Annotated in this window: 59 protein-coding genes and 2 riboswitches (2 of these 61 running past the window's edge); of the genes, 46 read left to right on the forward strand and 13 right to left on the reverse strand. The window is 45.4% G+C overall.

The genetic code is table 11. The annotated features are described in order from the left end of the window. The 24 genes from ACHZES_RS16375 to ACHZES_RS16490 form a co-directional block, all read left to right on the forward strand. Positions 1-779: the 3' portion of a 1-propanol dehydrogenase PduQ gene (locus ACHZES_RS16375; protein WP_353655261.1), read on the forward strand. Its footprint begins 358 nt before the window's first position; 779 of the gene's 1,137 nt are visible here — the last part of the coding sequence; its start codon lies beyond the left edge, outside the window; its stop codon occupies positions 777-779. Continuing rightward, a complete protein-coding gene (locus ACHZES_RS16380) occupies positions 779-1,393 on the forward strand; it encodes a hypothetical protein (RefSeq protein ID WP_395547094.1) in 615 nt (204 codons plus the stop codon). Before ACHZES_RS16375 ends, ACHZES_RS16380 begins: the two co-directional genes overlap by 1 nt. After that, entirely contained in the window at positions 1,378-2,223 is an 846-nt protein-coding gene (gene eutJ / locus ACHZES_RS16385) for an ethanolamine utilization protein EutJ (RefSeq protein ID WP_395547093.1), read from the forward strand. Before ACHZES_RS16380 ends, eutJ begins: the two co-directional genes overlap by 16 nt. A gap of 14 nt (positions 2,224-2,237) precedes the next feature. Next, positions 2,238-2,543, forward strand: a complete 306-nt coding sequence (locus ACHZES_RS16390) for a BMC domain-containing protein (RefSeq protein ID WP_054790486.1) — start codon at positions 2,238-2,240, stop codon at positions 2,541-2,543. Continuing rightward, positions 2,537-2,800 (forward strand): EutN/CcmL family microcompartment protein, encoded by a 264-nt coding sequence (locus ACHZES_RS16395; protein WP_025230276.1) that lies wholly within the window; start codon positions 2,537-2,539, stop codon positions 2,798-2,800. The genes ACHZES_RS16390 and ACHZES_RS16395 overlap by 7 nt, the downstream gene beginning before the upstream one ends. 15 nt (positions 2,801-2,815) lie before the next feature. Further along, positions 2,816-3,448 carry a cupin domain-containing protein gene (locus ACHZES_RS16400; protein ID WP_038284024.1) on the forward strand — a complete coding sequence of 211 codons (633 nt, stop codon included), beginning with the start codon at positions 2,816-2,818 and terminating at the stop codon, positions 3,446-3,448. Positions 3,449-3,459: 11 nt separating this feature from the next. Further along, entirely contained in the window at positions 3,460-4,023 is a 564-nt protein-coding gene (locus ACHZES_RS16405; RefSeq protein WP_038284025.1) for a BMC domain-containing protein, read from the forward strand. Between the two features lie 26 nt (positions 4,024-4,049). Next, a complete protein-coding gene (locus ACHZES_RS16410) occupies positions 4,050-5,597 on the forward strand; it encodes an acetaldehyde dehydrogenase (acetylating) (protein ID WP_154526340.1) in 1,548 nt (515 codons plus the stop codon). Between the two features lie 23 nt (positions 5,598-5,620). After that, a complete protein-coding gene (locus ACHZES_RS16415) occupies positions 5,621-6,256 on the forward strand; it encodes a phosphate propanoyltransferase (RefSeq protein WP_038284027.1) in 636 nt (211 codons plus the stop codon). 42 nt (positions 6,257-6,298) lie between these two features. Beyond that, positions 6,299-6,583 carry an ethanolamine utilization microcompartment protein EutM gene (gene eutM, locus ACHZES_RS16420; protein ID WP_025230271.1) on the forward strand — a complete coding sequence of 95 codons (285 nt, stop codon included), beginning with the start codon at positions 6,299-6,301 and terminating at the stop codon, positions 6,581-6,583. A 217-nt stretch (positions 6,584-6,800) separates the two neighbouring features. Next, the gene (locus ACHZES_RS16425) at positions 6,801-7,115 is read left to right on the forward strand and encodes an AtpZ/AtpI family protein (RefSeq protein WP_395547092.1); all 315 of its coding nucleotides are present in this window, start codon (positions 6,801-6,803) and stop codon (positions 7,113-7,115) included. A 15-nt stretch (positions 7,116-7,130) separates the two neighbouring features. Next, a complete protein-coding gene (locus ACHZES_RS16430) occupies positions 7,131-7,532 on the forward strand; it encodes an ATP synthase subunit I (RefSeq protein WP_395547091.1) in 402 nt (133 codons plus the stop codon). Positions 7,533-7,580: 48 nt separating this feature from the next. Further along, positions 7,581-8,282 carry a F0F1 ATP synthase subunit A gene (atpB, locus tag ACHZES_RS16435; RefSeq protein WP_038284029.1) on the forward strand — a complete coding sequence of 234 codons (702 nt, stop codon included), beginning with the start codon at positions 7,581-7,583 and terminating at the stop codon, positions 8,280-8,282. A 35-nt stretch (positions 8,283-8,317) separates the two neighbouring features. Beyond that, positions 8,318-8,575 carry an ATP synthase F0 subunit C gene (atpE, locus tag ACHZES_RS16440; RefSeq protein WP_054738282.1) on the forward strand — a complete coding sequence of 86 codons (258 nt, stop codon included), beginning with the start codon at positions 8,318-8,320 and terminating at the stop codon, positions 8,573-8,575. 73 nt (positions 8,576-8,648) lie between these two features. Further along, positions 8,649-9,164: a F0F1 ATP synthase subunit B gene (gene atpF / locus ACHZES_RS16445; RefSeq protein WP_038284030.1), complete on the forward strand. Its 516-nt coding sequence runs from the start codon at positions 8,649-8,651 to the stop codon at positions 9,162-9,164. Further along, positions 9,152-9,700, forward strand: a complete 549-nt coding sequence (gene atpH, locus ACHZES_RS16450) for an ATP synthase F1 subunit delta (RefSeq protein ID WP_038284031.1) — start codon at positions 9,152-9,154, stop codon at positions 9,698-9,700. The genes atpF and atpH overlap by 13 nt, the downstream gene beginning before the upstream one ends. Positions 9,701-9,753: 53 nt before the next feature. Then, positions 9,754-11,256 carry a F0F1 ATP synthase subunit alpha gene (gene atpA, locus ACHZES_RS16455; protein ID WP_038284032.1) on the forward strand — a complete coding sequence of 501 codons (1,503 nt, stop codon included), beginning with the start codon at positions 9,754-9,756 and terminating at the stop codon, positions 11,254-11,256. 16 nt (positions 11,257-11,272) lie between these two features. Then, on the forward strand, positions 11,273-12,127 hold the full coding sequence (gene atpG, locus ACHZES_RS16460) for an ATP synthase F1 subunit gamma (protein ID WP_038284033.1): 855 nt from the start codon (positions 11,273-11,275) through the stop codon (positions 12,125-12,127). 58 nt (positions 12,128-12,185) lie between these two features. Next, positions 12,186-13,580, forward strand: coding sequence for a F0F1 ATP synthase subunit beta (gene atpD / locus ACHZES_RS16465; protein WP_038284034.1), 1,395 nt, complete (start codon positions 12,186-12,188; stop codon positions 13,578-13,580). Positions 13,581-13,591: 11 nt separating this feature from the next. After that, positions 13,592-13,990: an ATP synthase F1 subunit epsilon gene (gene atpC / locus ACHZES_RS16470; protein ID WP_038284036.1), complete on the forward strand. Its 399-nt coding sequence runs from the start codon at positions 13,592-13,594 to the stop codon at positions 13,988-13,990. 174 nt (positions 13,991-14,164) lie between these two features. Continuing rightward, a complete protein-coding gene (locus tag ACHZES_RS16475) occupies positions 14,165-15,094 on the forward strand; it encodes an NDP-sugar synthase (protein WP_395547090.1) in 930 nt (309 codons plus the stop codon). Positions 15,095-15,214: 120 nt separating this feature from the next. Next, positions 15,215-15,931: a hypothetical protein gene (locus ACHZES_RS16480; protein WP_154526344.1), complete on the forward strand. Its 717-nt coding sequence runs from the start codon at positions 15,215-15,217 to the stop codon at positions 15,929-15,931. A gap of 181 nt (positions 15,932-16,112) precedes the next feature. Next, a complete protein-coding gene (locus ACHZES_RS16485) occupies positions 16,113-18,581 on the forward strand; it encodes a hypothetical protein (protein ID WP_242843181.1) in 2,469 nt (822 codons plus the stop codon). Between the two features lie 107 nt (positions 18,582-18,688). Then, entirely contained in the window at positions 18,689-19,981 is a 1,293-nt protein-coding gene (locus tag ACHZES_RS16490) for a UDP-N-acetylglucosamine 1-carboxyvinyltransferase (RefSeq protein ID WP_038284041.1), read from the forward strand. Positions 19,982-20,023: 42 nt separating this feature from the next. On the opposite strand, the gene ACHZES_RS16495 is transcribed toward ACHZES_RS16490, so the two are convergent. Further along, positions 20,024-20,932: a helix-turn-helix domain-containing protein gene (locus ACHZES_RS16495; RefSeq protein WP_395547089.1), complete on the reverse strand. Its 909-nt coding sequence runs from the start codon at positions 20,930-20,932 to the stop codon at positions 20,024-20,026. A gap of 168 nt (positions 20,933-21,100) precedes the next feature. On the opposite strand from ACHZES_RS16495, the gene ACHZES_RS16500 reads away from it, so the two are divergent. From ACHZES_RS16500 to galE, 3 genes are read left to right on the forward strand one after another with little or no spacing between them, the layout of a single operon-like run. After that, positions 21,101-22,030, forward strand: a complete 930-nt coding sequence (locus ACHZES_RS16500) for a sugar phosphate nucleotidyltransferase (protein ID WP_038284043.1) — start codon at positions 21,101-21,103, stop codon at positions 22,028-22,030. Further along, entirely contained in the window at positions 22,030-23,142 is a 1,113-nt protein-coding gene (locus ACHZES_RS16505; protein WP_154526348.1) for a phosphotransferase enzyme family protein, read from the forward strand. The genes ACHZES_RS16500 and ACHZES_RS16505 overlap by 1 nt, the downstream gene beginning before the upstream one ends. Positions 23,143-23,192: 50 nt before the next feature. Continuing rightward, complete coding sequence (gene galE / locus ACHZES_RS16510) at positions 23,193-24,209, forward strand: UDP-glucose 4-epimerase GalE (RefSeq protein ID WP_038284045.1); 1,017 nt, start codon at positions 23,193-23,195, stop codon at positions 24,207-24,209. A gap of 297 nt (positions 24,210-24,506) precedes the next feature. Here galE and metF read toward each other — a convergent pair whose 3' ends face one another. Both metF and ACHZES_RS16520 read right to left on the reverse strand, forming a co-directional pair. Further along, on the reverse strand, positions 24,507-25,370 hold the full coding sequence (gene metF / locus ACHZES_RS16515) for a methylenetetrahydrofolate reductase [NAD(P)H] (RefSeq protein WP_154526354.1): 864 nt from the start codon (positions 25,368-25,370) through the stop codon (positions 24,507-24,509). Between the two features lie 192 nt (positions 25,371-25,562). Next, on the reverse strand, positions 25,563-26,471 hold the full coding sequence (locus ACHZES_RS16520; RefSeq protein WP_395547088.1) for a helix-turn-helix domain-containing protein: 909 nt from the start codon (positions 26,469-26,471) through the stop codon (positions 25,563-25,565). A 233-nt stretch (positions 26,472-26,704) separates the two neighbouring features. On the opposite strand from ACHZES_RS16520, the gene ACHZES_RS16525 reads away from it, so the two are divergent. The 3 genes from ACHZES_RS16525 (at position 26,705) to ACHZES_RS16535 (ending at position 29,893) form a co-directional block, all read left to right on the forward strand. Beyond that, positions 26,705-28,018 carry an ABC transporter substrate-binding protein gene (locus tag ACHZES_RS16525; RefSeq protein ID WP_154526356.1) on the forward strand — a complete coding sequence of 438 codons (1,314 nt, stop codon included), beginning with the start codon at positions 26,705-26,707 and terminating at the stop codon, positions 28,016-28,018. Between the two features lie 81 nt (positions 28,019-28,099). Continuing rightward, positions 28,100-29,005: a carbohydrate ABC transporter permease gene (locus ACHZES_RS16530; RefSeq protein ID WP_038284051.1), complete on the forward strand. Its 906-nt coding sequence runs from the start codon at positions 28,100-28,102 to the stop codon at positions 29,003-29,005. Positions 29,006-29,017: 12 nt separating this feature from the next. After that, entirely contained in the window at positions 29,018-29,893 is an 876-nt protein-coding gene (locus tag ACHZES_RS16535) for a carbohydrate ABC transporter permease (protein WP_395547087.1), read from the forward strand. A 114-nt stretch (positions 29,894-30,007) separates the two neighbouring features. On the opposite strand, the gene ACHZES_RS16540 is transcribed toward ACHZES_RS16535, so the two are convergent. From ACHZES_RS16540 to ACHZES_RS16580, 9 genes are all read right to left on the reverse strand, one after another. Further along, positions 30,008-31,393, reverse strand: a complete 1,386-nt coding sequence (locus ACHZES_RS16540; RefSeq protein ID WP_154526360.1) for a sodium:alanine symporter family protein — start codon at positions 31,391-31,393, stop codon at positions 30,008-30,010. A 105-nt stretch (positions 31,394-31,498) separates the two neighbouring features. Continuing rightward, positions 31,499-31,592: riboswitch (glycine riboswitch) on the reverse strand. Positions 31,593-31,715: 123 nt separating this feature from the next. Continuing rightward, positions 31,716-32,534 (reverse strand): sugar phosphate isomerase/epimerase family protein, encoded by an 819-nt coding sequence (locus ACHZES_RS16545; protein ID WP_395547086.1) that lies wholly within the window; start codon positions 32,532-32,534, stop codon positions 31,716-31,718. Between the two features lie 42 nt (positions 32,535-32,576). Then, positions 32,577-33,044, reverse strand: a complete 468-nt coding sequence (locus ACHZES_RS16550) for a VOC family protein (RefSeq protein ID WP_154526364.1) — start codon at positions 33,042-33,044, stop codon at positions 32,577-32,579. A 62-nt stretch (positions 33,045-33,106) separates the two neighbouring features. Then, positions 33,107-34,261 (reverse strand): Gfo/Idh/MocA family protein, encoded by a 1,155-nt coding sequence (locus tag ACHZES_RS16555; protein ID WP_395547085.1) that lies wholly within the window; start codon positions 34,259-34,261, stop codon positions 33,107-33,109. A 79-nt stretch (positions 34,262-34,340) separates the two neighbouring features. Continuing rightward, positions 34,341-35,063, reverse strand: a complete 723-nt coding sequence (locus ACHZES_RS16560) for an SDR family NAD(P)-dependent oxidoreductase (protein WP_395547084.1) — start codon at positions 35,061-35,063, stop codon at positions 34,341-34,343. Positions 35,064-35,077: 14 nt separating this feature from the next. Beyond that, a complete protein-coding gene (locus ACHZES_RS16565; RefSeq protein ID WP_038284059.1) occupies positions 35,078-35,950 on the reverse strand; it encodes a carbohydrate ABC transporter permease in 873 nt (290 codons plus the stop codon). A gap of 10 nt (positions 35,951-35,960) precedes the next feature. Then, positions 35,961-36,827 carry a carbohydrate ABC transporter permease gene (locus ACHZES_RS16570; RefSeq protein ID WP_154526370.1) on the reverse strand — a complete coding sequence of 289 codons (867 nt, stop codon included), beginning with the start codon at positions 36,825-36,827 and terminating at the stop codon, positions 35,961-35,963. Between the two features lie 77 nt (positions 36,828-36,904). After that, positions 36,905-38,353, reverse strand: a complete 1,449-nt coding sequence (locus ACHZES_RS16575) for an extracellular solute-binding protein (protein ID WP_154526372.1) — start codon at positions 38,351-38,353, stop codon at positions 36,905-36,907. Between the two features lie 17 nt (positions 38,354-38,370). Beyond that, on the reverse strand, positions 38,371-38,823 hold the full coding sequence (locus tag ACHZES_RS16580) for a VOC family protein (RefSeq protein ID WP_395547083.1): 453 nt from the start codon (positions 38,821-38,823) through the stop codon (positions 38,371-38,373). Positions 38,824-39,059: 236 nt separating this feature from the next. On the opposite strand from ACHZES_RS16580, the gene ACHZES_RS16585 reads away from it, so the two are divergent. The 11 genes from ACHZES_RS16585 (at position 39,060) to ACHZES_RS16635 (ending at position 52,949) form a co-directional block, all read left to right on the forward strand. Then, positions 39,060-39,911, forward strand: a complete 852-nt coding sequence (locus ACHZES_RS16585; RefSeq protein ID WP_051835326.1) for a helix-turn-helix domain-containing protein — start codon at positions 39,060-39,062, stop codon at positions 39,909-39,911. Between the two features lie 148 nt (positions 39,912-40,059). Next, positions 40,060-40,188, forward strand: a riboswitch (SAM riboswitch). Positions 40,189-40,277: 89 nt separating this feature from the next. After that, positions 40,278-41,465 (forward strand): methionine adenosyltransferase, encoded by a 1,188-nt coding sequence (gene metK / locus ACHZES_RS16590; protein ID WP_038284062.1) that lies wholly within the window; start codon positions 40,278-40,280, stop codon positions 41,463-41,465. Between the two features lie 318 nt (positions 41,466-41,783). Next, positions 41,784-43,169 (forward strand): PTS mannitol transporter subunit IICB, encoded by a 1,386-nt coding sequence (locus ACHZES_RS16595; RefSeq protein ID WP_038284064.1) that lies wholly within the window; start codon positions 41,784-41,786, stop codon positions 43,167-43,169. Between the two features lie 247 nt (positions 43,170-43,416). After that, positions 43,417-44,760, forward strand: coding sequence for a protein-N(pi)-phosphohistidine--sugar phosphotransferase (locus ACHZES_RS16600; RefSeq protein WP_395547082.1), 1,344 nt, complete (start codon positions 43,417-43,419; stop codon positions 44,758-44,760). Further along, complete coding sequence (locus ACHZES_RS16605) at positions 44,750-46,855, forward strand: BglG family transcription antiterminator (RefSeq protein ID WP_038284066.1); 2,106 nt, start codon at positions 44,750-44,752, stop codon at positions 46,853-46,855. Before ACHZES_RS16600 ends, ACHZES_RS16605 begins: the two co-directional genes overlap by 11 nt. A 164-nt stretch (positions 46,856-47,019) precedes the next feature. After that, the gene (locus ACHZES_RS16610; protein ID WP_038284067.1) at positions 47,020-47,490 is read left to right on the forward strand and encodes a PTS sugar transporter subunit IIA; all 471 of its coding nucleotides are present in this window, start codon (positions 47,020-47,022) and stop codon (positions 47,488-47,490) included. Beyond that, complete coding sequence (gene pfkB / locus ACHZES_RS16615) at positions 47,487-48,434, forward strand: 1-phosphofructokinase (protein WP_395547081.1); 948 nt, start codon at positions 47,487-47,489, stop codon at positions 48,432-48,434. The genes ACHZES_RS16610 and pfkB overlap by 4 nt, the downstream gene beginning before the upstream one ends. Positions 48,435-48,451: 17 nt before the next feature. Then, on the forward strand, positions 48,452-49,726 hold the full coding sequence (locus tag ACHZES_RS16620; protein WP_395547079.1) for a zinc-binding dehydrogenase: 1,275 nt from the start codon (positions 48,452-48,454) through the stop codon (positions 49,724-49,726). A gap of 261 nt (positions 49,727-49,987) precedes the next feature. Beyond that, a complete protein-coding gene (locus ACHZES_RS16625) occupies positions 49,988-51,502 on the forward strand; it encodes a sensor histidine kinase (RefSeq protein WP_038284070.1) in 1,515 nt (504 codons plus the stop codon). Continuing rightward, the gene (locus ACHZES_RS16630; protein WP_038284071.1) at positions 51,499-52,188 is read left to right on the forward strand and encodes a response regulator transcription factor; all 690 of its coding nucleotides are present in this window, start codon (positions 51,499-51,501) and stop codon (positions 52,186-52,188) included. Before ACHZES_RS16625 ends, ACHZES_RS16630 begins: the two co-directional genes overlap by 4 nt. Positions 52,189-52,190: 2 nt before the next feature. Next, entirely contained in the window at positions 52,191-52,949 is a 759-nt protein-coding gene (locus ACHZES_RS16635; protein WP_038284072.1) for a DUF6062 family protein, read from the forward strand. 3 nt (positions 52,950-52,952) lie between these two features. Here the strand turns inward: ACHZES_RS16635 and ACHZES_RS16640 are convergent, their stop codons facing one another. Then, positions 52,953-53,798, reverse strand: a complete 846-nt coding sequence (locus ACHZES_RS16640; RefSeq protein ID WP_395547078.1) for a helix-turn-helix domain-containing protein — start codon at positions 53,796-53,798, stop codon at positions 52,953-52,955. A gap of 122 nt (positions 53,799-53,920) precedes the next feature. On the opposite strand from ACHZES_RS16640, the gene ACHZES_RS16645 reads away from it, so the two are divergent. The 5 genes from ACHZES_RS16645 to ACHZES_RS16665 form a co-directional block, all read left to right on the forward strand. After that, positions 53,921-54,940 carry a Gfo/Idh/MocA family protein gene (locus ACHZES_RS16645; protein ID WP_395547077.1) on the forward strand — a complete coding sequence of 340 codons (1,020 nt, stop codon included), beginning with the start codon at positions 53,921-53,923 and terminating at the stop codon, positions 54,938-54,940. 3 nt (positions 54,941-54,943) lie between these two features. Then, complete coding sequence (locus ACHZES_RS16650) at positions 54,944-56,098, forward strand: Gfo/Idh/MocA family protein (RefSeq protein WP_154526388.1); 1,155 nt, start codon at positions 54,944-54,946, stop codon at positions 56,096-56,098. A 32-nt stretch (positions 56,099-56,130) separates the two neighbouring features. Continuing rightward, on the forward strand, positions 56,131-57,018 hold the full coding sequence (locus tag ACHZES_RS16655; protein WP_404820249.1) for a sugar phosphate isomerase/epimerase family protein: 888 nt from the start codon (positions 56,131-56,133) through the stop codon (positions 57,016-57,018). 138 nt (positions 57,019-57,156) lie between these two features. Beyond that, positions 57,157-57,348, forward strand: a complete 192-nt coding sequence (locus ACHZES_RS16660) for a hypothetical protein (RefSeq protein ID WP_038284077.1) — start codon at positions 57,157-57,159, stop codon at positions 57,346-57,348. 21 nt (positions 57,349-57,369) lie between these two features. Next, positions 57,370-57,671 carry the 5' end (the start) of an SGNH/GDSL hydrolase family protein gene (locus ACHZES_RS16665; protein ID WP_395547076.1) on the forward strand. It continues 337 nt past the right edge of the window, so 302 of the gene's 639 nt are visible here — the first part of the coding sequence; it begins with the start codon at positions 57,370-57,372; the stop codon falls past the right edge of the window.

Raw genomic sequence — 57,671 nt, forward strand, 5'->3', positions numbered from 1 at the left:
CAACCAGTGGTACCGGCAGTGAAGTGACTAATTTTTCCGTAATTTCCGACCCGCAGGCCCAAGCGAAGTATCCGCTGCGCTCTGATAGTATGGTGCCGGATGCAGCGTTTCTTGATCCCCGCTTTACCGTGTCGGTTCCGCCTCACATTACAGCGGATACCGGAATGGATGTTTTAACCCATGCCCTGGAAGCTTATGTTTCAACCAATGCAGGTGATTTTACCGATGCCTGTGCGGAAAAAGCGGTAAGACTGGTGTGGAACTATCTGGCACGTACCGTAGAAGAGGGAAGCGACATGGAAGCCAGAACTCACATGCACAATGCATCATGTTTGGCTGGAGTTGCGTTTAACGGAGCTTCCTTAGGGCTTTGCCACAGCATGGCCCATGCTCTGGGCGCACGCTTTCACATTCCTCATGGAAGAAGCAATGCGATTCTGCTTCCTCATGTCATCAGCTACAACGCTGGTCTGGAAGACGCCGGTGAACAGATAGCCTGCGGCAGGTATGTGGCAATTGCCAATATGCTTGGAATTGCAGCAGGAACAGATAAGGCCACGGTACACGGCCTGGTGCGTCACATCAAAAATCTGATGAATAAGATCAAAATACCTCAGCAGATTACAGACTTAAAAATCGATAAAGACGAATTTGAACAGGCCGTTCGGGAAATGGCGGAAAAAGCCCTGGCTGATAACTGTACATTAACCAATCCAAGAGTGCCTACGGTAGAAGAGATTGAAACCATCTATCGGAAACTGTGTAAGGGGGGCTATTAATGAAATTCATCACGGAAGACGATTTGAGGATTTTGTTCAGAAGAGAACCCTTTACTTTTTATGATCTCCCTGCGGGAACCAGATTAACACCCGGAGCGCGCCAATTCCTGGTGGATAAGAAGATTCCCATAAGTGACGATCCCATGATGGTAAAACGAAATCTTGTAAAGCCTGCAGAGAAAAAAGAAGAAGCACCGGAAAAAGAACTCTGTCAGGATCTGCTCTTATTAAAAAAGAAAACGCTGCAGGCACAGTTTTTGGAAGTGGGCCTTGAACTGTTAAGCCGTGACGTTCTTCTGGCAGAACAAGTATTTGATCTTGAACGGAAACTTTCCAACCTTAAAAAAGAGGGCAGGGAAGAGGAAATGGGTTTTAAACCCTGCACCGGGTTTCATGAGGATAATATGCAGGAACCTTTTGAGGATTGCTTTGAAATAACAGGTTTTCATGCACAGTCAGAAAAGGGGAAAGAAATCCTTCTTCTGCACCGCCTTCGCTGCAGCACAAGAGAGCTGGCAGCGGAAGCAGGAAGCGAAAACTTAAACCCGGTCATCAACCGCTTATCACAGATGATATGTCTGGAATATGGAGGTAAAACATGTCAAAGGAAGTAATTACATTTGATGGCTGCAATGAGCTGGTAAGTCAGTTTGAAGCAGTTGTTAAGCAGCCCGTTAAGGGAAGCTCCTCTGTTTACTATACCGGTGTCGATCTGGGAACAGCGTGTGTGGTACTGGCCGTGTTGGATGAGAATTACAAGCCTGTGGCAGGCGCTTACCGATATGCAGATGTGGTCCGGGATGGAATGGTGGTGGATTACATTGGTGCGATCCGGATTGTTCGGGAACTTAAAGAAGAACTGGAGGAAAAGCTGGGCACTGAATTGATTTATTCGGCTGCAGCCATTCCTCCGGGCACTGATTCCCTGGATGGCGGAGCCATAAAAAACGTGGTGCAGGGAGCCGGATTTGAAATCACAGCCCTACTCGATGAGCCAACGGCGGCAAATGCAGTTTTAAAAATAAAAAACGGTGCTGTCGTGGATATCGGAGGCGGCACCACCGGAATCTCCATTTTAAAAGATGGAAAGGTGGTGTATGTAGCGGATGAACCAACAGGAGGAACTCATTTCTCACTGGTGGTCTCCGGTGCTTACCAAATGTCCTTTCAAGAGGCAGAGGTTTATAAGAGGAAAGAAGAACACCATAAAGAACTGCTGCCGGTTTTAAAACCGGTTGTGGAGAAGGTTGCTTCCATCATAAAACGCCATATTGAAGGACACGACGTTCAGGAGATCTATCTGGTAGGCGGTACCTGCTGCCTGACCGGGATTGAAGTAATTATTGAAAAACAGACGGGAATCAGAACCAGGAAGCCTGAGAACCCAATGTTTGTAACTCCTCTTGGAATCGCATTTTCCTGTACTCAGGAAGAACTGGCATAAAGGATGTGGACAATATGGAATACCGTATAATTAAATCTCCGTCACAGGGGACAATCGATATTTTGAACCGCAGGAAAGGCTCCGGCACCTCCTCCCCCATAGGACCGGTGGATGCAGTGGGACTGGTACAGGGCAGGATCATCGAAATGGTTTGTGCCGCTGATGTGGCAGAAAAAGCAGTAGGTGTTACGGTAGAAGACATTAGAGGAAGCTGCCCGCAGAACATGATCATGCTGGCGATTTTTGGAGATACGGCATCGGTGGAAGCAGCGATGGATGAGATTAAGCAAAGAGAGAAGAGAGGGGTGGAAGAATGGTAGCGGCCAGATTGATTGATAACATATGGGCAACCAGAAAAGCGGAGTCCTTAAATGGGTATAAATTTATGCTTGCCGAGATCATTGGTGGCACACGGGAAGGTGAACGGCTGATTGTAGCAGATATCATCAGCGCGGGAATCGGTGACCGTGTGATCATTTCCACCGGATCTTCTGCCAGGCGGATGCTGGGAAGCGATGAGATTCCAGTCGATGCCGTAGTAATTGGGATCATTGATGAAGATTGCCAATTTATATAGAAGGGAAGTGATCATATGAAGCAGTTGATTTGTGCAAAAGATGTAGAAAAGTTAAATGCTGAGGGAAAAAAGGTATTTTACGTGGAAAGCGGAAGTATCATCACACCGTCTGCAAAAGATGCAGCGGATTCGTTTGGCATCAAATTCTGCGATAAGGTGGAGGAGCAGCAGACACAGGCTCCGGCTGCTCTTGCAGGCATGGATATTGACAGCGATAAAATTTATATGGTACTGAAGACTTTGATGGAAAAAGGGTTGTTAAATGATATTTTAAAACCCTATGAGTCAGAAAGTCATGGAAATGGTCTTAAGGTAGTTCGTGGAAGTTCTGTGAAAATGGACGTATTTGATACGGGTGATCCTTCTGTCAAAGCTTATTATCAGGAATTGGTAAGCAAAGAGGAATCCCATATCAGTGCAGGTTTCCTTGTGATCGACCATTCAAGCTTTGAATGGGAGCTCACCTATGAAGAGATTGACTATGTAATCGAAGGAACCTTAACTGTTACCATTGACGGAAAGACCTATACGGCAAAAGCCGGAGACGTACTCTTCGTACCGTCAGGCTCCAAGGTAGTCTGGGGTTCCCCGGATAAAGCAAGAGTATTTTACGCAACGTATCCGGCAAACTGGGCTGATTTGGTTTAAGGAGGTAAACAATGCAGGCACTTGGCTTTATAGAAACGAAAGGCGTGCTGACGGCCATTGAGGCGGCAGATGCCATGTTAAAGGCGGCGGACGTGTCTCTTCTGGAGAAGACCAAAGTCGGCGGAGGTCTCGTCGCTGTTACGGTGACCGGTGATGTGGCGGCAGTAAAGGCAGCGGTGGACGCCGGAGCAGCAGCGGTGGAACGCATTAACGATGCAGCTTTAGTAACACGCCATGTTATCGCCAGGCCTCATGATGAGCTGACGGCTGTAATCGGCGGCGGTACTCCTGATGAACCGGAAGAAGAACCAGTTCCGGAAATCGCAGAAGAACACGAAGAATCTTCCAATGAACCGGAACCTGTGGATACCATAAATAGGGAAACCGTAGACTTATGGATCAAGCAGGACGGTCAGGAAGAAACCATGAAGATACTTGAAGATATGAAGGTAACAGAGCTTAGGACTCTTGCCAGAGAATATCCGGAATTCAGCATAGCTGGACGGGAGATTTCAAAGGCAAATAAAACCCTGCTGCTGGAAGAATTCGGGAAGTATTATGGACAGAATGATTAATATTTTTAGAAAGGGAGAACGGGAACATGGATAATTTTGATTTTGATTTACGTTCCATCCAGGAAGCAAGGGATTTAGCTAGATGCGGTGAAGCAGCCGCAAAGAAAATTGCAGAATTTACGGCAGAACAAATTGATACCATTCTTAAGAGTATGGCAAAGGCAGGAGAGGAACACGCTCTTTGCCTGGCAGAGATGGCAGTTGAAGAGACAGGTTTTGGAAAGGTCATGGACAAGGCATATAAGAACCATGCTGCCTCCACTCTTTTGTATGAAGAAATAAAAGATATGAAGACAAGAGGAATCCTTGCAGAGGATACCGTGAATAAGACCATCGATGTGGCAGAGCCGGTAGGCCTTGTAATGGGTATCGTTCCATCTACCAACCCAACTTCAACCGTATTCTTTAAATCCATGGTAGCCATTAAGTCAGGAAACGCAATTGTATTTTCTCCCCATCCTTCAGCTGCAAAATGTACCTTAAAGGCTGCAGAGGTTATGCGTGACGCAGCAATTGCAGCAGGAGCACCGGAGGGAATCATCGGCTGTGTATCCATGCCTTCCATGGGATCTACCAATGAACTGATGAAGTGCAAGGAAGTTTCCGTTATCATTGCAACCGGCGGCCCGGGTATGGTAAAAGCTGCATACAGCGCAGGAAAGCCAGCCATCGGCGTAGGTGCAGGAAACTCACCGGCTTACATTGAAAAAACGGCAGATGTTAAGCAGGCGGTAAAGACAATTCTTGCCAGCAAGACCTTTGACTATGGTACCATCTGTGCTTCCGAGCAGTCCATTATCTGTGAGGAGAGCAATCACGCAGAAGTTGTAGCAGAGTTAAAGAGCCAGGGCGGTTACTTTATGACAAAGGAAGAAACTGATAAAGTCTGTGCTCTGTTGTTTAAAAACGGTCATAACATGAATGCCAAATTTGTTGGCCGTTCCCCTCAGGTGATTGCACAGGCAGCAGGAATCCAGATTCCGGAGGGAGCCAAGGTCCTCATCGGAAAGCAGGAAGGTGTTGGAGAGGGATATCCGTTATCCTACGAAAAACTGACAACTGTACTTGGTTTCTACACAGTAAAGAACTGGGAAGAGGCCTGCGGCTTAAGCATTCGTCTTTTACAGAATGGAATCGGACATACCATGAGCATTCATACCCAGGATAGGGATATGGTACTTAAGTTCGCTGCAAAGCCTGCTTCCAGAATCCTTGTTAACACAGGCGGCAGCCAGGGAGGAACCGGAATCAGTACAGGCCTTCCGATTTCCTTTACATTAGGATGCGGAACCTGCGGCGGAAGCTCTGTTTCTGAAAACGTAAGCCCGAAGCATCTCCTTAATGTGAAAAAGGTAGCTTTTGGTATAAAGGATTGTTCTACTATCGCAGCCGATGATTCAACCTTTACATGGAAGGACAAATCTCAGGGAGCTTCCTTTAGCCCTGCTGACTTCGTAGCTTCTTTTGATAAAAAGGAATGTGTGGCCTCTTCTTCCTGCCAGGGAGGAAATGATGACAATGAGAAGCTGGCTGCTCTTGTAAAGGAGATCGTACTGGCCATGAAAGGCCAATAATCAGCGAGGAAAGGAGAACAGGAATGGATAAGTATGAAGCGGTAATCAAACTCTTAATGGAAGCCGTGAAGGCGGAATCCGGAACCGATGAGTTTCGAATACCAGTTGGCGTTTCCAACCGCCATGTACATTTGTCACAGGAAGACTTGGATGCCCTTTTCGGCCAGGGATACGAACTGACCAAGATGAAGGAGTTATCCCAGCCAGGTCAGTATGCATGCAAGGAAACAGTTACCGTATGTGGTCCCAAAGGAGCCATTGAGAAGGTTCGTATCTTAGGGCCGGTCAGAAAACAGACTCAGGTCGAGGTTCTGGCAGCAGACTGTTTTAAGCTAGGAAAAAAATCTGAGCCTAAGATGTCCGGTGAATTAGCAGGAACGGCAGGGATCACCCTGGTGGGACCAAAGGGTTCCGTTCAAACGAAAGAGGGTTTAATCATCGCCCAGAGACACATTCATATGACTCCTCAGGATGCCGTGAAATTCGGCGTTCATGACGGTCAGACAGTAAGCATTCAGACTGAGGGAATCCGCGGCGGTATCTTTCAGCATACGGCAATCCGCGTAACCGATACATCGAGCCTGGAATGTCATCTTGATACGGAAGAAGCAAATGCTATGGGACTTGGCAGTTCTTCCACCGTAACCATTGTTAAATAAGTGAACCATTAAAAATTAATTATAAATCAGGAGGATTTAAAAATGAAATATGATGCATTAGGAATGATTGAAACAAAAGGTTTAATTGGATCCGTTGAAGCAGCAGATGCTATGGTTAAAGCAGCAAACGTTACCCTGATCGGTAAAGAATTCGTAGGCGGCGGTCTTGTTACTGTTATGGTAAGAGGCGATGTAGGTGCCGTTAAGGCAGCTACTGATGCAGGAGCAGCAGCAGCTCAGCGTGTTGGTGAGCTTGTATCCGTACATGTAATCCCACGTCCACATGCAGAAGTTGAAACAATTCTTCCAGGTACAAAAGAAGCATAATTAAAATTTGATAAGGTCTGTTTTTTCAGGTTCTTCCTGCAAAAAACAGGCCTTTTTTCAAGGTTATTTTAAAAAAATTGTAAAAACAGAAAAATTTTTAGGACGTCAAGTTAAATTTTCGCATATAATAGACAAAATATGTTTTTTTAGGTATAATACCAGTTATATGTGCAGGATGCAGAAAGCAGGTGTAATTATGCGGCATAAAAAGAGCGTAATGAGAAGTTTCATGATGGTGACCCAACTTGGGATCAGTGTCATGGTACCTGTATTTGTCTGTATTCTTGCAGGTTACTATATTGACCGGTATGCTGGGACAAAACTAACATTATTATTTATGGTTCTGGGGTTTCTGGCTGGGGGAGCCAATGCCTATAAGCTGGCAAAGGCTACACTGGCCATGAATGAAAGGGAGGAGAGGGTTGAGGATCAGAAGGAGCGCGTAGAGCGGCAAGTAGAGGCTGGCCCCAAGGTGCATAAACCGAAGCAGCCAAGCCGCGTGAAAGGACATGATGATGAGAAACTTTCGTAGACAGGAGGACTTGTAATGGGGAAGGAAACAAAGAATCTGATGCTTGAGGTTTCTGCCGGAATTGTTATTTTCACGGCAGTGGCTATGCTGGGGGCATTATTTATCTATCCAAGACGTGCTGTATTTGCAGGACTGATTTTGGGAATGATGTTAGCCTTGGCTATGTTTTTATCAATGGGCTTAGTACTTGAACGTTCTATGAAGACGGAAGATCCAAAGGCTGTACAGAAACAGAGTATTATTAGTTCAGTTCTTCGCTATCTGCTGCTTATTGTTATACTGGTGGCAGTTATTGTCCGGTTTTCGAGCTGGTTCAATCCGGTCGCAGTAGTAATCGGAGTCCTCGGACTCAAGGTTGGAGCATTTTCTCAGCCTATTATCCACAAGATCTTGGCCAACAGGTCAAAAGGAGAGTAATCTTCTTTGCGGTCAAGTGGAATCTCTTAAGAAAGGAGGCTTAAGCGTATGGTCGTTGCGAGTGCCAATAATGTAGACTTTATGATCAAAGGCGTTACAAAGTTTCAGGCGTTTGGTCAGGAGCTTTGGGTTACAACCACGGAAATAGGCCTTAGCATTGTGACAATCGTAATCCTGATTATCGCAGTGATTGCCAACCGAAAAATGAAGCGGGCGACAGAAGTACCTGGCACCTTCCAGAATATTGTGGAGTTTGTCGTAGAGGCGCTTGATAACCTGGTAAATGGTACTATGGGTCATAACGCAAAAAAATTTGTTAATTATATTGGAACGATATTTATCTTCATATTGTTCTGCAATATTGGCGGCTTATTTGGTCTTAGGACGCCAACCGGAGATTTCGGTGTGACATTTATGCTTGGTTTGTTTACCTTCGGCATCGTGCAATACCAGGGAATTAAGAATCACGGGATCGGTCATTTCACAAGCTTGTTTCAGCCGTTTCCGATTTTGTTCCCGATTAACGTAATCGGTGAGATTACCAACCCATTATCCCAGGCGCTTCGTTTGTTCGGCAATATGATGTCAGGCGTTGTTATTATGGGATTGTGGTATGGGATGATGCCTATCTTTGTAAAGATCGGTATCCCATCGTTTTTACACGTATATTGTGATGTATTCTCAGGCTGTATCCAGACGTATGTGTTCTGTATGCTGACCATGGTATATGTCAATGATAAGATGGATTAAACTTCAATAATATTAAATTCAGGAGGAATTTTTCTATGAACGGATTTTCAGGACAGGATTTTATCTTAGGTTGCTCAGCAATCGGTGCAGGTCTTGCGATGATCGCAGGTATTGGACCTGGTATTGGACAGGGTATCGCAGCAGGTCATGCGGCTGCTGCAGTTGGACGTAATCCAGGCGCAAAGGCTGATATAACATCTACCATGCTTTTAGGACAGGCCGTTGCCGAGACAACAGGTCTTTATGGTTTCGCTGTTGCTGCTATCCTCATGTTCTTAAAGCCATTCAGCTAAAGAGTGAAATGGCGGGAGGCGAAAGCCTGCCCTCAGAACGGGGAAAGAATAAAGAGCGAAAGGAGGCGAAACCTTGGATCGATTATTGGGATTTGACCCACAGCTGCTTTTCGATGCATTTGTAACAGGCATCAACGTATTCATCCTGTTTTTTGCGTTATCCTATATGCTTTTCAATCCGGTACGTGAAGTGCTGGAAAGGAGAAGGCAGAGGATTGCGGGAGAATTAAAGAACGCTGCCGACGATAAGGAAGCTGCGCGGGCAATGAAGGAAGAATATGAAGCCAGACTTCATGAAGTGAAGAAAGAGGCAGAAGAAATCTTAGAGGATGCCAGAAAAAGAGCAAAACAGCGTGAGGCAGAGATTATTACAGAAGCCAGGGAAGAAGCGGACCGTATTGTTACACGGGGCAGCCGTGAGGTGGAACTGGAGAGAAAGAAAGCGCTTGATGATATGAAGGAACAGATCATATCCATCGCTTCTGTTATGGCCGGCAAGGTCGTAGCTGCTTCCATTGACACTACGGTGCAGGAGGCCCTGATTGACGAGACTTTGAAAGAGATGGGTGAAAGCACATGGCAAAGCTAGTATCAAAGGTATACGGCGATGCATTGTTTGAGGAAGCTCTGAAAAAGCAGGAAGTGGACGCTTTGTTTGAGGAAGTGAAAAGCCTGCAGGTGATTTGGCACGAGAATCAGTCATTGGCTGAGCTTCTTAATAATCCGAAGATTGTAAAGGAAGATAAAATCGGCATTATTAAGAATATTTTCGGCGGACGCGTATCGGATGACCTGATGGGTTTTCTGGCAGTCATTGTCGACAAAGGCAGGCAGAAGGAGATTCCGGCAATCTGTGAATACTTCATAAACGCTGTCAAGGAATATAAGAAGATCGGCGTGGCCCATGTGGCAAGCGCTGTTGAATTAAATGAGGGGCAGAAAGCCCGATTAGTAGAAAAGCTGTTAAATACGACTCAGTACGTAGATTTTGAGATGGATTATCAAGTGGACCCGTCAATCATCGGCGGTATGGTGATCAGGATCGGGGACCGGGTGGTGGATTCCAGCATTAAGACTCAGATTTATGAACTGCGCCGCAGCCTGTTAAAGCTGCAATTGACTTAAGCCGTCAGGCGAAACGGATACATTATAAACTTAGAAAGAAGGTGCAAACCTTAATGAATTTAAGACCAGAAGAGATCAGTTCTGTCATCAAGGAACAGATTCAAAGATATTCTACAAAACTGGATGTCTCTGATGTCGGTACAGTCATTCAGGTGGCGGACGGAATTGCCCGTATCCATGGCCTTGAAAATGCCATGCAGGGAGAGCTTCTTGAGTTCCCGGGAGAAATCTACGGCATGGTGCTCAACCTGGAAGAGGATAACGTTGGTGCAGTTTTACTTGGTACCGGTGCTATCAGCGAGGGCGATACCGTTAAGACTACCGGACGAGTGGTGGAAGTACCTGTTGGCGATGCATTGACTGGACGTGTTGTAAATGCGTTAGGACAGCCCATCGATGGAAAAGGACCGATCCAGACAGACAAATTCCGCAAGATTGAGCGTGTGGCTCACGGAGTTATTGACAGAAAATCAGTAGACACCCCCCTTCAGACCGGTATTAAGGCGATTGATGCCATGATTCCTATCGGAAGAGGACAGCGTGAGCTGATCATTGGTGACCGCCAGACAGGAAAGACGGCGATTGCCCTTGATACGATTATTAACCAGAAGGGCCAGGGAGTTCATTGTATTTATGTAGCCATTGGCCAGAAGGCATCTACGGTTGCCAATATTGTTAAGACACTGGAAGAGTACGGCGCCATGGATTATACCACCATCGTCGTATCTACTGCTTCCGATTTGGCTCCTCTTCAGTATATTGCTCCATATTCCGGATGCGCCATTGGAGAGGAATGGATGGAAAACGGAGAGGATGTATTAGTTGTTTACGATGATTTAAGTAAACATGCAGCCGCTTACCGTACCCTGTCCTTACTGCTTAAGAGACCGCCGGGCCGTGAAGCATACCCGGGTGATGTTTTCTATCTGCATTCCAGATTACTGGAGAGAGCTTCCAGACTTTCTGAAGAACTGGGCGGAGGCTCTTTAACAGCCCTGCCGATCATTGAAACACAGGCAGGTGACGTATCCGCATATATTCCGACGAATGTTATCTCCATTACAGACGGACAGATTTACCTGGAGACAGAGATGTTTAACTCCGGTTTCCGTCCTGCTATCAACGCAGGTCTATCCGTATCCCGTGTAGGCGGCTCTGCTCAGATCAAGGCTATGAAAAAGATCGCAGCTCCTATTCGTGTGGAACTGGCGCAGTACCGCGAGCTTGCAAGCTTTGCTCAGTTTGGTTCCGAGCTTGATAAGGAGACGGCAGAACAGCTTGCCCAGGGCGAGAGGATCAGAGAGGTGTTAAAGCAAGGCCAGTATCAGCCGATGCCGGTGGAATACCAGATCATCATTATCTTTGCAGCAACCAAAAAGCTGCTTTTGGATATTCCTACCAGGAAGATCCTGGATTTTGAAAAGGCTTTGACCAGCTTCATTGACAGCAAATATTCTGAAATTCCCGCAAGCATCCGCGAGACAAAGCAGATCACACCTGAGACAGAGGAATTGCTTATAAAGGCGATTAACGAATGCAAAGCAGGTGTTTTTTAAAGGCAGGTGAACAATCATGGCATCCATTAGGGATATCAAACGAAGAAGAGACAGTATTTCCAGTACAGAACAGATTACGAAAGCCATGAAGCTCATATCTACCGTTAAGCTGCAGAAGTCTAAAGCGAAGGCAGAGGAATCCAAACCCTATTACGGAATGATGTATGATACCATAGGTTCCATGCTGCGCAAATCAGGCAACATTGACCATAAGTATTTAAAGGCAGGCGATTCTAAGAGGAAGGCGGTCATTGTCATCACTTCAAACCGTGGACTGGCAGGGGGCTATAACAGCAACATTGTCAAATTGGTTCATGGAAATGACAATTTTACGCCGGAACTTACAGATGTTTATGCCGTAGGACGGAAAGGGAAGGAAGCACTAGCAAGAAAGGGATATAAGATTGCCGAGGATTATTCCGAGGTGATCAATGAACCGATCTATCGCGATGCGGCCGATATTACCATGGAGCTTCTGGATGCATTTGGACAGAACCGGATAGGCGAAATTTATCTGGCTTATACATCTTTTAAGAATACTGTGACCCAAATACCGACTCTTAAAAAGCTTCTCCCGGTTGAAATGGAAAAGGGAAGCGAAAAAACAGATCTGACTTTAATGAATTATGAGCCGGATGAGGATCAGGTATTGGATTCCATTATTCCTAAGTATATGAGCAGCATGATCTATGGCGCTTTGCTGGAGGCCGTTGCCAGTGAAAACGGGGCCAGAATGGCGGCCATGGACTCTGCAACCAATAATGCGGAAGAGATGATAGAAGAACTTGGACTGGCATATAACCGGGCAAGACAGGGTTCTATAACCCAGGAGCTTACCGAGATCATAGCCGGAGCCAATGCGATTTCATAAGGCGAATCGAACTTCATTTTAGCAGGAACGAGAGAAATATAAAAGAAGGAGAAACAAGATGGCAGGACAAAATATTGGTAAGATCACCCAGATCATCGGTGCCGTACTGGATATCAAGTTCAGCCAGGGCAAGCTGCCTGATATCAATGAAGCGATTGATATCACTGCAAAAGATGGCGGCAGACTGGTTGTAGAAGTATCTCAGCATCTTGGCGATGATACGGTAAGATGTATCGCCATGGGATCCACCGATGGACTGGTACGTGGTATGGACGCGGTGGCTACCGGCGCTCCGATTACCGTACCGGTTGGAGAGGAGACATTGGGACGTATATTTAACGTTCTGGGTGACCCGATCGATAATAAACCGGCACCGGAAGTAAAAGAACATTTTCCGATTCACAGACCGGCTCCCACCTTTGAGGAGCAGTCCACGGAAACGGAGGTTCTGGAAACCGGTATCAAGGTCGTTGACCTTCTCTGCCCTTACCAAAGGGGTGGTAAGATCGGCCTTTTCGGTGGTGCTGGAGTAGGTAAAACCGTATTAATTCAGGAGCTGATCCGTAACATTGCCACAGAGCACGGCGGATATTCCGTATTCACCGGTGTTGGTGAGCGTACCCGTGAAGGAAATGACCTTTATCACGAGATGCAGGAATCAGGCGTTATAAATAAAACAACCATGGTATTCGGACAGATGAATGAGCCGCCGGGCGCCCGTATGAGGGTTGGCCTTACCGGCCTTACCATGGCTGAGTATTTCCGTGACCAGGGCGGAAAAGATGTACTGTTATTTATTGATAACATTTTCCGTTTTACCCAGGCAGGTTCTGAGGTTTCCGCTTTGCTTGGACGTATGCCTTCCGCAGTAGGCTATCAGCCGACGCTGCAGACTGAGATGGGTGCTCTTCAGGAGAGAATCACTTCCACGAAGAATGGTTCCATCACATCGGTTCAGGCAGTTTACGTTCCGGCCGATGACTTAACCGACCCGGCTCCAGCCAACACATTCGCCCATCTGGATGCGACCACGGTTCTTGACCGTTCCATTGTGGAACTTGGTATTTATCCGGCGGTTGATCCCCTTGGATCTACATCCAGAATCCTTGATCCTCGTATCGTAGGTGAGGAACACTACCGTGTTGCCCGCGGGGTTCAGGAAGTACTTCAGAAGTATAAAGAGCTTCAGGATATCATTGCCATGCTGGGTATGGATGAGCTTTCTGAGGAAGATAAGATCACGGTGGCCCGTGCAAGAAAGATTCAGAGATTCTTATCTCAGCCTTTCTTCGTTGCAGGACAGTTCACCGGTCTGGAAGGCCGCTATGTGCCGCTTTCTGATACCATTCAGGGCTTTAAGGAGATTTTGGAAGGAAAGCATGATGATATTCCGGAGAGCTATTTCTTAAATGCAGGCAGCATTGAGGACGTTCTTGCCCGTGTGAAAAAATAGGGGGTGGGAATATGGCTGATTTATTTAAACTGCAGATCATTACTCCGGAACGGAAGTTTTACGAGGGAGAGGCTTCCATGGTGGAGCTTACTACCACGGAAGGGGATATCGGCGTATACCGCAATCATATCCCCATGACTGCCATTGTCGCCCCGGGAATCTTAAAGATTCACGAGGAGGGCGGAGTGAAGAATGCGGCCCTGATGTCTGGTTTTATTGAGATTTTACCGGAGAAGATCGTCGTAATGGCGGAAGTTGTGGAATGGCCGGATGAAATCGATACAAACCGTGCAGAAGAGGCTAAGGTACGTGCAGAACGCCGCTTAAAAGAACAGAGCGGAAAAATTGATAATGCGAGAGCGGAAGCTGCTCTGAGAAGAGCTCTTATAAGGCTTTCACTTACAAAGTAAAGAAAAGGGATTTGGGCCTTATAAAAAGGTTCAGATCCTTTTTTATTGACCTGCAAGGATTTGTTGTGATATCATTATTGCAGATGAAACGATGGGATAATCCAGAATCCATGGATTAAACCTTACTTTTGTGGTATACTATTAGGCAGATTATACAAACAGGGGGATAGTATTATGAAGAAAACATCATTAGTGATTATGGCGGCAGGCATCGGCAGTCGGTTTGGCGGAGGAATCAAACAGCTGGAACCGGTAGGACCAAGCGGTGAGATTATCATGGACTATTCCATATACGATGCTCTGAATGCTGGATTTGACAAAGTTGTGTTCATCATAAGAAAGGATCTGGAAGAGGATTTTAAGGAGATTATAGGGAAGAGAATCGAAAAGATTGCTCATGTGGAGTATGCTTATCAGGAACTGGACGACCTTCCAAAAGGCTTTACAAAGCCGGCTGACAGGACAAAGCCATGGGGAACCGGACAAGCCCTTTTATGTGCAAAACCGGTAATTCATGAACCTTTTGTCGTGATCAATGCAGATGATTATTATGGTAAAGAAGGTTTTATAAAGATTCATGAATATCTGGTTAATGAGATGGATCCAAATTCAATGCCTTTTGATATCTGCATGGGTGGATTTGTTCTTGGCAATACCTTAAGCGAAAATGGGGGAGTGACCCGTGGGGTATGTCAGGTGGATGATAGAGGAATCTTAAAAGGGGTTACAGAGACGTACGAGATCAGACGATGCGAAGACCGGGCGGAAGGACGCAGTGAGGAAGGAACCCCGGTGAATATCCCTTTGAGCCAAAATGTTTCCATGAATATGTGGGGGCTTTCCCCTGCGTTTCTTGAGGAACTGGAGAGAGGATTTCCAGGATTTTTGACCGGTTTAAAAGAAGGGGATGTGAAAACGGAATATCTCCTTCCTAAGATCATCGATAAGCTTGTCGGGTTACAGAAAGCCCAGGTAACGGTGCTTGAAACAAGAGATCGGTGGTTTGGCGTGACCTATAAAGAGGACAAGCCTGCTGTTGCGGCGGCAATCAGGAATCTGGTTTCAGAAGGTGTATATCCTGAGCGCTTATTCGATGTGAAGTAAAAGATATATACGGTTTTCTGATTGGCTGTCCATCAGAAAACCGTATTTTCATTTAACGGGAATTCGCACTTTCCCTTTTTGCACTGCATATTATAGTGTTGTATAAGCAGAAAGCAGGGAGTGATAACAGCCGTGCCGATTAACCCGGATTATACTTATGGAAGCAGATTTCAGGAACTGGAGCCATATATGCTTTATGGCGATAGGAGTGCTGCAGAGCGTTCCTTTGAAAGAAAAGATTCCATTGTGCAGGATTTGGAATATCTACAAGGAATGTACCCAGGACATATGAAACGTTTACAGGAATATGTAATTTCAGCGTGTGATCATCTGGATTACAAGAACAGTCCCATGTATGACGAATATCCGGACCGTATGATGATCAACCAGGTCTGCGATTCTATCTGTGACCAAATACGCAGGGATGGTATCCTAAATGATGAAATGGCAGCAGAACAAGAAGATACACAACAGTCGGCTGCAGAGCAAGAAAGAGCGGAACAGATGGAGTGGGGAGCAGACGAGGCGGATAATTCGAATCTACTGTCCCAGGACCGTGGTTCATCATGGGATCAACCGCCATGGGGACCAAGAGGGCCAAGAGGACCAAGAGGACCATGGGGGCCAAGAGGACCGTGGGGACCAAGAGGGCCGTGGGGACCATGCGGACCATGGGGACCATGTGGGCCGAGAGGACCGTGGGGACCGTGGGGGCCATGGGGACCGAGAGGACCGTGGGCTCAGAGTCTCGATGACGGCTGGCTGGATGGCGTCGTTAACGTGCTGCTGCTAAATGAGATGCACCGCAGGAGATGCCGCAGCGGGCTTTGCACATAGGGAGAAGAAAGGCAGTTGTCCTTGGGAGGACAGCTGCTTTTTATGTGGTTTGCAGCACTGGCAGAATTGGGCAACGTTTAACGAATGTTTAAGAAAGTTTTCATTGTAGTTTTGGATATTATTGTATACAATAAAGAAGACAAGGTTGACAGACAAGTAAAGGAAATTCAGGATGAATCGAATGGTTAAAAAAATAGGAATCTTATCTGCGGTTTTTATAGCGGCAATCGCAGTTTATTTTATGTGGAATCAGAAAGATACGGAAAAAAGCGATGTTATGGTATATACCTCCATGGAAGAGGCGGCTTTGCCTGTGGTATATTCCGATATGTACGGAAGAAAGATGAACATTCTCCATGGGTACACCCAGGATATGAAGCAGGTGGTCTCCAGGGAGGCCCTTACCGTTCTTCCTGCAGACAGATCGATGAACATACAGGTATCAGATTATAAAGGCAGCATCCAGGGGATTGAGTATGAAGTCCGCAGTATGGATCTGGGACGTCTGGTGGAACGGACAAAGGTAGATACATGGAATGAGGGAGAGGGAGGTGTCACGGCCACGCTTCCGATCCAGAACCTTTTGACAAAGGATAAGGAATACCTTCTCATCCTGACACTGGATACCTCCGGGAATGGGAAGCTCCTTTATTATACTCGCATCATGTGGACGGACAGTACCAATGCAAAGGATATGATCGATTTTGCAGTTGATTTTACGACCAGGACCTTTGATTATGATCAGGCCAGGCAGCTTACCACTTATCTGGAAACCAGCGAAGGCGAGGATAACAGCTCCCTTGGCCATGTGACCATCCGCTCCAGCTTTTCCCAGCTGACATGGGGAGGGCTATCGGTGAAACCGGTAGGAGACATAAGGGTAACGCTTAAGGACTTAGATGGAATCATGTGCAGCGTACAGCTGGACTATGAAGTGACCAGGACCGGAGAAGATGATATTCAGGAATTGTATGAGGTGGAAGACAGTTTTACTATGAAATGGGACAGCAGGCGTATCTACCTTATGGATTTTGAACGGAATACCAATCAGGTGTTTTCCGGCCAGAAGGGATTGTTCTCCGGAAAACGGATTATGCTGGGTATTTCCAACCCGGATGAGATAAGGACGGCAAAAAGCCCGTCAGGGGATTGCCTGGCATTTGTGGTAAACCGGGATCTATGGACTTTTGACCAGAGCCGTGAGCATGCGGTTAAGGTGTTCTCCTTCCGAAGCGGCGAAGACGATGGACTTCGCAGCGGTTATAATCAGCATGATATTAAGATATTGTCGACCAAAGATAATGGTGATGTGGACTTCCTGGTATATGGGTATATGAACCGGGGGATTCATGAGGGAAGCTTAGGGATCGCAATGTATCAGTACAGCAGTCAGGACAATGCCACCACGGAGCGCTTTTTCACTCCGGTGACCCTGTCCTTTGGGATGCTTAAGGAAGACATTGACCAGCTGGCTCATGTTGGAGCCAATGGGATGCTTTATCTGATGGCGGACCGGGCGGTTTACGGTATTGATTTAAACAGCAATGAATATATGGTTCTGGCTGATTCACTCGTTGAGGGTGGATATGCGGTCAGCAGCGGGTCCAGCCGTTTTGCATGGCAGGAGGGCAGTGACCTTTATGGAGCCGGAGTGGTTCATCTCATGGATTTAGATACCGGGGTGAAGAGAGAAATAACAGGCGGTGAAGATAATATTTACAGGCCCCTTGGATTTGTGGGGGATGATTTCATTTACGGAATTGCCCGGAAGGGCGACGTTTGGGTGCAAAACGGAAGAACAAAGGATGCTCCCATGTATCGGATCGAGATTATGGATCAAAGCGGAAAAATCGTAAAGGAATATGAGCATGAGAATGTTTATATCGCAGACGTGTCCGTGGATGACAGCCGGATCCATCTGACCCAGGTGTCAAAATCCGGAGATCAGTCTTATGCGGCTTTTAAGCAGGATACCATTGTCTGCAACCAGGAGCTTGCAGACGGAGAGATGGAAGGCATTGGCTGGTATGCCTCAGAGGACAGGAGAAAGCTGTACTTTGTCCAGCTGGATAAAGATGCGGCAAGCCGGGATGTAAAGATTGCAGTCCCCAAAAAGGTGGCCTATGAAACCACAGAAGTAGTGGAGTTAAAGGGGAATGTCAGAAACCAGGAAAACCGGTTTTATGCCTATGGGGGAGGCCATTATCTCGGAGGCAGCCACAGCTTTACGGATGCCCTTGCCCTTGCTTATGATAAAATGGGAGTTGTGACCGATAAGAATCAGGAAATTATATGGAGCAGAGTGAATCGTCCGCCGGTCCGCAATATGAAGGATCCCATGAAAACAGGGGCAGCCTTTGTGCGGAATTTAGAAGGGTTTACTGACAACAGCTTCTATGGGGATGGAGTTTTTATGCTGGATGCCAGGGGCTGCACCTTAAGTCAGGTATTATATTTCATCGGCCATGGTTGTCCGGTGGCAGCCTATACTCTTCAGGGAGGCTATGTACTCCTTTCCGGCTATGATTCCTATAATGTGACGGTCTATAATCCGGTATCTGGAGAGAGTCAGAAAATGGGCTTAAATGATGCCTCTGCATACTTTGCCGGCCAGGGAAATGACTTTGTCTGCGGAGTATTTACGGAATAGAAAATGCGTTCTCTTTACAAATTCATAAGATATGTTATAATCATTAAAGGCTAATGGATGAAATTTAAGAAATTTGTAATAGATAACAAGATAATCAGAGGTGTGAAATGGAGCAGTATATAATGAAGGGCGGAAATCCCCTGGTCGGTGAAGTGACCATTGGCGGAGCAAAAAATGCCGCTTTAGGAATTCTGGCAGCAGCGATCATGACAGACGAGGATGTTCTGATCGATAACCTACCTGATGTCAGAGATATAAATGTGTTGCTGGAGGCTATAGAAGAGATCGGTGCTAAGGTAGAGCGGATTGACAGGCATACGGTACGCATCAATGGAAAGACCATCCGGGAAGTTTCGGTAGATGATGATTATATCCGTAAGATCAGGGCTTCTTATTATTTTATAGGAGCTATGCTTGGTAAATATAAAAGCGCACAGGTCCCACTTCCGGGAGGCTGCAACATCGGAAGCAGGCCCATTGACCAGCACCTAAAGGGTTTTCGCGCTCTTGGAGCCGATGTGAGGATTGAACGTGGGGCAGTAATCGCCCATGCCATAGATTTAGTGGCGAGCCATATCTATCTGGATGTGGTTAGCGTTGGAGCTACCATCAACGTTATGATGGCGGCAACCCTTGCAGAGGGACAAACGATACTGGAAAACGTGGCAAAAGAGCCTCATGTGGTTGACGTGGCAAACTTTTTAAACAGTATGGGCGCCAATATTAAGGGAGCCGGTACGGACACCATCCGTATCCGCGGGGTGAGAAAACTCCATGGGACTGAATATTCCATCATTCCGGATCAGATTGAAGCAGGTACTTTTATGTGTGCTGCTGCTATTACCCGTGGAGATGTTATGGTAAAAAATGTCATACCAAAGCACTTAGAGGCCATTTCTGCAAAGCTTTTGGAGATGGGATGCGAGGTCGTGGAGTTCGATGATGCTGTCCGTGTAGTAGGGAAATCCTATCAGAAACATACCGACATCAAGACACTTCCCTATCCGGGATTTCCAACTGATATGCAACCTCAGATGACAGTGACCCTGGCCCTTGCAAAAGGCACCAGTGTGGTCACAGAGAGTATTTTTGAAAACCGTTTCCGCTATGTGGATGAACTTTCCCGCATGGGAGCAAATGTAAAAGTAGAAGGAAATGTAGCCGTTATAGACGGTGTAGATGGCTTTACCGGGGCGTTTGTCAACGCTCCTGATCTCCGTGCAGGTGCGGCGCTGGTGATTGCCGGACTAGCTGCGGATGGATATACGGTTGTGGATGAGATTGGATATATCCAGAGAGGCTATGAATGCTTTGAAGAAAAGCTTCAGGGACTTGGCGCCATGATCGAAAAGGTAGATTCTGAGCATGAAGTAAAGAAATTTAAATTAAAAGTAGGCTAGGCGGGGATAATTCCCGCCTTTTCCTATCGTCTGAAAGCAGATCTATTGATTCTCCATGCCTTTTTCCGAGAGAGACCGTATGGAGGTGGCATATTCCGACGGAGTCATCCCGGTCAGCTGTTTGAACTGTCTGGAAAAATAGTGGACAGAGGTGTATCCTAAACGGTCCGCAATTTCGGTAAAGTTCAATTGGTTGCTGCGGATCAGCTGCTTGGCTGCGTCGATTTTCATGCTTGTAAAGAAATCGATGACCCCGCAGCCATATGCCTTATGAAATATTTTCTGTAACTGTGACCGCCCGGTTAAATTATCCCGGCAGATGGTTTCAATGGTTAAGTGCTCCCCGATGTGTTCCTCCATATAGCGGATAATGCGGTTGTGGGCATCCCCGTGCATGGGACTTGCTGTTACGCGTCCGGTGGAAATCTGCTTTGGATTCGAAAAGTATCTGCGGTAAAGGTGGATGATCAGCTCTTCCAAATAATTCCCGATCAACTGCTCCGCCCCAAAGGACAGGGCAGGCTGTCTTCGTATCAGCTCCTCCTGGTATGGGTCGTCAAGCCTTCCTGAAAATGCATTCCGCGCCTCAATGATGATTTGCGCCAGCAGCGCCATCTCTGTCTCCTGTACGGAAAGGACTTCTCCCTCAAAGGCTTTCATGAAGGGAGAGCTGCACTCAAAGCTTACCACCACCAGATTGGGGGCAATGGTTCCGTTGGTAAGGATATTGTGGAACTCTCCTGGCTTGTGGAAGATGATGTTTCCGCGTTTTAAAGGGATCCGCTTTTCACCGGCCATAACATCGATGACACCCTTATCAACGCAAACAAATTCCCAGAAGTCATGGCTTTCTCCTGGAAAGGAAAAATCGCTCATGTATTCGAAATAATGAATGGTTACAATTTTTTTAACAATCGCTGTAGAACGCAGCTGGGTACTTTTGTATGCCATGGAAACCTCCTTCCGGACAGGTATAAATGTAGTTATGGACAGTATACCACATTCCGTGATAAAATGGTGAGAAGAGAACAATAATGCAAATTAAATAATAAATAGTGCAAATATCTTTTGGCTCGCATTCATTATACTGAGGTTAATAGAATTTAGGAGGTAACATCGATGAACAAGAAACCGGTTCTGGTAATTATGGCAGCAGGTATGGGAAGCCGCTACGGGGGCTTAAAGCAGATTGATCCTGTAGATGCCTATGGAAACAAGATCATTGATTTTTCTATCTATGATGCGGTATATGCAGGATTTGAAAAAGTTGTCTTTATCATTAAAAAGGGCATTGAAAAAGAATTTAAAGAAAATATCGGGAACCGCATGGCGGCTCATGTGCAGGTGGAGTACGTATATCAGGAGCTTGATAAGCTTCCGGAAGGATATGAGATTCCGGAGGGAAGAGTAAAACCCTGGGGAACAGGACATGCAATTTTATGCTGCAAAGACGCGGTAGACGGACCTTTTGCGGTTATTAATGCAGATGATTATTATGGCAGAAGCGCCTTTGTTTCCATTTATAACCAGCTTACTAAGGTTACTGACGGGGAGAAGTACCAGTACACCATGGTCGGCTACCAGCTTTACAACACCTTAACGGAAAACGGCCATGTGGCAAGAGGCGTATGCAGTACCGATGAAGCAGGAAAGCTCGTTGACATTCATGAGCGGACCAGAATTGAAAAGCATGGCGACCAGGCAGAATTTACAGAGGATGACGGGAAAACCTGGACAGAACTTGGAGATGATACCATCGTATCCATGAATATGTGGGGATTCACAAGCAGCATATTAAAGGAGCTTGAGGAACGGTTTGCTGCATTTTTAGACAGAGAGCTTCCTGTAAATCCTGTGAAATGTGAATATTTCCTTCCTTTTGTGGTTGATGAGCTGTTAAAGGAAGATAAGGCAGAGGTTTCAGTATTAAAGAGCGTGGACCGCTGGTACGGAGTCACTTACAAAGAAGACAAAGAGACGGTGGTAAATGCCATCAAAGAACTGAAAGAAGCCGGCCTGTATCCGGATAAGCTATGGGAGGTAAAGTAATGGGAGAAGCACAATGCGGAAAAATCAAAGAGGCCATCGGACTTCTGGCCTTTGAGGGAGAGCCGATTTCATGGAACCGCTATGGAAGCGGTCATATTAATGATACCTTTCGCCTGATCTGCAAGACAGGAGAAGGAGAAAAACACTACATCATCCAGAGAATCAACCATGAGGTTTTTAAGGATCCGGTTTCTCTTATGAGAAACATTGCAGGCGTTACTTCCTTTTTACGGGAACGGATCCAGGCCCAGGGCGGAGATCCGGCCAGGGAGACGCTTAATATTGTAAAAGCAAAGGATGGCAAGGATTACTGCCAGGACAGTGACGGGAATTATTGGAGAGGCTATCTATTTATTGATGGGGCCACCACCTATGATAAGGTAAGGCAACCGGAGGATTTCTACCGGAGCGGCAAAGCGTTCGGCCGGTTTAAACGCCTGCTGGCAGAATATCCGGCAGATGAACTGGCGGAGACCATCCCCAATTTCCACAACACTCCGGTTCGTATGGAAACCTTTAAGGCGGCTGTGAAAGCCGATTCCTGCGGCCGTGCCCATCTGGTAGAGGCTGAAATAAAATTTGCCCTTGACCGGGAGAAAGAGGCAGCCATTGCCATGGATATGTTAAAGGAAGGAAGGCTCCCTCTCTGTGTTACCCACAATGATACCAAGCTTAATAACATCATGATCGATGATGTAACCGGAGAAGCCCTGTGCGTAATTGATCTGGATACAATTATGCCAGGCCTGTCCATCTTTGATTTTGGGGATTCCATCCGTTTTGGAGCCAATACGGCAGAAGAGGATGAGCCTGATGTGAGCAAGGTGTCCTTGTCCCTGCCTCTGTTTGAGACCTATACCAGGGGATATTTAGAGGGGTGCAAGGGAAGTCTGACGACAGAAGAAAAGATGATGCTTCCTATGGGAGCAAAGCTGATGACCTTTGAGTGTGGCGTCCGCTTCTTAACAGATTTCCTTCAGGGAGATACTTATTTCCATACAAGCAGAGAAAATCACAATTTAGACCGTGCCAGAACCCAGTTCGCTCTTGTAGCTGACATGGAGAAGAAATGGGAAGAAATGGCTGAGATTGTCCGCGAGAGTGAAAAATAATCCGCTTAAGTCATTAGTAAACAAAATATGAATAAGAAAGAGGAGAGAATATGAGAATATTGGTAACCGGAGGCGCCGGATATATCGGCAGCCATACTTGCATTGAACTATTGGAACAAGGCCATGAAGTTATTGTAGTGGATAATCTTTGCAATTCCTCCAGGGTATCCCTGGATCGGGTAGAAACCATTACCGGGAAAAAGGTAACCTTCTACGAAGCAGACCTTCTGGACCGGAAGGCATTAGATGAAATATTTGAACATGAATCCATCGATGCTGTCATCCACTTTGCCGGGTTAAAGGCTGTGGGAGAGTCCGTTGCCAAACCATTGGAATATTACCACAACAACATCACCGGAACTCTGATTCTGTGTGATGTTATGAGGGAGCATAAGGTAAAGAACATCATATTCAGCTCCTCAGCAACCGTATACGGAGATCCGGCTTTTGTGCCGATCACAGAAGAATGTCCCAAAGGAGAAATCACCAATCCTTACGGGCAGACGAAGGGCATGCTGGAGCAGATCCTAACAGACCTTCATACCGCTGATCCGGAATGGAATGTGATTATTCTTCGTTATTTCAATCCTGTTGGAGCCCATAAGAGCGGTTTAATCGGAGAAGATCCTGCGGGAATCCCCAATAACTTAACACCTTACATTACCCAGGTTGCAGTAGGCAAACTAAAGGAAGTAGGTGTATTTGGAAATGATTATGACACTCCTGACGGAACCGGAGTCAGAGATTATATCCACGTGGTAGATCTGGCCCTTGGACATGTAAAAGCCCTTGAAAAGATGGCTTCTTCAGAACCGTTGGTACGTATTTATAATCTGGGAACCGGGCAGGGCTTCAGCGTGCTTCAGATGATCGAAGCATTTTCAAAGGCATGCGGAAAAACCATCCCATATTCCATCAAGCCTCGCCGCCCAGGTGATATTGCAGAATGCTATGCAGATGCAGCTCTGGCTAAAAAAGAGCTTGGCTGGGAAGCAGAACGCGGAATTGACGAGATGTGCGAAGACTCCTGGAGATGGCAGTCAGGGAATCCGAACGGATACAAGTAAAGTCTTTAGGGCTTGCGCCCTGCATGATGCACCGGCTGGTTTGACTGATGGCCAGCCGGGAGCAGATGCTCTTTTGAGGTAAAGATGAAGGATACCCCAAACTGGAACCATCATTATATGAAAGTGAGCTGTATTTAACGGAACTTAAGAAAAATAATCCGTTGTGCATCGAAAATTATAAAGCCGGATCTGGCTTTACAAACGGAAAGACCTCCCTCGATGACAGGACATACATAAAATTTGTGGTGTAAAGAAAAAGCAAAGACTTCATCAGGTTTCGTTGAAGTCTTTGCTTTATTACTCTTTAATCAGCCGATAAACCGCTTCATGTATCTTTTTAGCTATGTATGGATTGTTCATTGTATACAGGTGAATGCCATTGACTCCATGCACAACAAGATCAACAATTTGATCAATTGCATAAGCAATGCCTGCATCACGCATTGCATCCGGATTATTTTCGTACCGGTTCATCATCGTAATAAATTTTGAGGGCAGTTCTACGTGGCAGAGTGATACCATGCGTTCGATCTGCTTTTTATTAATTACCGGCATAATGCCTGCCTCAATGGGAACATGGATTCCCGCAAGGGAACAGCGCTCCTGAAATCGGTAAAGATAGTCATTATGAAAGAAAAGCTGTGTAATTAACTGATCCGCTCCTGAATCCACTTTTTTCTTTAAATTACGGATGTCTTCAATGAGATTTTTTGATTCATTATGTCCTTCAGGATAGCAAGCCGCTGTTATGTCAAAATCTCCGTGCTCCTTAATAAATGCAATCATATCACTGGCATAGGTAAAGTCGCCTTTGGACTGTTTGGGATCTAAAATATCTCCACGGAGCGCAAGGATATTTTCGATTCCGTTTTGCTTAAAAATATCCAACTGAGAAAGCAAATCTTCTTTGGATAGGCCAGCACAAGTTAAATGAGCCAGACTTTCAATCTTATATTGATTCTTAATCGTGGATGCAATTTCACAGGTTGCATGGCCGTTACCATTGCCGCCTGCTCCATAGGTTACGCTGATAAAGTCGGGATTTAATTCCTGCAAAGCGTTAAGGGTATTATAAATTGTTTGAATAGAGCCGTCTCTTTTGGGTGGAAAAACCTCAAAAGATAATGTTGCCTGATTTTTTAGTATATTAGATAGTTTCATTTCTCAACTGCCTTGCTTCTTGAACCATGTTTTCAAGACTGGGTTCATTTAAGTCTTCGCTGTCCCGGTTCATGTAGCAAAAGCCCTTCCATTTATTTTACTTCAAATAATAACACAGGAATGAGGTTATAACGTAATAGAAAATAATTATAGGTACCTATAGGAAAAAACTATGACACGAAGGGCAAGAGTTTATAGGCTTGTATCGCGCACTATATTTTTTTCGGACAGTTTTTTTATGGAGGTGGCGTACTCCGAAGGGGTCATTCCGGTGAGATGCTTGAATTGCCTGGAGAAATAGTGAACCGAGGTATATCCCAGCTGATTGGCGATCTGGGTAAAATTAAGCTGCCGGTTCCTGATGAGCTGCTTGGCTGCATCAATTTTCATACAGTTAAAATATTCAATGACACCGGTGTTCCCCTTTTCAGAAAAAAGCTTTTTTAACTGGGAAGTGCTGATTAAATTATCACGGCTGATCTGGTCAATGGTCAGCTGGACACAGATGTTCTTTTCGAAATAACAAAGGATAGTTTCATAGATGTCCTCTGCGGATGGGGTGTCCTTAAGTGGAGTGGGAGCTTGCCGGGCGGAAAAGGAATGGCGGTACATTTGTATCAGGAACTGTTCCAGATAAATCTTTATCATCTGCTCTGCTGCAAAGGGCCCATGGTCCTTTCGTACCAGCACTTCCTGGTAAGGGTTGTCAAGCCTTCCCACAAAGCACAGGCGTGCTTCTGCTATGATCCGTGCCAAAAGCTCCTGCTCTTCTTGCCCCACCTTTAAGATCTGCTCCTTAAAAAAGTCCATACGAGGTGATTGACAGTCAAATCCGATGACCACAAGGTTGGGAGCAATGACTCCATTGGCCAGAACCCGGTGGAATTCATTGGGCTGATGGAAGATGACTTCTCCTTTTTGAAGCGTCAGCCGTTCATGGTCAGCCACCACATCCACTTCTCCCTTATCAACGCATAGCAGTTCCCAAAAGTTATGAGATTCTCCCGCAAATGTGAAGTCGCTCATATATTCAAAATAATGGATGCTGATTATCCGGTGTATTGTTACCTCTTCTGTTAATTCTGTGTACTTATATTTCATACAATCCCCCCTGTTTTATAGACTAGTTGCTTGCCTTTTCAAATACGGCATTGTGCAAATGGTATATAATTTACCTGTATTTTAACTTCTAATTATGAAAAAAGCAAATGATAAAAACCTAAATTGTTAAAAATGATGACCTTTTGTACAAAGCATTTTGCCTAAAAGTATAATAATATAGACTCACCAAGAACATCTGACGGTAAAGTCGGATAACAGAGGGAGGTAAAATTATGAAAAGACGTTTTATGGGTATTATGCTAAGTGCGGTCATGGCTGCCGGTCTTCTGGCAGGCTGTGCAGGAGGGGCTTCCACAGCTACTACAGCAGAAACGACGGCTGGCGGAGCGGCCACTGATGCACCGAAGGAAACGGCTGCAGGCGGCGGGGAAGGACTTATTTACTGGTCCATGTGGGAGGCAACAGAGCCTCAGGGTCAGGCAATTCAGATGGCAATTGACAAGTTTACTGCAGATACAGGAGTGAAGGTTGATGTTCAGTTTAAGGGACGTACGGGAATCCGTGAAGGACTGCAGCCGGCTTTGGATGCAGGAACCAACATTGACTTATTTGACGAGGATATTGACCGTGTAAATACCACATGGGGACAGTATCTGATGGATCTGGAAGATCTGGTAAAGACTTCTGGTTATGAAGCCAATGCCAATGCAGGCTTAATAAAGGCTTGCAGGGAAGTGGGAGAGGGAACATTAAAATCCATTCCTTACCAGCCCAACGTATTCGCATTTTTCTATAATCAGACTATTTTCGATGAGGCAGGAATAAAGGAAGTACCAAAGACCTGGGAAGAGCTTGATGCAGCATGCCAGAAGATCAAGGATGCGGGCTATACTCCTATTACCTGTGATGACGCTTACATAACATCCATGTTTGGCTATCATATGTCCAGACTATTAGGCGAACAGGGAACAGAGGCTGTTGTAAAGGAAGGCAAGTGGGATGACCCGGCAGTTCTTAAAACCGCACAGGCCTATGAGGACTTTGCACAAAAAGGGTATTTTTCAGAAACCATTGCCTCTAATGTATGGCCTGCTGGACAGAACCAGGAACTTGCTATGGGAACGGCAGCTATGTATTTAAACGGCTCCTGGCTTCCTAATGAAGTAAAGGATATGGCAGGAGAAGACTTTAAATGGGGTTGCTTCAGCTATCCGGCATTGGAAGGCGGAAAGGATGGCACCAATGCCTCTAACTACGGCGCTCAGGTTCTGGCAATCAACAAGAATACTAAAAACGGAGAAAATGCATTTAAACTGATTGAATACATCACTCAGGGAGAATTTGACAAGAAGATGTCCGAGATGTCAATGGGTATTCCGGCAGATTCCAGGAATGCAGAATGGCCGGCACAGCTTGCCAGCGTGAAGCCGGTTATGGAGAGCTTAAGCGTGCGTTATCCTTGGGCAGCCGGAGCGGAAGCAAATGCAGATTTAACACCAATTATTAAGGAGAACTTTATGAAGCTTTGCGGTGGTTCTATTACAGCGACAGGGTTCGTAGATGCTCTTAAAGCAGCAGGTAAATAATCCGGATCAATAGATTTTTATGGTGGCACCGCCCTGGCGGTGTCACCCTGTGATTAAGGAAAGCCGGGGGAGGTATTTAACGTGAAGAAGAATAAGACAATGATTGCCGTATTTCTAACACCGGCAGTTTTAATGTTTGTCCTTGTATTCCTTTATCCCATACTCAGGACAATTTTAATGAGCTTCTTTAAAATTGAAGGAATCACGGATTCTATGACTAAGTGGCAGTTTACCGGATTTGCCAATTACAGCAAGCTTGCGTCCACCAGCTTATTCCGCATTTCCATGTGGAATCTGTTCCGCATCTGGTTGATCGGCGGACTGGTTGTTATGTCTCTCGCTCTATTGTTTGCGGTGATCCTCACCAGCGGGATACGTTTTAAAAGTTTTTTTAAGGCAATGATCTATCTTCCCAACGTAGTCAGTGCGGTCGCCCTTGCGACCATGTGGCTTCAGTATGTATACAGCCCTAAATTCGGTCTCCTTAAAAATGTATTTTCCGCCATGGGGCTTAAATACTTATCCAAAGTCCAGTGGCTTGATAATGATCACAAATTCATGGCCCTTCTGGTTGCCTACTGTTTTGGAATGGTAGGATATCACATGCTGATCTTTGCAAGCGGAATCGAGCGGATCGGAGAGGACTACTATGAGGCAGCCACTCTGGATGGAGCAAATAAGGTAAACCAGTTCCGTTATATTACCCTTCCCTTGTTAAAAGGGGTATTCAAAACAAATATTACCATGTGGAGCGTTACATCGGTGGGATTTTTCGTCTGGTCCCAGCTGTTCTCAACGGTTACGGCGGATACCCAGACCATTACTCCCATGGTTTATATGTACATGATGATTTTTGGTGCCGGCAACAGCATGACCGAGCGGAATGCAGGCCTTGGTGCGGCAATTGGTGTCCTCTTAAGCATCTGTGTGGTTGCTGTATTCCTGCTATGCAACAAACTGATAAAAGAGGATGATCTGGAATTCTAAGGAGGGGAATCTATGGCTAAAAAGAGAGGATTTATGGAGCCATTCAACTGGAAAAGAGAGCTTAGGCTTTTTCCGGGATATCTGCTCCTTAGTGTTTGGATATTATTTACCATTGTATTGTTAGGCTGGGTGGTAGCTGCCAGCTTTTCTACGACAAAGGCCATCTTTTCAGGCCATGTCTTATCCCAGGGAATTCATTTTGAAAACTATGCAAAGGCCTGGACCAATTCCAATGTGTCCGCTATTTTCTTTAATTCCCTGATGTATTCCGTTATATCATGTACGCTTCTCGTTTTGATTTGTGCGCCTGCTGCGTACGTATTGTCCCGATTTTGCTTTGCAGGGAATAAAATGATCCAGACCAGTCTCGTTTCTGCCATGGGAGTGCCTGTGGTCATGATCGTTCTTCCCTTATTCAGCCTGATCGCCGGTATGAATGTGTTAAACAACTACATTGCAAATAAGGCAGTGCTCATATTTCTTTATGTGGGGATCAATGTTCCTTATACAACGATTTTTCTGCTCACATTTTTTGCCAATATCTCCAGGGCATACGAAGAAGCGGCTGCCATTGACGGCTGTCCTCCCATGAGAGCTTTCTGGCTGATCATGTTCCCCATGGCTCAGTCCGGGATTATAACGGTAACTATATTCAATTTTATTAATATATGGAATGAGTATTTTATTTCCCTGATTTTCGCCAACTCCGACAGGGTGCGGCCGGTTGCAGTAGGACTTTATTCCATGATTAATTCCATGAAATATACAGGAGACTGGTCAGGGATGTTTGCATCTGTTATCATCGTATTTCTTCCTACCTTTATCCTTTATATCTTTTTATCGGAGAAGATCATTGCCGGTATTACCGGGGGCGGAGTCAAAGGCTGATCGCTTTGATGGAAAAATAAAAAACCTCCTGCTTTATGCGGGACTGCGAGACAATCCATTTACCGGAGGAATGTTTCTTTCGCAGCCCAAGAAAGGCAGGAGGTTTTTAAGTTATTATTTATCTACGACAGGAATCGGAGTTTCGTCTCTTTCGTCTAAGTGGTTTAAGTAATATTTGGTATCCTTTGCTACTACACCCGATAGAAGCAGCACAGCCACAAGATTGGGAATCGCCATCAGCGCGTTTAGGATGTCTGAAATAGTCCACACCAGATCCAGGGACAGCACGGGGCCGACAACTACGATTGACACGAAGATGATTTTATAGGGCAGCATCCCCTTGGCGCCGAATAAGTACTCGCAGCAGCGCTCTCCGTAATAAGACCAGCCAAGAATGGTGGAGTAAGCAAAGGTGATAATGCCAACTACCAGGATCACCGGCCCAAGGACTGGAATCTGACTGAAAGCAGCGGTGGTCATCTGGCCGCCGTTTTGAATCATATCCATGTTAATGTCCGGGTTTTTCATTATGGTCGAAACCAGAACCAAACCGGTCATAAGACAGACGACAACCGTGTCCCAGAAGGTTCCGGTTGAGGAAACCAGCGCTTGGCGCACCGGATTGCGTGTCTGTGCAGCCGAAGCGACTAACGGTGCAGAACCCATACCGGACTCATTGGAAAACAAGCCGCGGGCAATACCGTACTGCATGGCAAGCATAATGCCTCGGCCAACCAGGCCGCCTGCGACCGCACCGGGTTGAAAGGCAAGAGTTATAATCGCCTTCAGCGCAGGAATGATAAAATCAGCATTGATACTAAGGATGATCAGACAGCCTGCCACATAGAATGCAGCCATAAATGGTACAAGCTTTTCGCACACCGTTGCGATAGACTTGATACCGCCGATAATAACTACAGCAGTAATCGTGCCGAATACAAGGCCGATCGCAATGCGTGGAATCGGAAGAGGTACATTGTTTTCAATAATCTCAGCAATGGCGTTGATCTGAGTTCCGCTTCCAATGCCAAAGGAAGCAAACAGGGCGAACAGTGCAAAGAGTACGCCCAGCCACTTTAAGCCCAGTGCGCGCTCCAGCGCATACATGGCCCCTCCTTGCATTCGTCCATCCTTCGTCTGCACACGATATTTAACTGCAATCAGGGACTCAGAATATTTGGTAGCAATGCCGAATACACCGGTCAGCCAGCACCAGAGAACTGCGCCCGGACCGCCTAAGAACACTGCTGTACCAACCCCCACAATATTGCCGGTGCCGATGGTAGAGGCAAGGGCAGTAGTCAGCGCTTGAAACTGGCTGACCTCACCTGGTGAATCAGGGTCTTTTGTTACGGAAAGTTTAATGGCTGTAAAGGTTTTGCGCTGGATAAAGCCTGTGCGTACGGTCAAAAATAGGTGAGTGCCAAACAGAAGTACAATCATGGGTAACCCCCAAATTGCTGAGTCCAGCTTGTTGAAAAGTTCAATAACTGTTTGCATTGTTTTCTACTTCCCTTCCTTCATATTTTTTAATAAAAAAAGAGTGGGATATACTCCCACTCACAAAAAAACAGAGATCATGCGATATTCCAAAAAGAAAGTGAAAAAATCGCCTCTGTCCTTTTGCCTGAGAGTTTCGCGCCTAAGCGCTTGCCCCTTCGGCCCCTGCGTGGTAGCAGATGTCTCCAGAGTGCCATCCGTCCACGGTCTGCGCTGGGCGCATTCCGGAGATTTCATATGGCGAATATTTAAAGAATGGTGTAATTATACATTATGGATTAAAATTTTGCAAGAACTTTATCCAAGATCTACGACCATTCACTTATAGCTTTAACCTTCTTTTAACATACTCAATACTTTCCAGATACTCTTTTTCCGAATGCAGATGCTCGATAATCATCGGCATATCCGAGTTGTATTTATCCGCAAGTTTTGCATATTTTTCCAGATTCATTATGCCGCCGCCGCATTCGGTTTCCCTGTACATCATCGTGAAATCCTGCTCAAGCAGGACATCTTTTATATGGCAGCTCTTCATGTATTTGCCAAGTTTATCAAAGGCTTCTTCCATAAACTCCTCATTGAAGAAATACCTGTAAGGTGTGGTGATCCAGTTAAAGATGTCCATATGTACGGCAAAGCGATCTCTTCCGACGTCTTCAATCAGATGCAGATATTCATCAGGTCCTGTCGGATACATCCATGGCATAGGCTCTATGGTATAGTAAGTGTTTTGTGGATTTGCCGCATCGATGATTGTCTGGATGCTTTTTACTGCTTTTTTCCAGGTTTCTTTTGTAAAGTTTTCTCTATAAGCACCGTCCCAGCGTTCACCTGCTGAACCGACTACATTGACAGCACAGTTAGCACCAATTGAATCCGCCAGTTTAAGCTGCCCTATGGCATAATCCATGGCGTCCTTTCTTACATCGTCAAATGGCGATATCGGGTTTCTCCAAACCCCAACTTCCGCAATCAGTAAATCGTGTTCTTTGGCAGCTTTTACATAGCTTTGTATCAGGTCTTCCCCCTGCCTGTAATTGATTGGAAAGTTTACACACTTACAACCGGCTAAAACGTTTCTCTCCGCCCATTCTGCCGGCGAAGAGTGTTCTAATGCTGCTGATAAGCCTATTCGCATAATCTAACCTCCTGAATATTTTTAAACCGGACAATTTGCAGATTACTTTTTGTAGCTTTCCAGCAATTCTATGATGCACTTTAAGTCATTCTCACCGTTCATATAGTTATATTCGCCCGATCCGTCTCCATATATGCCGTGCTGTTCTAAGCTTAACCCGAAAGCCTTGCACTGGGCAATTGCTTCTTTGGAATCGTTCACCTGGAAAGCTACGTGATGGATGCCTTCGCCTTTTTCATTCAAGTAATTTCTCCATGTGGAGGGTGCCTCGCCAGGCTGAATCAGTTCCAGCTGAAGACCGGGGCCGACATCAAAGAATGCCATGAGGCAGCTTGCATCGGGCGCTGGCTCACCTTTATAGGTTGTTCTGGTTATGGAATACTCACCGACAGGCACGGTCGGAGGTACTTCTACTCCTAAAAACTGTGCCCATTTTACCTTTGTTACTTCAACATCTTTAACGATAAAACCTACTTGTGCGACTAAGTTTGTTCCTACTACTCCACTCATGATTTTCTCCTTTAATTTAAATTATTGTTGTTTGGCGTATTAATGATTATGACGCCTGTATTTTACTGCAGATCTCCGACAGAAAGTCCCGGTTCTAGCGGTCTTGGAATCGTACAGCTGGTAATCATTTTATAGATTCGCTGTTCTTTTGAGGCTGTCATAATTCCTTCTATCACTTCGGTGACATGTCTCGCCAATTCCGCACTTGCTCTGTTAGGCCGGCCATACTCAAGTGCATATGCCAGATCAAGTACGCCAAGTCCGCGAGAGTAGTGATTAACCCTATGGTAAAGCTCAGGCAGTTCGTAGGTCTTTAATTCCCGCTGCCTGTATTCTTCATTCTCTTGAAAAGCCGTATCAAGTACCTGCTCTTTGCGATAAACTGAAGGCACTCCCCCGCCGTAGTTAGGGTCCGGGTAGCTTATGGTACCATCAGTCCCATAGATTTCAAATTTCGGAAGACCGGAGTGCCAGATATCAAAACTCATATTCATGCTTACAATTACGCCTGATTTAAGCTTCAATACTGCACTGTAGTGTGTCGGAACTTTGACATCCACATATTTTCCAAGTTGAGATTTACTGAATATCGGGCGTCTGTCAAATCCTTTGCCGCAGGCGCCCGATATGGAATCAACCGGACCTAGCATTGAAACTATGGCGGAGAGGTAATAACCTGCCATATCATGAAGCGGACCGCCGCCTTCTTCGTAGAATGGTGATGGATAAGGATGCCACATCTCCACTCCATGCGACATCATATTGGCTGTTACATAAAGCGGTTTTCCGATGATACCGTCACGAATGTACTTATTCATACTTTGCAGTCCCGAGGACAAGAACGTATCCGGAGCGCTGCCTATCATAAGTCCCTTATCCTTTGCAAGATTTATCAGTTCATCGGCTTCAGAAAGGCTCAGGGCAAACGGTTTTTCTGTAAATAGATGTTTCCCTGCCGAGAGTATAGACAGATTTACCGGCTGATGAAACTTAGGCGGTGTTAAATTGACTACGATCTCTACTTCGCCGTCGGCTAATAATTCTTCCGGTCTGTATGCTTTTCTTATGCCGAATTTCTCCCCGGTCTCTCTGGCCCGCAAAAGGTCTGTGTCTGCGACCGCATAGATGTCCAGATAATGATAATAATTCTGAATATCGGGAATGTAGGTATTGCTGATCGTACCGCACCCGATTATGCCTATTTTGTAAGTTCTCATAAAATGCTTCCTTTTTGTAAAGTTCGCCGGTTCCAAAAATCAGGACGCCGCAGACTGCTTTCCATCTGATCGGCATGTGTCAGTGCGGCATAGTCTCGCCCTTATAGTTGATAAACGGTATGTCCAGCTTCGGGTCTATCTCTCCCTCAATCACCTTATAGATACCTTCTGCGGACTCCGACGGGGATATCTGAGCATTTTCGGCGCCCATGACCGTCTGCATTCTGCCCGGATGCATCATAAATATTCTTACACCGAGTTCAGGCCGCACATCATGCAGATAATTTCGGATTTTCTGTGTGTACATGTTTGCCGCGTATTTTGAAACCGAATAAGAAAGATAGTTATAACCGCCTGATCCAAGATAACCGGCTTCGGAGGTGATATTTATAATGACCGGATAGGAAGAATGGTATAAGTAAGACATAAAATACTTAAGAACAATAGCCATACCCGTTACATTGACATCTAAGGTTTTTCTGAATTTTGCAACATCAAGATCAACAATCTCGTCAATCTTGTCGTATTTTGAGCCGAACAGTACACCTGCGTTGTTGACGATAAAATCGATACCTTCAAACATGTCCGAGATCCCGGCTGCCGCATTCTTAATAGCTTCTTCTTCCGTTATATCCGCAGCTATGACAGTCAGTTTATCGGGGTATTCGGACTGAAGACCGGTTATCTGTTCGCCCGATGCATTCAGCACGATGGCAATCATTCGATTGCCTTTTAATAGCCCCATCTTTGTAAGTTCAAAACCAAGTCCTGTATCTGCTCCTGTTATAAGTCCTGTTGCCATATCACACCACCCTTTCAGTTTTCTGCCTCGCCGAATTTGAACACTTTGAATAGTACAAGAATAATCGCAAGGGATATTACTAGCAGCACCCAACCCATTGCGCAGGCGTATCCCATCTTAAAGAAGCGGAAAGCGTTCTGATACAAATACAGCGAGTAAAACAATGTCGCATTGCCTGGCCCGCCCTCCGTGATGATGAGCGGTTCGGCGAACCATTGAAATACACCGATGATCAGTGTTACCATATTGTACAGGATCGTCGAGCGCAGAAGCGGTATGGTGATAGACATCGTCTGTCTGATAAAACCCGCTCCGTCAATCTCGGCAGCTTCATAAAGATTCGGATCGATATCCTGCAACCCCGCTAGATATATGATGACGGCGTTGCCTATGGTCCATATCATATAGAATATAAATGCAGGTTTTGCGTATGTGATGCTCGACAGCCATGCCGGCCCGGATATGCCGAAATACCCAAGTACCGTATTGACAATACCACCCGACTGAAACATCCATATCCACAAAAAACAAGCCACAATGGTCGGGACAAGGGTCGGTATAAAGAATACCACTTTGAAAATCCCTGCGTGATGCAGATGTTTGTTATTTAAAAGAATTGACACCGCCACTGCAGTAACTGTGGTAACCGGTACACCGAATATCAGCATATATACCGTATTGCCAAGTGCCGCAAGGTAACTCTTATCTCCGAATAAATTAATATAATTTCTCAGACCAATAAATACCGGCGCTTTTATTACCTTATATTCACAAAATGAATAATAAAGCGAACTTAAAATCGGATAAAGTGTAAATACTAAAAAGCCGATAATCCATGGTGATATGAAAAGCAATGCATTGCGAATGTCTTTTTTTCTATAATCCATGCGCTCCTCCTTACCCTTTTATTCCTGACATGGTTACGCCTTGAATGAAATACTTCTGCAGTACAAAAAACAGTATAAGAACAGGCATAACCATCATTGAACCAAGTGCCAAAAGCACCGTCCACTGCGGATCAAGATTTGATTTTAACATGGACGCCGCAAGAGATAGCGTGTAAAGCTTCTGATCCGAAAGAAATATAAGGGGACCAATATAATCATTCCAGCTTTTCATAAAGGCAAAGATGGCAACTGTGGCGAGCACGGGTTTTGCAAGTGGGAGAGTAAGCTGCCAGAATATCCTGAATTCACCTGCACCATCTATCTTGGCGGATTCAGAAAGTTCGGCCGGCAGCCCGATTAAAAATTGCCGGATCAGGAATATGTAGAACGGGTATCCGAAAAAACAGGTAAACGTAAGCGGTAAGAAGGTACCGATCCAGCCCCATTTATTAAACATCAGATACAGGGGAACCATGGTGATTTGAAAAGGCAGGATCATGGTAACGATAACCAGTATAAACACCTTGTCCCGTCCCGGCCATTTGATACGGGAAAATCCATAAGCCACCAGGCTGTTTGAAACAAGAGAACCGATCATGTTAAAAAACACAATGATCAGAGTATTCTTCAAATACAAGAAAAACGGAATTTTCTCAAAAACTGCCTTAAAATTGGTGAAATTAAAACTGTCCGGCATCCACTTAAACGGTACCCTTGCCAATTCCTTAGTCATCTTAAAGGAACCTAAGAACATAAAAGCGATCGGAGCGACAAACGCAACTGAGATAAGGGTCAGTATCGCGTACATGACAACCTTTCTTGCTATTACACTGGGAGAGTATTCAATGCTGTCGTATTTTATTTTTCTTTTTTTCATCTTCGCACTCCTAACCAGTTCATCCATCTACGGCAGGGGCAGTTGTTCACCGCCCGCCGTTTTCGTCTAAGCATCTGCTAATTTGCACTGTCAAGTGCGGATTGCATCCTGTCCTGCAGCGCCTGCAAGGTAGACGTGATATCAGCACCGTTAAATATAATCTCCTGACGTGCTTTCTGGAACTGGTCCGCAAGTTCTGTTGAAACCGAACACATAGCAGGAACACCATTTTCCGGATTATTAGCTATCTCACGTTCCAGGGCATACATGGCATCGCCGTTCTTTGTAAGGCTTACGCCATCAAAAGCAGAATCTGAGCAGGGAATGGATCTCCACTGTGCGAAGTTATCTTCCTGAATCGCTGGGCTTATGCAGAATTTAATAAAGAATGCTGCAAGCTCTGCGTTACTGGAACCTTCGACGATAGCAAATGGGTTAGCGCCCAAAGTTGTGGCTTTTGCACGGCCGTAATCAGGCGAAGGAACTGCTGTTACGCCCCATTCGATTGCGTCACCGACAGTTAATTTGATCGCATTGGCCATCCAGTTACCGCAGAAGTACATGGCTACTTTTTCGGTATAGAAAGGACAGGAAGGATCGAATACGCCTCCTGCCGAGGTACCCCATTCCTGAATCGTGGGTGAATATTTTTCAGAATATCCTTTTATCCATTCAAAATACTTAATCATCTTATCTTCCGTAAGATTAAGCTTATTGGCTGCCGGATCATATACGTTGGTGCCGAATACAAAGGGAATGTGGAACGCGTCGCCGCTGGTGTCACCGCCGTCTCCAATCCACGGGATAAGGCCAAGCTGTTTAAAGCCGCCGTTTCCATCTGGTATTGAGAGAGCCTCCGCCCAGCTGTTAAGTTCTTCAATCGTCGTAGGCGGTGCTTCCGGGTCAAGACCCGCTTCCCTTACCAGTTTCTTGTTGTAATATAGGAGATGCACGTTTGCATCCTGTGGGATCAGATATGTCTTGCCGTCTACCTTAATGAGGTCATCAAGGCCGTCAAAGAAGCTGCCGGGGTCGATGCCTACCTTCGGAAGCAGGTCATCAACAGCCATAAAAGCGCCTTCAACCGCAAAGGAGTATACATCAATAGGTGCGTCCGAAATGATTAAGTCGGGAGCGTTAGTTCCCGAAGCAACCGCTGACATAAGAGCACCGTTTTTGATACCTGCGCCTTCGATTTGCTGACGGGTTACATGGATCCCCTTATCCGCATACATTTTGTTGAAGAGGTCGACCCTGCTCTGATCCCATTCACCCGATCCGCCTGTAAATGCCGACCAGTAGATGAGTTCACCGCTCAGATCCGTTTCTTCTTTTTCGACTCCTGCAAAAACTCCTGCCGCAGAGTTCTCACTGGCCGTGGTTTCCGCCGCTGTTTCTGTCTTTGTGGTTTCGGCTGCCGCTTCCGTTACCGTTGTGCCGGACTTTGCCGAACCCGAACTGCATGCCGCCAGGTTTGTGACTGTCATTCCCGCAAGTACTAATGCTGCAATCCTACGTAACTTCATAATTCTTCCTCCCTTATTTATAAGTTTTTGTCTTCCTTGACCTGGATATATGTACCAAACGTTTCCTTACTGTCAAATACGGTGTAGTTGCCGCCCGTATACTCGCCGTAGTGGCGAACCGGCATTCCGTTTTCTTCAAAATACCGGACAACCGGTTCTCTGTCTCTGGCCATAAATGCGATGTGATGTATGCCGTCTCCATTCCTGTCTAAGAAATCCTGCCATGAACTCGGCTCGCCGTCAGGTTCCGTAAGTTCCAGAACAACCTGTCCCAAATCAAATACTGCGAGTTTCGCTCTCGTATTCGTAGGCATTCCCCTAAATTTTGTGTGCGCCTCACTCTCGGGCGGAACCTCAAATATGTTGGGAACGTCTACTCCGAAGAGTTCGGCATATGCCTTTGCAATCTTTTCAATGTTCCTTACCACCAACGCCACCTGGCAGATAGTCTTCCCGTCCACAATCCCCATGAACAATCTCCTCCTTTTGTCTGTAAACATTTTATGTACAATACACCCTACAGTGTGTTACTATAGCGTTAGTAGCATTTACAATGCGTAAATATCGTACTTTTACCCTGTTCTTTTAGTAATTATGTAATAATTTTCGCAAATGAACCACTGAAATATTGCGTAATATGCTGTCATTTATTGCTATAGTTAAAATGAAGTGGTAAATATTTGACATGGTTGCAGAGGAGGATACTATGCTGATTAGTGAATATTATGAGAACTTAAGTTTCAGTCACGGACTCATGATGAATATTTCTTATGTGAATATTCCGACGGATTTTCCACTGCATTGGCATACGTTTGCTGAAATTATGATTTGTTTTGAAGGGAGCTTTGAACTGGGGCTGGGACATGATATTTACCAGATGGAAAAGCTTGATGTGGCTATTTGCTACCCCGGCGTCCTTCACTCCATCAAATCTAAGGGCTGCAAAAAAGACTTCCTGATCCTTCAGTTTCCATTTGAACTTATCACGAATATGAATGAATTCAACCGTATGACCTATCTGTTCACAGGAATGAAGATCATACGTGCTCACGAATCGAAAGAGTTAGCAATTAAGATGAAGGATATTCTTATTCATATGAAAGATGTATATTATTCTGACCTGCCTTTTAAAGAAGTGATTTTATATACTGATTTACTGTCATTATTTACACAGTTGGGAAACTGGTGTCTTAGGGAGATGAAGGATGCGACTTTAGATTCCGGCAGCACAAAATCTATTGACCTAATTGCGGAAGCATGTCTATTTATCGCCAGGAATTGTACCGAACCTATTGAGCTGGAGACAGTGGCAAAGCATGTAGGCTTCTCCAAGTATCATTTTGCACACACATTCAAGAAGTATGTGAATATGACGTTTTTGGAATTTCTCACGACCGAAAGGATAAAAAAGGCAGAGACTCTTCTTGCCGATCCGCACATATCAATAACCGAGATCGCTCTGCGTACAGGCTACACGAACTTCTCCACCTTCAACCGGACCTTCAAGAGGAATAAGGGCTGTACCCCAAGCGAATTCAGAAATAAGGTTGCCAGATAGTCTAAAAAAATATGCGGATCCCATGAATGAAAACAGGTTTGCCCAGGCAAAGGGCGAGAATTCCCTTGACAGCCGTTTTTAAATACGTTAAAATGTACATGCAATAAAACAGCTTACAATTGAATAACAAATGAAAAGTACGTAATATCCCTTATTCAGAGTGATGGAGATACAAAGGATCTGTGAAGTCACGGCAACCCCGACCGAAAATGATGGCCTTGGCCAGAAATGAGCGGCTGGAAGGTGCCAACCTGAGCGAGAAATCGAGCAATAAGAGGATTTGATATATTGTTGAATCAAGTCCGCGTTGCTGCGGACTTTTCTTTTTGTTATTCCCCCATGTGATATCAAGGAGGAAATGACAACATGGAAAAATTATTATTTACATCCGAGTCCGTTACAGAAGGACATCCGGATAAAATGTGTGACCAGATTTCTGATGCGATCTTAGATGAGATGTTAAAGCAGGATCCAATGAGCCGTGTGGCTTGTGAAACCTGCTGTACCACAGGTCTTGTTATGGTTATGGGTGAAATAACGACCCATGCCTATGTAGACATTCAGAAAGTCGTAAGAGAGACCGTAAGAGAAATCGGCTATGACCGTGCAAAATACGGATTTGACTGCGATACCTGCGGCGTGATCGTGGCTTTGGATGAGCAGTCCGCTGACATTGCCTTAGGTGTTGACCGGGCTTTGGAAGCAAAGGAACACAAGATGTCTGACGAAGAGATCGATGCCATCGGAGCAGGAGATCAGGGAATGATGTTCGGCTTTGCAAGCAATGAAACCGAGGAGTATATGCCATACCCTATCGCACTTGCTCACAAGCTGGCCCTTCGGCTTACAAAGGTACGTAAGGATGGTACCCTTACTTATCTCCGTCCTGATGGGAAGACCCAGGTAACCGTGGAATATGATGAGAATGGCACTCCCCTACGTCTGGATGCAGTGGTTTTGTCCACTCAGCATGATGAGAACGTGAGCCAGGAGCAGATTCACGCAGATATTAAAAAATATGTATTTGATGAAGTTCTGCCTGCTGAGCTGGTAGATGAGAAGACCAATTTCTTTATTAATCCTACCGGACGCTTTGTAATCGGCGGACCTCACGGAGACAGCGGTTTAACCGGCCGTAAAATCATCGTAGATACCTACGGCGGCTATGCACGCCACGGCGGCGGTGCATTCTCCGGTAAGGACTGCACCAAGGTAGACCGTTCCGCTGCTTATGCGGCACGTTATGTTGCAAAGAACATCGTAGCAGCAGGGCTGGCTGACAAGTGTGAGATCCAGCTTTCCTATGCCATCGGTGTGGCACATCCAACTTCCATTATGGTGGATACCTTTGGAACCGGAAAATTAAGCAATGAAAAGCTTGTGGAGATCATCAGGGATAACTTTGACCTGCGTCCTGCAGGTATTATCAAGATGCTGGACTTACGCCGTCCGATTTACAAACAGACCGCAGCTTACGGACATTTTGGTAGAAATGACTTAGATCTGCCATGGGAAAAGCTTGACAAGGTTTCTCTTTTAAAAGAATATTTATAATTTAGCATAAGAAAGATGCCGCTCAGCAGTTTGTTCCAAGCTGCTGAGCGGCATCTTTTTCTATTTGGATCATATCGTCAGATTGATTCCCAAGGCAATATTTCCGTTGGTTCCAAGTGGATCAGAGGAAGCATTGGGACAGGGGGCTCAGGCTTTTTAAGCTTTGGCACTAAAACTAGCGCCAAATCCTTGTTTCTTCCTGTTGAAATCTTAAGTTGACATTGATTATAATAAGGCTAACGAAAGGAATTGATTGGCCAATCATACCTTACACGGATCATGAAGTAAATACTATATAATTAAGTGAGGGTATGTTATATGAAAGAGAAGGTACAAGTATTTGGCCGCTTTTTAAGCGGTATGGTAATGCCGAATATCGGTGCATTTATTGCATGGGGACTGATTACGGCATTGTTTATTCCCACCGGCTGGTATCCCAATGAAACACTTGGTGCCCTGGTATCCCCAATGGTTTCCATGCTGTTGCCGCTTCTCATCGCTTATACGGGCGGCACGGCAGTCTACGGACAGCGGGGTGGTGTTATCGGTGCAATCACAGCCATGGGCGTGATTGTTGGCTCCAGTATTCCTATGTTTATGGGAGCAATGATCGTAGGACCTCTCAGCGCCTGGGTGATTAAGAAGTTTGACCGCAAGATCGAGAGCAAGATCCCTGCCGGGTTTGAGATGCTGATAAACAACTTTTCTCTGGGCATCATCGGTGCGATCCTGGCGGTAATCGCCTTAAAAGGAATTGCTCCTTTTGTTGAGGTGATGAACCGGGTGATGGAAGCCGGAGTTGGATTCTTTGTGGATCACAGACTTCTTCCGCTTGCAAGTGTTTTTATCGAACCTGCTAAGATCCTGTTCCTTAATAATGCCATCAACCATGGAATCCTTTCTCCTATGGGAATCCAGCAAGTTGAGGAAATCGGAAAGTCAATATTCTTTCTTCTTGAAGCGAATCCGGGGCCGGGACTTGGTGTTTTACTGGCTTACTGCCTTGCAGGAAAAGGATCAGCCAAGAGCTCTGCACCTGGCGCAATTATCATTCACTTTTTAGGCGGAATCCACGAGATTTATTTCCCATACATACTGATGAATCCTCTTTTACTTCTGGCGGTTGTATCAGGTGGGGCCAGCGGAATCTTCGTATTCCAGCTCCTTGGTGTTGGACTTACCTCACCCGCATCTCCTGGAAGTATCCTTGCTGTTCTTGCAATGACACCAAGAGGCGGATACTTTGGAGTTTTAGCCGGAGTTACGGTTGCAGCAGTCGTTTCCTTCTTAGTTGCCCTTCCCTTACTGCGGTTTACAGGAAAAAGCGGGGATTTAGAAGAGTCAGCGGAAAAAGTGAAACAAATGAAGCAGGAGTCTAAGGGAAATCAGACCACAGAAAAGAAAATTATGCCAGCAGGACTCGTCAAAAAGATCGTGTTTGCCTGCGATGCAGGTATGGGCTCCAGCGCTATGGGCGCTACCATATTGAAGAAAAAGCTGGCGGCAGCAGGATTTGGAGATATTGAAGTGGTTCATTCACCCGTATCCTCCATTCCACAGGATGCCCAGATTGTGGTGACTCATAAAGAACTGAAGGAGCGCGCAGCCCGCAGCAATCCTGAGGCGGAACTGGTTTTAATCACTAATTTTATGGCGGCACCGGAATATGATGAACTGGTGGAAACGTTAAAAAATAAACAATAAAATGAAATAGATAGCCTTTCTAGTATCCGATTGTGAATCATGGTATAATGTACACGAAAGCAATGAGCAGTGCGAAATAATACAGAGATAAAATTTCGTTGTGCCTGCACATAAGAAATTTTATCCCTGTATTATTTCATAGGGCGAATGCCCGTGAGCTGGTAAAACCGCAGGTTTTACCAGCTCCACTGCGGACCCACGGTACAATATAATTTACGTATAACGGATTCAAAAGGGGATTATATAAATGAAATATGCGGGGAGAATACTAAAGCAATACAGCAGGGTAATTGCCGAGTGCATACCTTTATTCGTGACAGCGGGGCTTCTGTCAGTCTTATCGGCAGTGATATTCCAGAATAGATACCTGCCTGAAATGTCCAATATTTTGTCTTTTCTGGTGATTCCGGTATTTATGGGATACAAAGCAGGCACGATGTGCGGCGGGGATGTCGGCGGTTTAGCCGGCACTCTTGCCGCTTCTGCTGTTGTCATGGCAGAACCTGCTTCTGCCATGATTTTATCTGCCATAGCAGGCAGCATTGCCGGTTTATTATCCAGGAAGGGGCTGGACCGGATCAAACACCGGATTCCTGCCGGGTTTGAGATGCTCTTTAGTAACCTTTATATATCGGGGCTAGGTTTATTAGCCGGAGCGCTTACCCATTACATGCTGGTACCGATAGCGGCATGGCTTCTTACTTTTTTAGGAAATGGCCTATCATTTATGATTGCAAGGGGAATCATTCCTTTCATCAGCTTCGTGGTAGAGCCTTTAAAAATAATTTTCTTTAATAACTGGATCAATCATGGCTTTTTCCTTCCCTTGGGATTGGAGCAGATGAAAACACAAGGAAGCTCCATCTTATTTCTCTTAGAGACCAATCCAGGTCCAGGATTTGGAATTCTCCTTGCCTATGCCCTGGTTTACCGGAATATGAGAAAGCAAATGCTCTCCAGCCTTATTATTCAGTCCCTGGGTGGCATCCATGAGGTTTATTTTCCCTATGTGCTGTCAGATATTCGATTATTGGGAGCTGCCATAACAGGCAGTATTGCGGGAAATTACTGCTTCATGGTCACCGGAAGCGGTCTTCTGGGCCCGGCTTCTCCCGGAAGTATCATTACAATCATGATTATGGCAGACAAAAAACATTGGCTGGGAATTCTTACGGGAATCTTTGTCTCTGCCGGAGTGACTTGTCTTCTCTCCTGCCTGATTATGTCCGGAAAGAAACAAAAAACTGTTGTTGATGAAGAAATACTACAGAAAGATGAAGGGATGTCAATGAAGAAAATGGAACATGCCAAAATCTATTTTGTTTGCGATGTTGGTTTGGGTTCCAGTGCCATGGCCAGCGCGCTGTTTAAGAAAAGACTGAAACTGGAAGGCTTAACAGATGTCCAGGTGTTTCACGTATCGGCTGACCGCATTCCGCCTGACGCGGATGCGATTGTTTGTCAAAAGGATTTTGCCCGTTCCCTGTCAGGAATTGATAAACCATGCTTTACAGTCAATAATCTTACGGATATGTCTGGCTATAAGGAACTCCTGAACTGGTTAATGGGAGGTGGAGAAAATGGCAAGTAATGATCTTACACCCAGAATGCAGCAGATCGTTCTGGCTCTTCTTAACGAGGACGGACCTATTCCTGTTAAGCAGCTTGCGGATCAGATCCATATCAGCAAAAGAACGGTACAAAGAGAGCTGGAGTATATTCCCAGAGTGCTAAAGAAATACGGACTCACCTTTTGCTCAAAAACGGGAACCGGTATCTGGCTGGAGGGAGATCAGGATCAGATCGAAGCCATTAAAGCTGAACTTGAAGAGGATGATGCTCTTGATGTTTCTGATCGGATTGAACGTCAGAAGCGCCTTACTCTTGAGATTCTCAAGGACAAGACCTTAAAAAAACTATATTACTACAGTGACTTATTTGGAGTCAGTGAAGCCACCGTCAGTTCAGATTTAGAGGTAGTAAAAGAGTGGTTTCACAAATGTCATCTGGAGATAAAGAGAAAACCCGGATATGGTGTGTTTATTGAGGGCAGCGAACGGAATTTCCGCCGTGCCCTGCGCGTGTTTATTGATGAAAACATCCATACGGAAATCATACAGGAGATGTATGAGGACAGGAACCAGTCTGTGTTAAACGTGATACAGAATAAAAGTGAGCGGAATATTTACCGGATCTTAGATGACGATATTGTAAAAAGGGTGACGGCCTGCATCTTAAGAATCCGGGATAAACGCATTCTCAATTTAACCCAGGATTCTTACCTTGGGCTGGTGATCCATGTGGCTATTGCTGTGAACCGGATCCGAAGGCAGGAGATCATTGAGGAAAATTCTCTCATGACAGATGGTTTGCGGAATGATCAGGATTACGACCTGGCAAAGAGAATCACCAAATCCCTGGAAGATGAATTTCAGATTCAGATTCCGGAAATTGAGTGTGCCTATATTTGTCTGCATATTAAAGGCTCCAAAATCCAGCAGCTGAATATTGACGAGAAATCAAGAAGTGAAATAGAGGAATCCAGGGAACTGTGGGATGTGGTCAATGAGATGATCGACTGTTATGACGACAGCATTGCCTATCTTCTAAAGCAGGATGAGGAATTTGTGATTCAGGGATTGATTGCCCATTTAAAGCCGACTCTGGTTCGCTTAACCAATGGCATGAAGATCCAGAATCCTTTGCTGGAACAAATTAAGCAGGATTATCCGGTGATATTTGAACGGTGCAGATCGGTTGCAAAGGTGATCGAAGGCCGGTATGGGTATGAAGTGCCGGAATCAGAGATTGGCTTTCTTGCCATTCATTTCGGCGCGGCAGAGGTTCGGATGGAAAGCAGGAAGGAAAGCCGGAGAAAGGTAAATATTGGGATCGTCTGCGCCAGCGGGATCGGTATCTCACGGCTCATGTCTTCCAAGGTAGCCAGGGATTTTGCAGACAGGGTGGAGCTGTCGGTCTATGGAATGACGGATCTGTCTCCTTACGTGCTAAGCAAGACGGATTTCTTTGTATCCACCATACCAATTAAGGAGGAGGCTGATATCCTGTATGTAAGCCCCCTGCTTCCTGCTGAGGATATGGAACAGATCGCCGGAAAGGTACGCCGGTGTGAGTTTATGCCTAAAAAGCAGGATAACCAGGAGTTTACCATTCAATTAGATCAGGTGAATTTTATTGCCGTTCAGATTAAAAATGTCATTCGGCTTATGGAATATCAACGTGTAAATAATGGGATCACCTTTGAAGAACTGCTGATTGCTGTCAGTGAGAAGCTGGCTGCCTATCCGGAACGGCAGAGCATCATTCAGGAGGATTTAATGAGGAGAGAACGGCTTTGCAGCCAGATATTTCCTGATTTAAGCTTTGCCCTGCTTCATGCCAGAACAGAAGGAGTGGTAAAGCCGGTGTTTTCGGTGTGCCAGACAAAGGATGGTGAGCCGTTTAGTGACCCTTATTTTAGGGGAGTATGCGTTGTATTAATCATGCTGGTACCAAAGGATGATCATGAAGTAGAAAACAGTGATATCCTGGGTGTGTTAAGTGAGCGGCTGATCGAGGAGGAAGAGTTTCTGGATACGGTAAGACATGGGGGAAAAGAGGAGATAAGAGCTTTGGTTTCCCAGTATTTAAACCAATATTTCAAACATTATCTGGATAAGATATAATATAAAAGCAAGGTGAAAGCCGGGCCCGAAAGGGCCCGGCTTTTTCTGTTGGTTTCAGATTTGGCGTTATCTGATGGCGCCAAATGCCATTTTGTTTTCATTGAAAAGGAGGAGATAACACCCCTATAATTTAGTTAGAAAGTTAACACAGGAGGGCAAGAAACGTGTTTGGCTACGGGAAAAAGAATGTAGAAAAAAGTGCAGAGCTTCTGGAGCTTGGGAATATTCGTTTGAATTGTAAACCCGGGGAAAAGGAGGCGGTAATAAGGGAGGTAGGGCAGCTGCTTTATCAGTGCGGCTGTGTTGAAGAATCCTACATAGAGGCTATGCTTCAGCGTGAGCTGACGTTTTCCACGAATATCGGCAATGGAATTGCACTTCCCCATGGCGTAGAGGCAGCTAAAAAATCGGTTAAGCGCTCCGGCATTGCAGTTATGGTTTTCCCTGAGGGAACAGACTGGGGAGGAGAAAAGGTAAAACTGGTCATAGGGATTGCAGGGGCAGGAGAGGAACATTTGGAAATACTCTCAATCATCGCAGAGTGTCTGGCTGACCCGGCTGATGTAGAACGGATTACCGGATGCAGTGCAGAAGAAATCCTTACCATGTTTACAGGAAAGAGGTGTCCGCAATGATCGTTACAGTAACAATGAATCCGGCCATTGATAAAACCGTAGATATTGACCGGTTTGAACGGGGAGATTTAAACAGAATAAAACGTGTGGAGTTAGATGCCGGAGGAAAAGGCATCAATGTCTCTAAGACCATCAGGGAATTAGGTGGAGAAAGCATTGCCATGGGATTTGTGGGAGGAACCAGCGGAACCATCATAAAACATGTGCTGGCTGACCAGAGCATTCAGACAGATTTCGTAGAAGTAAAAGGGGAGACGAGAACGAATCTGAAGGTAGTAGAGAAAAATGGAGAGGTGACAGAGCTTAATGAACCTGGACCTGAGGTGTCTAAAGAGCAGCTGGAAGATCTTCTTGATAGGCTGAATGGCTATGCAAATCCGTATACCTTGTTTGTACTGGCGGGAAGCATACCGGCTGGCATACCAACGGATATATACCGGAGGATCACGGAAGAAGTCCACCGGAAAGGGGCAAAGGTCTTGTTAGATGCAGACGGTCCGCTGTTTGCCGAATCCTTAAAAGCAGCACCGGATATGTTAAAGCCTAACCGTTCAGAGCTGGAACGTTATTACCAGATGGATTACCGTGCATCGGAACAGGAGCTGGTTTCCATGGGAGAAAAGCTGCTGGATCATGGAACCGATATGGTTGCGATATCCCTTGGCCAGATGGGAGCATTATTTTTAACAGGGGATAAACGGTACCGGTGCCCCGGGCTTCGTGTGAAGGCACATTCAACGGTAGGTGCCGGAGATGCCCTGGTGGGAGCCATGGCTTACGCCTGGAATGAGAAGCTTCCCCTTGAAACATGCATCAGATTATGCATGGGAGCCTCGGCAGGTGCTGTTACCAGCATTGGAACCAAACCGCCTCATCGCAGTCTGGTAGATGAACTCATGCAGCAGGTGGAATTGTTGGAAATCCAGAAATATATTGATAAATAAGCTTGGAGGATAGAAATATGAAAACAAAAGCGGTAAGAATGTATGGCACAGATGATTTAAGGTTAGAAGAGTTTGAATTGCCTCAAATTGCTGAAAATGAGATTCTTGTAAAAATCATGAGTGACAGCATCTGCATGTCTACTTACAAACTGGTAAAACAGGGGAAAAAACATAAAAGGGCTCCCCAGAATATAGATACCAATCCGGTGATTGTTGGTCATGAATGCTCAGGACTGATTGTAGAAGTGGGAAAAAAGTGGCAGGAACAGTTTCGCCCGGGACAAAAGTTTTCTCTGCAGCCTGCTTTAAATTACATGGGAAAACTGGATTCGCCGGGATATTCTTATGAATTCTGCGGAGGCGCCTGTACATACTGCATCATGCCAAACGAGGTCATGGAATTGGGGTGCTTGCTGGATTACACGGGAGATAGTTTTTTTGAGGCATCCCTTGGAGAACCAATGAGCTGTATCATAGGCGGATTTCATGCCAACTATCATACCAACAAACGGAATTATGATCATGCCATGGGGACAAAAGTGGATGGAAGTATCCTGATCATGGGAGGCTGCGGACCTATGGGCCTAGGAGCGGTAAGCTATGGCCTTCAGTTTGAGAATAAGCCGAAGAGGATAGTCGTTACGGATATCAGCGATGAGCGGATTGCCCGGGCCAGGGAAGTGATTTCAGAAGAATCCGCAAGGGAGAGAGGAATTGAACTTCTTTATGTAAATACCGATAAGATGGCAGATCCTGTATCTGATTTAATGGCTATTACAGGCGGCCAGGGCTATGATGACGTGTTTGTATATGTTCCTGTGAAAGAGGTTGCAGAGATGGGAGATAAGCTTCTGGCCTTTGACGGTTGTATGAACTTCTTTGCCGGTCCATCAGACAGCCAGTTTAAAGCAGAAATCAATCTTTATAACTGCCACTATACAGGTACTCACATTATGGGAACCACCGGCGGCAATACAGATGATTTGATTGAGGCCAATAAGCTCTCGGCAGAAGGTGCCATAGAAGCGGCTGTTATGGTAACCCATGTAGGAGGAATTGACAGCATTGTAGAAGCAACCAAGAATCTGCCGTCCATTCCTGGAGGAAAGAAGCTTGCCTACACACAATTTGATATGCCTTTGACGGCTATTGAAGACTTTGAGAAGCTGGGCAGCAACGATCCGCTGTTTAAAAAATTAAACGACTCTTGTAAAGCGCACAAGGGATTATGGAATGGGGAGGCAGAAAAGATTCTGTTTGATCATTTTGGAATTGATCCAAAGGAATTGTAAAAATAAAATAAAGAATAAAAATCACGTATGCTGTATTCTTCCACTTATTGGAGGGATGCAGCATTTTTAATATGCTGTGAGGAAATGGAAAGATTAGAGTTTTCCTTCTGGAATCAGCCGAAAGTCTTCGTTTCCTGGTAAATTTCGGGAATTATGCAAAAATGCCTTAAATTTTAGAATTGTTTTATAAATTCTCTTGTCCATGTGTGTTATAATACCCCTAAGAAATATTAAATTTTCGTTATAAATAAAGTTCAGAGCATGGGAGAGACGAGAAAAGTGAAATTAAGATTAAGAACCCGTCTTGTTGTAGCATTTTTGATTATAACGGTAATCCCCCTAATCCTGATCTTTGCAGTGGTGGCAGGGCTTGGCAATTACCAGATGAAGGCGTTCCGCAAAGCCTATGATATAACGGAGCAGATTGATCTTCTGTCAAGCAATTCCCTGCAGTTATTTAACCGCCTGACCCGGTCGGAACAAAGGGAAATCAGCCAGATCCTACAAAGTGATCCAGGGCAGTTTCAGGATCCGGTTTATTTGGAATCACTTAATGAGAATCTGGTATCAAAGTATGCCTATATGATCGTTCGAAAGGGAGATTCCCTGATTTTTGACGGGAACAGCCATATCACCCAGGGTCTTTATGACCAGCTTCCTAAATATGAGGAAATAGACAGCACCGTTGACGGTGCCATTTATCTGGATGGGGAAACACAGCATCTGGTAAAACAGATGGACTTTATGTATCCCGATGGGGACAGGGGGAGCGTATTCATTGTTTCCAATGTAAATGGTCTTCTTCCCGAGATCAAGGTCATGATGGCGGAGATGCTGACGGCCATCATTATGATCATCGTGTTTACCGATGCGATTCTCATGATGTGGGTATACCGGTCTGTGGTAAGTCCCCTTGGGCGGCTTCAAACCGCCACCAAGAATATACGGGATGGAAATCTGGATTTCTCTCTTGAGGTGGAGAATGACGATGAGATCGGACAGCTTTGCCAGGATTTTGAAGAGATGAGGATCCGCTTAAAGGAATCTGCGGAAGAAAAGGTGGAGTATGATAAGGAGAACAAGGAGCTGATCAGCAATATTTCCCATGATCTAAAGACCCCCATTACAGCCATTAAGGGATATGTGGAGGGAATCATGGATGGAGTTGCTTCCTCCCCGGAAAAGCTGGACCGTTATATTCGCACCATCTACAACAAGGCCAATGACATGGATAAGCTGATTGATGAATTGACCTTTTATTCAAAAATTGACACCAATAAAATTCCCTATACCTTTTCCAAGATCAACGTAGCAGGCTATTTCAGAGACTGCGTGGATGAAGTGGGACTTGAGATGGAAGACCGCAGCATTGAGCTTGGATATTTTAATTATGTGGATGAGGATGTGATGGTCATCGCGGATGCGGAGCAGCTGCGCCGTGTCATTAATAATATTGTCAGCAATTCTGTAAAATATATGGATAAGAGGAGTGGGATCATCAACATCCGGATTAAGGATGTGGGAGACTTTATCCAGGTGGAGATTGAGGACAACGGAAAAGGGATTCCGGCAAAGGATCTGCCCAGTATTTTTGACCGGTTTTACCGCACGGATTCATCCAGAAATTCCTCTCAGGGCGGAAGCGGAATCGGCCTGTCCATTGTTAAAAAGATCATTGAGGATCACGGAGGCCGGATCTGGGCTACCAGTAAGGAAGGCATTGGAACGGAGATACATTTTGTTTTGAGAAAATACCAGGAGGTCATACAGGAATGAGCAGAATTCTGATAGTAGAAGATGAAGAAAGCATTGCAGAGCTGGAGAAAGATTATCTGGAGCTGAGTGGATTTGAGGTTGAGATTGAGAATAACGGAGAAGCAGGACTTCATAAGGCTCTCCATGAGGACTTTGATCTGGTGATCCTTGATCTGATGCTGCCGGGAATGGATGGCTTTGAAATATGCAGGAAGGTCAGGGAAGTAAAAAACACCCCGATCATTATGGTCTCTGCAAAAAAAGAGGATATTGATAAAATCCGGGGCTTAGGTCTGGGAGCGGATGATTACATCACAAAACCCTTCAGCCCAAGTGAAATGGTTGCCCGTGTAAAAGCCCATCTGGCCCGTTATGAGAGGCTGATTGGAAGCGGAGTACCGGACAATGAGATCGTTGAGATCCGAGGCCTTAAAGTTGATAAAACAGCCAGACGGGTATGGATCAATGGAGAGGAAAAGAATTTTACCACAAAGGAATTTGACTTATTAACCTTCCTTGCCCAGAATCCAAACCATGTATTTACGAAGGAAGAGCTGTTTAATAAAATATGGGATATGGAATCCATCGGTGATATCGCTACCGTTACCGTCCATATCAAAAAGATCAGAGAAAAAATCGAATTTAATACGGCTAAACCCCAGTATATTGAGACCATCTGGGGAGTCGGTTACCGATTTAAGGTATAAAAATGAAAGAAAAATTATATGAGATACCGCTAAATGACGCCATGGATGCTGATGACGAGTGCCTGTTCTGCTTTCTAGAGAGAAAAGCGGAGCAGGAGCTTATGGATTTTGCATTAGGTTCCTGTGCGTCCTATATGGAAAGCGATACAAGAGAAGCCACAGACCGTTCGGGGTTTTGCCGGGTCCATCAAAAGAAAATGTTTGATTACGGAAATGCTTTAGGAAACGGCTGGATCTTAAAAACCTATTATAAGAAACTGATAAGGGAAATGAAGGAGGAATTTAAGGAGTTTACTCCCGGAAAAACCTCCTTAAAAGACCGTTTTACGGGTAAGACAGGAAATGGCAATTCCGTCAGCGCCTGGATTGAAGGGAAAGAGAAGACCTGCTATATATGCGACCGGTTTTCTGAAAGCTATGAGCGCTATGTGGCAACCTTTTTCCATCTTTATAAAAAGGATTCTGTTTTTCGGGAAAAACTTGAGAAAAGCAGAGGATTCTGCCTCCACCACTTTGCTGACTTATGCAGTGGAGCAGATAAATATTTAAGTGACAAGGAGCGGAAGGAATTTTATCCTGTCATTTTTCAGATCATGGAGCAAAATATGGAGCGGGTATCCGGTGATATCGACTGGTTCATTGAGAAATTTGATTATTTAAACAAAGATGCGGATTGGAAGCAGTCAAAGGATGCCGTCCAGCGTGGAATGCAAAAGCTGCGGGGCGGATACCCGGCAGATCCTGCCTATAAACAGCGGTAAGCTTTACCGGCTAAGGCGCTTAAACTGTCCGGGCGTATAACCTGTGGTCTGGCGGAAGGTGCGGATAAAGTTGGAGTAATCGTGAAAACCTGATAAATGGCAGGCTTCTAAAACCGTATGTCCCTGGGAAAGCAGCTCCTTTGCCAGAGCCACCCGTTTCACCACGATATACTGAAAGATGCTGCTTTCTGTCTCGGATTTAAACAAATGACTGATATAATATTTATCAAGGGAAAGAGCCTGGGAGATGGAATCCAGGGTCATGGGCGTTGTTAAATTTTTGTCAATATAACTCATAATTGCCTGGGCCCTGTGTGGTTTCGGGGCGGTCCTTAAAGGACTTGTCTTTTGCCAGGCACTGTTAATAAGAATAAGGATCTGGATCAATGTGGTCATTGCCGTTAAGTCGCTGCCGTAGGTGCAGCGATTTTTTATTGTCTCATGAAGACACTGAGCCATGGAAACCAGGCGCCCGTATTCTTCGTTTGAAAGCAGGACCAGGTTGCCTGTGGCAGGCTCCCGGTGGAAACATTCTAACAGGTTGGTGTCAGGAGTACAATAAGGCCGGATAAAGGCAGGATTTACGTGAATGACAAGGCGGGTAAATGCTTCGCTTGTGGTGTTAATGGCCTTATGGATCTCCCGGTTGGAAAACAGGATTAAGTTTCCAGGGTTCATATCATAGCACGCATTTTCCACAAAATATTGGATATGGCCGTCCATGAGCAGATAGATTTCATGGCTGTTGTGCATGTGAAAATCCACATTTCCGGCGATCTGGCTGGTGGTAAAATCACAGCTGAAAGGCTCTGAAAATTCACTGTAATGATAAAGGCTCTCCTTTTTCATGGCTTCCTCCTGAAATAGACAATATATGCATACTTCTAGTCAATATACGCAAACAAATTGCGTTAAAAACAGTATATAATAAATCTATCATAGAAAGAGGAAAAAGAAAAGAGGAGGTAATCATGGTTCGGGTTGGGATAATCGGCTGCGGAAACATCGGGGGAGTTCACGCCATGGTACTGAATGAAGTAAAACAGGCCAGACTCTGTGCTTTTGCGGATATCCGCTTGGAACGGGCAGAGGAATATTCGGTCCGATTTACGGACGGAACGGCTAAGGCTTATGATTCTATGGAGGATATGCTTGAGAAGGAAGCGCTTGACGTGGTACATATCTGCACTCCCCACTACTGCCATGTGCCCATGACAGCAAAGGCCTTAAAGAAAGGGCTTCATGTATTCATGGAGAAGCCGCCTGCCATAAGCAGAGAGCAATTCGATGAGCTTTTGAAAGTTTCCGGCCGGAGCACTGGCAGGTTAGGCATCTGTTTTCAGAACCGGTATAATGAAACAACAAGAAAGGTAAATGAGCTTTTGGCCCAGGGGACCCTCGGGAAGATAAAAGGCGGAAGGGCCTTTGTTACCTGGCACAGGGATGCTCCCTATTATACAGAGAGCGGCTGGAGGGGAAAGCTTGAGACAGAGGGCGGAGGGGCGTTGATCAACCAATCCATTCATGCCCTGGATCTGCTTCTTTCCTGGCTTGGAAAACCAGTGAGAACAGAGGCGTCCATGAGCAATCATCATCTGAAAGGGATCGTAGAGGTAGAGGACACCCTGGAAGCCTATATGACATTTTCAGAAGGAATGGATCCGGTAAGCGCCAGCTTTTATGCCACTACGGCTTATGCTATGGATGCACCGGTTTTCTTAGAGCTTGCCTGTGAAAAAGGATTTGTCCGTCTGGAAGGAAACTCTGTTTGGTATCAGACGGAAGGTCAGGAGGAGCCAGTGGTATGGAAGGCGAAAAAGTCTTCTCTGTTTGGAAAGTCCTATTGGGGCAGCGGACACGAAGCCTGTATCAGAGATTTTTATGATTGTTTAGAAACCGGGAAGGCCTATTTCAATGACCTTACCTCGGTTCAGAATACATTTTACACCATGATGGATATTTACGATTCTGCAAGAAATGAGGGGAGATAGGACATGGATAAGGTAAGACTTGGTATTATTGGAATTGGAAACATGGGCAGCGGCCACTTAAAGAACATTCTGGAGGGAAAGGTCCCGGAGATGGAAGTGACTGCAGTGGCGGACCGTCAGGAAAGCAGAAGGACCTGGGCAAAGGAGAATCTGCCGGAGGCGGTAGTTATTTTTGAGGAAGGAAAGGATTTAATTGCAGCAGGCGTATGTGACGGAGTCTTAATTGCAGTTCCTCATTACCAGCACCCCGAACTGACCATTGATGCCATGAACCACGGGCTTCATGTCATGTGTGAAAAGCCCGCCGGAGTTTACACCAAGCAGGTTCGGGAAATGAACGACGCGGCCCAAAAATGCGACCGGGTCTTTGGCATGATGTTCAACCAGAGGACCAACTGTATTTACCGGAAAATGCATGAACTTGTAACAAGTGGTGAACTAGGAGCCATCAAGCGGGTCAACTGGATCGTAACGGACTGGTACCGCACCCAGTCCTATTATGACTCAGGGAGCTGGAGAGCTACCTGGGATGGAGAAGGCGGCGGCGTACTGTTAAATCAGTGTCCTCACAACATGGATTTAATCCAGTGGATCTGTGGAATGCCAAGTAAGGTGCAGGCATTCTGCCATAACGGGAAATGGCATGATATTGAAGTGGAAGATGATGTCACGGCTTATTTGGAGTACCCAAACGGGGCTACGGGAGTTTTTGTTACCACAACCGCAGATGCTCCTGGGACAAACCGGTTTGAGATCACTTTGGAGATGGGGAAGCTGGTCTGTGAAAATGGCAAGCTCATGCTTCATAAGCTGTCTGAAAACGAGCGCACCTTCTGCAAAACGGCAAAGGGCGGATTTGATACTCCGGAATGTACGGTGACAGAGGTTGAAACGGACGGAGAGAATGAACAGCATGTTGGAGTTTTAAAGGCATTTACAGGCAGGATCCTTCATGGTACACCCCTTGTTGCAGAAGGTTTGGAAGGAATTAATGGTCTGACCTTATCGAATGCCATGCATTTATCCAGCTGGTTAAAGCGGGAAGTGGAGATCCCCTTTGATGAAGATTTATTCTTAGAAGAGCTTAATAAGCGCCGCAGAGAATCCAGGAAAAAAGAAGGGTCCGGCGTGGTATTTGACACAGAAGGAAGCTATTAAGAAATACAGGTATCCCATTATGCCCAAAGGACATGGGCAATAAAGAGGAAATTAAAAAAGGAGAAACGATTATGTGGGATGGAATTCTATTATCTGGTTTTGCAGATGAAATCGATATGGACTTAGGAAAGCAGATAGAAGTATTAAAGAAGCTGGATATTCATCATGTGGAAATGCGGGGTGTAAACGGCAAGGGCCTGGTTGAATATTCTATCAATGAAGCAAAGGAAATCAAAAAGCAGCTTGATGAGGCAGGCATCCGTTTATCTTCCGTTGGTTCTCCCATTGGAAAAATAAAAATCACCGATGATTTTGCCCCTCACATGGAGCTTTACAAGCATACCGTGGAAATCGCTCATTTGATGGATGTCCCATACATCCGTATGTTCAGCTTCTTCATGCCTGAGAATGAAAGCTATGCTCCTTACCGGGGAAAGGTCATGGATCAGCTGGGACAGTTTGTAGATTATGCTAAGGCCAGCCAGGCCATACTTCTTCATGAGAATGAAAAGGATATCTACGGAGATGTTGCAGACCGCTGTCTGGAAATTATGAAGGAATTCTATGGGGATCATTTTAAGGCAGTCTTTGACTTTGCAAATTTTGTTCAGTGCAAACAGAATACTCTGGAAGCTTATGAGATGTTAAAGTCCTACATCGCCTATATTCATGTAAAGGATGCCCTGTGGTCTGATGCCAGTGTGGTTCCGGCAGGCATGGGAGACGGACATGTGGAAGAAATCTTAAAGACTCTGAAAGCTGGAGGATATCAGGGATTTTTATCTTTAGAGCCTCATTTAAGTGATTTTGCCGGATTTGATGCCCTGGAGCAGAATGCTTCCCAGAAGAAAAAGATGAGCGGAGAAGAAGCATTTACTTTAGCATACGAATCCCTTAAAAAGATATTGGAAAAAATCTAAGCATAATATTCAACCAGGGCGTGTCTTAAACGAAATGTTAGACACGCCCCGGACCAGTAATAGAGATGTTGATGAGTCGCGATAATCTTTTCCAGGTTACTTCTATTTGCAGAGCATCGAACTGCCGGTATTGATATCGTGGAATATAAGGAAGGTGTGGCATGGCTTATCAGATATTTGGGCTTTTTTGTTGTGGGCCAATTATCAGGGGCAAAGGCAGCGCTTGAGTTTATAAAATCAAATCCTGTTGATATGATTGTAAGCGATATAATTTCCAGTATCCCTGGACATGAAACACGTATCGAATTTTTTGTTCAGATAAATGAATAATTTATCTAAAGGAGAAGAGAAATGAAAGAATACTTTAAACACGGTACCAAAGTACTTTTTTATGGGGACAGCATTACCGATGCATCACGGGATAGGGAAAATCCCCTTCATATGGGATATGGTTATGCAAATAAGATTGCGGACATTTACACCTCTTTATACCCAAACAGCGGCGTACAGTTTTATAACAGGGGCATTGGAGGAAACAGGCTGTCGGATCTGCTTGATCGTTATCATGAAGATGTATGTCCGGTAAAACCGGACTTTGTTTCAGTCCTTGTAGGGATCAATGACACCTGGCGAAGATATGATCGTGGGCTTAT

Source organism: Lacrimispora sanguinis (assembly GCF_044987295.1).
In the GTDB taxonomy this organism is placed as follows: domain Bacteria; phylum Bacillota; class Clostridia; order Lachnospirales; family Lachnospiraceae; genus Lacrimispora; species Lacrimispora celerecrescens_B.

Coding starts and splice junctions, on each gene's coding strand:
- ACHZES_RS16645 (WP_395547077.1), top strand. CDS start 53,921: ATGGTTCGGGTTGGGATAATCGGCTGCGGAAACATCGGGGGAGTTCAC.
- ACHZES_RS16490 (WP_038284041.1), top strand. CDS start 18,689: ATGGAGCAGTATATAATGAAGGGCGGAAATCCCCTGGTCGGTGAAGTG.
- ACHZES_RS16400 (WP_038284024.1), top strand. CDS start 2,816: ATGAAGCAGTTGATTTGTGCAAAAGATGTAGAAAAGTTAAATGCTGAG.
- atpG (WP_038284033.1), top strand. CDS start 11,273: ATGGCATCCATTAGGGATATCAAACGAAGAAGAGACAGTATTTCCAGT.
- ACHZES_RS16600 (WP_395547082.1), top strand. CDS start 43,417: ATGAAATATGCGGGGAGAATACTAAAGCAATACAGCAGGGTAATTGCC.
- ACHZES_RS16575 (WP_154526372.1), bottom strand. CDS start 38,353: ATGAAGTTACGTAGGATTGCAGCATTAGTACTTGCGGGAATGACAGTC.
- ACHZES_RS16570 (WP_154526370.1), bottom strand. CDS start 36,827: ATGAAAAAAAGAAAAATAAAATACGACAGCATTGAATACTCTCCCAGT.
- ACHZES_RS16585 (WP_051835326.1), top strand. CDS start 39,060: ATGCTGATTAGTGAATATTATGAGAACTTAAGTTTCAGTCACGGACTC.
- ACHZES_RS16650 (WP_154526388.1), top strand. CDS start 54,944: ATGGATAAGGTAAGACTTGGTATTATTGGAATTGGAAACATGGGCAGC.
- eutJ (WP_395547093.1), top strand. CDS start 1,378: ATGTCAAAGGAAGTAATTACATTTGATGGCTGCAATGAGCTGGTAAGT.
- ACHZES_RS16505 (WP_154526348.1), top strand. CDS start 22,030: ATGGGAGAAGCACAATGCGGAAAAATCAAAGAGGCCATCGGACTTCTG.
- ACHZES_RS16630 (WP_038284071.1), top strand. CDS start 51,499: ATGAGCAGAATTCTGATAGTAGAAGATGAAGAAAGCATTGCAGAGCTG.
- atpD (WP_038284034.1), top strand. CDS start 12,186: ATGGCAGGACAAAATATTGGTAAGATCACCCAGATCATCGGTGCCGTA.
- ACHZES_RS16485 (WP_242843181.1), top strand. CDS start 16,113: ATGGTTAAAAAAATAGGAATCTTATCTGCGGTTTTTATAGCGGCAATC.
- ACHZES_RS16415 (WP_038284027.1), top strand. CDS start 5,621: ATGGATAAGTATGAAGCGGTAATCAAACTCTTAATGGAAGCCGTGAAG.
- ACHZES_RS16425 (WP_395547092.1), top strand. CDS start 6,801: ATGAGAAGTTTCATGATGGTGACCCAACTTGGGATCAGTGTCATGGTA.
- ACHZES_RS16535 (WP_395547087.1), top strand. CDS start 29,018: ATGGCTAAAAAGAGAGGATTTATGGAGCCATTCAACTGGAAAAGAGAG.
- ACHZES_RS16655 (WP_404820249.1), top strand. CDS start 56,131: ATGGGCAATAAAGAGGAAATTAAAAAAGGAGAAACGATTATGTGGGAT.
- atpE (WP_054738282.1), top strand. CDS start 8,318: ATGAACGGATTTTCAGGACAGGATTTTATCTTAGGTTGCTCAGCAATC.
- atpA (WP_038284032.1), top strand. CDS start 9,754: ATGAATTTAAGACCAGAAGAGATCAGTTCTGTCATCAAGGAACAGATT.
- ACHZES_RS16545 (WP_395547086.1), bottom strand. CDS start 32,534: ATGCGAATAGGCTTATCAGCAGCATTAGAACACTCTTCGCCGGCAGAA.
- ACHZES_RS16620 (WP_395547079.1), top strand. CDS start 48,452: ATGAAAACAAAAGCGGTAAGAATGTATGGCACAGATGATTTAAGGTTA.
- ACHZES_RS16555 (WP_395547085.1), bottom strand. CDS start 34,261: ATGAGAACTTACAAAATAGGCATAATCGGGTGCGGTACGATCAGCAAT.
- ACHZES_RS16430 (WP_395547091.1), top strand. CDS start 7,131: ATGGGGAAGGAAACAAAGAATCTGATGCTTGAGGTTTCTGCCGGAATT.
- ACHZES_RS16380 (WP_395547094.1), top strand. CDS start 779: ATGAAATTCATCACGGAAGACGATTTGAGGATTTTGTTCAGAAGAGAA.
- ACHZES_RS16640 (WP_395547078.1), bottom strand. CDS start 53,798: ATGAAAAAGGAGAGCCTTTATCATTACAGTGAATTTTCAGAGCCTTTC.
- ACHZES_RS16520 (WP_395547088.1), bottom strand. CDS start 26,471: ATGAAATATAAGTACACAGAATTAACAGAAGAGGTAACAATACACCGG.
- galE (WP_038284045.1), top strand. CDS start 23,193: ATGAGAATATTGGTAACCGGAGGCGCCGGATATATCGGCAGCCATACT.
- ACHZES_RS16390 (WP_054790486.1), top strand. CDS start 2,238: ATGGAATACCGTATAATTAAATCTCCGTCACAGGGGACAATCGATATT.
- metF (WP_154526354.1), bottom strand. CDS start 25,370: ATGAAACTATCTAATATACTAAAAAATCAGGCAACATTATCTTTTGAG.
- ACHZES_RS16475 (WP_395547090.1), top strand. CDS start 14,165: ATGAAGAAAACATCATTAGTGATTATGGCGGCAGGCATCGGCAGTCGG.
- ACHZES_RS16595 (WP_038284064.1), top strand. CDS start 41,784: ATGAAAGAGAAGGTACAAGTATTTGGCCGCTTTTTAAGCGGTATGGTA.
- ACHZES_RS16495 (WP_395547089.1), bottom strand. CDS start 20,932: ATGGCATACAAAAGTACCCAGCTGCGTTCTACAGCGATTGTTAAAAAA.
- ACHZES_RS16540 (WP_154526360.1), bottom strand. CDS start 31,393: ATGCAAACAGTTATTGAACTTTTCAACAAGCTGGACTCAGCAATTTGG.
- ACHZES_RS16560 (WP_395547084.1), bottom strand. CDS start 35,063: ATGGCAACAGGACTTATAACAGGAGCAGATACAGGACTTGGTTTTGAA.
- ACHZES_RS16410 (WP_154526340.1), top strand. CDS start 4,050: ATGGATAATTTTGATTTTGATTTACGTTCCATCCAGGAAGCAAGGGAT.
- ACHZES_RS16565 (WP_038284059.1), bottom strand. CDS start 35,950: ATGGATTATAGAAAAAAAGACATTCGCAATGCATTGCTTTTCATATCA.
- metK (WP_038284062.1), top strand. CDS start 40,278: ATGGAAAAATTATTATTTACATCCGAGTCCGTTACAGAAGGACATCCG.
- ACHZES_RS16635 (WP_038284072.1), top strand. CDS start 52,191: ATGAAAGAAAAATTATATGAGATACCGCTAAATGACGCCATGGATGCT.
- ACHZES_RS16525 (WP_154526356.1), top strand. CDS start 26,705: ATGAAAAGACGTTTTATGGGTATTATGCTAAGTGCGGTCATGGCTGCC.
- ACHZES_RS16405 (WP_038284025.1), top strand. CDS start 3,460: ATGCAGGCACTTGGCTTTATAGAAACGAAAGGCGTGCTGACGGCCATT.
- pfkB (WP_395547081.1), top strand. CDS start 47,487: ATGATCGTTACAGTAACAATGAATCCGGCCATTGATAAAACCGTAGAT.
- atpH (WP_038284031.1), top strand. CDS start 9,152: ATGGCAAAGCTAGTATCAAAGGTATACGGCGATGCATTGTTTGAGGAA.
- ACHZES_RS16580 (WP_395547083.1), bottom strand. CDS start 38,823: ATGGGGATTGTGGACGGGAAGACTATCTGCCAGGTGGCGTTGGTGGTA.
- ACHZES_RS16500 (WP_038284043.1), top strand. CDS start 21,101: ATGAACAAGAAACCGGTTCTGGTAATTATGGCAGCAGGTATGGGAAGC.
- ACHZES_RS16605 (WP_038284066.1), top strand. CDS start 44,750: ATGGCAAGTAATGATCTTACACCCAGAATGCAGCAGATCGTTCTGGCT.
- atpC (WP_038284036.1), top strand. CDS start 13,592: ATGGCTGATTTATTTAAACTGCAGATCATTACTCCGGAACGGAAGTTT.
- eutM (WP_025230271.1), top strand. CDS start 6,299: ATGAAATATGATGCATTAGGAATGATTGAAACAAAAGGTTTAATTGGA.
- ACHZES_RS16625 (WP_038284070.1), top strand. CDS start 49,988: ATGGGAGAGACGAGAAAAGTGAAATTAAGATTAAGAACCCGTCTTGTT.
- ACHZES_RS16395 (WP_025230276.1), top strand. CDS start 2,537: ATGGTAGCGGCCAGATTGATTGATAACATATGGGCAACCAGAAAAGCG.
- atpB (WP_038284029.1), top strand. CDS start 7,581: ATGGTCGTTGCGAGTGCCAATAATGTAGACTTTATGATCAAAGGCGTT.
- ACHZES_RS16550 (WP_154526364.1), bottom strand. CDS start 33,044: ATGAGTGGAGTAGTAGGAACAAACTTAGTCGCACAAGTAGGTTTTATC.